Annotated in this window: 49 protein-coding genes and 1 tRNA gene (1 of these 50 running past the window's edge); 18 read left to right on the top strand and 32 right to left on the bottom strand. The window is 49.3% G+C overall.

Annotation, left to right across the window (positions count from 1 at the left end; translation table 11 throughout):
- From H6F88_RS32700 to H6F88_RS18500, 4 genes are all read right to left on the bottom strand, one after another.
- Nucleotides 1-96: the 5' portion of a tyrosine-type recombinase/integrase gene (locus H6F88_RS32700; RefSeq protein WP_199333679.1), read on the bottom strand. It extends 522 nt beyond the left edge of the window; 96 of the gene's 618 nt are visible here — the first part of the coding sequence; the start codon lies at nucleotides 94-96; the stop codon falls past the left edge of the window.
- A gap of 306 nt (nucleotides 97-402) precedes the next feature.
- A complete protein-coding gene (locus H6F88_RS32695) occupies nucleotides 403-702 on the bottom strand; it encodes a DUF3596 domain-containing protein (protein WP_199333678.1) in 300 nt (99 codons plus the stop codon).
- A gap of 187 nt (nucleotides 703-889) precedes the next feature.
- Nucleotides 890-963, bottom strand: a tRNA-Met gene (locus H6F88_RS18505).
- A 192-nt stretch (nucleotides 964-1,155) separates the two neighbouring features.
- Nucleotides 1,156-3,309 (bottom strand): polyribonucleotide nucleotidyltransferase, encoded by a 2,154-nt coding sequence (locus H6F88_RS18500; protein WP_190644225.1) that lies wholly within the window; start codon nucleotides 3,307-3,309, stop codon nucleotides 1,156-1,158.
- Nucleotides 3,310-4,090: 781 nt separating this feature from the next.
- On the opposite strand from H6F88_RS18500, the gene H6F88_RS18495 reads away from it, so the two are divergent.
- On the top strand, nucleotides 4,091-7,498 hold the full coding sequence (locus H6F88_RS18495; protein ID WP_190644224.1) for a DEAD/DEAH box helicase: 3,408 nt from the start codon (nucleotides 4,091-4,093) through the stop codon (nucleotides 7,496-7,498).
- 232 nt (nucleotides 7,499-7,730) lie between these two features.
- Here H6F88_RS18495 and H6F88_RS18490 read toward each other — a convergent pair whose 3' ends face one another.
- The 3 genes from H6F88_RS18490 to H6F88_RS18480 all read right to left on the bottom strand — a co-directional run bounded on the left by H6F88_RS18490 (nucleotide 7,731) and on the right by H6F88_RS18480 (nucleotide 9,868).
- Nucleotides 7,731-8,141, bottom strand: a complete 411-nt coding sequence (locus tag H6F88_RS18490; protein ID WP_190644223.1) for a hypothetical protein — start codon at nucleotides 8,139-8,141, stop codon at nucleotides 7,731-7,733.
- A gap of 86 nt (nucleotides 8,142-8,227) precedes the next feature.
- Nucleotides 8,228-9,340, bottom strand: a complete 1,113-nt coding sequence (locus H6F88_RS18485; RefSeq protein WP_190644222.1) for a low specificity L-threonine aldolase — start codon at nucleotides 9,338-9,340, stop codon at nucleotides 8,228-8,230.
- Nucleotides 9,341-9,400: 60 nt separating this feature from the next.
- Entirely contained in the window at nucleotides 9,401-9,868 is a 468-nt protein-coding gene (locus tag H6F88_RS18480) for a GNAT family N-acetyltransferase (protein WP_190644221.1), read from the bottom strand.
- Between the two features lie 294 nt (nucleotides 9,869-10,162).
- Here H6F88_RS18480 and H6F88_RS18475 point away from each other — a divergent pair, with 294 nt between their 5' ends.
- Nucleotides 10,163-11,104: a DUF4432 family protein gene (locus H6F88_RS18475; protein WP_190644220.1), complete on the top strand. Its 942-nt coding sequence runs from the start codon at nucleotides 10,163-10,165 to the stop codon at nucleotides 11,102-11,104.
- Between the two features lie 35 nt (nucleotides 11,105-11,139).
- On the opposite strand, the gene H6F88_RS18470 is transcribed toward H6F88_RS18475, so the two are convergent.
- The 6 genes from H6F88_RS18470 to H6F88_RS18445 form a co-directional block, all read right to left on the bottom strand.
- The gene (locus H6F88_RS18470) at nucleotides 11,140-12,267 is read right to left on the bottom strand and encodes a class I SAM-dependent methyltransferase (protein ID WP_190644219.1); all 1,128 of its coding nucleotides are present in this window, start codon (nucleotides 12,265-12,267) and stop codon (nucleotides 11,140-11,142) included.
- 178 nt (nucleotides 12,268-12,445) lie between these two features.
- Nucleotides 12,446-13,252, bottom strand: coding sequence for an alpha/beta hydrolase (locus H6F88_RS18465; RefSeq protein ID WP_190644218.1), 807 nt, complete (start codon nucleotides 13,250-13,252; stop codon nucleotides 12,446-12,448).
- Nucleotides 13,253-13,386: 134 nt separating this feature from the next.
- The gene (locus H6F88_RS18460; RefSeq protein ID WP_190644217.1) at nucleotides 13,387-14,142 is read right to left on the bottom strand and encodes an SDR family oxidoreductase; all 756 of its coding nucleotides are present in this window, start codon (nucleotides 14,140-14,142) and stop codon (nucleotides 13,387-13,389) included.
- 38 nt (nucleotides 14,143-14,180) lie between these two features.
- On the bottom strand, nucleotides 14,181-14,984 hold the full coding sequence (locus H6F88_RS18455; RefSeq protein WP_190644216.1) for an ABC transporter ATP-binding protein: 804 nt from the start codon (nucleotides 14,982-14,984) through the stop codon (nucleotides 14,181-14,183).
- The gene (locus tag H6F88_RS18450) at nucleotides 14,977-15,852 is read right to left on the bottom strand and encodes an ABC transporter permease (protein WP_190644215.1); all 876 of its coding nucleotides are present in this window, start codon (nucleotides 15,850-15,852) and stop codon (nucleotides 14,977-14,979) included. Before H6F88_RS18450 ends, H6F88_RS18455 begins: the two co-directional genes overlap by 8 nt.
- 3 nt (nucleotides 15,853-15,855) lie before the next feature.
- Complete coding sequence (locus tag H6F88_RS18445) at nucleotides 15,856-16,932, bottom strand: ABC transporter substrate-binding protein (RefSeq protein WP_199333677.1); 1,077 nt, start codon at nucleotides 16,930-16,932, stop codon at nucleotides 15,856-15,858.
- An 837-nt stretch (nucleotides 16,933-17,769) separates the two neighbouring features.
- Here H6F88_RS18445 and H6F88_RS18440 point away from each other — a divergent pair.
- From H6F88_RS18440 to H6F88_RS18430, 3 genes are all read left to right on the top strand, one after another.
- A complete protein-coding gene (locus tag H6F88_RS18440) occupies nucleotides 17,770-18,393 on the top strand; it encodes a TetR/AcrR family transcriptional regulator (RefSeq protein ID WP_190644214.1) in 624 nt (207 codons plus the stop codon).
- Nucleotides 18,394-18,670: 277 nt separating this feature from the next.
- The gene (locus tag H6F88_RS18435) at nucleotides 18,671-19,636 is read left to right on the top strand and encodes an acetamidase/formamidase family protein (RefSeq protein WP_190644213.1); all 966 of its coding nucleotides are present in this window, start codon (nucleotides 18,671-18,673) and stop codon (nucleotides 19,634-19,636) included.
- A 124-nt stretch (nucleotides 19,637-19,760) separates the two neighbouring features.
- Nucleotides 19,761-20,975, top strand: coding sequence for an SfnB family sulfur acquisition oxidoreductase (locus tag H6F88_RS18430; RefSeq protein WP_190644212.1), 1,215 nt, complete (start codon nucleotides 19,761-19,763; stop codon nucleotides 20,973-20,975).
- A 60-nt stretch (nucleotides 20,976-21,035) separates the two neighbouring features.
- Here the strand turns inward: H6F88_RS18430 and cobM are convergent, their stop codons facing one another.
- The 5 genes from cobM to H6F88_RS18405 all read right to left on the bottom strand — a co-directional run bounded on the left by cobM (nucleotide 21,036) and on the right by H6F88_RS18405 (nucleotide 26,598).
- Nucleotides 21,036-21,869, bottom strand: a complete 834-nt coding sequence (gene cobM, locus H6F88_RS18425; protein ID WP_190644211.1) for a precorrin-4 C(11)-methyltransferase — start codon at nucleotides 21,867-21,869, stop codon at nucleotides 21,036-21,038.
- 695 nt (nucleotides 21,870-22,564) lie between these two features.
- Nucleotides 22,565-23,167: a DUF4231 domain-containing protein gene (locus H6F88_RS18420; protein ID WP_190644210.1), complete on the bottom strand. Its 603-nt coding sequence runs from the start codon at nucleotides 23,165-23,167 to the stop codon at nucleotides 22,565-22,567.
- A gap of 3 nt (nucleotides 23,168-23,170) precedes the next feature.
- Complete coding sequence (locus tag H6F88_RS18415) at nucleotides 23,171-23,914, bottom strand: hypothetical protein (protein ID WP_190644209.1); 744 nt, start codon at nucleotides 23,912-23,914, stop codon at nucleotides 23,171-23,173.
- Nucleotides 23,915-24,085: 171 nt separating this feature from the next.
- Nucleotides 24,086-25,645, bottom strand: a complete 1,560-nt coding sequence (locus H6F88_RS18410) for an NAD(P)H-hydrate dehydratase (protein ID WP_347277713.1) — start codon at nucleotides 25,643-25,645, stop codon at nucleotides 24,086-24,088.
- Between the two features lie 20 nt (nucleotides 25,646-25,665).
- Nucleotides 25,666-26,598, bottom strand: coding sequence for a hypothetical protein (locus H6F88_RS18405; RefSeq protein WP_190644208.1), 933 nt, complete (start codon nucleotides 26,596-26,598; stop codon nucleotides 25,666-25,668).
- Between the two features lie 361 nt (nucleotides 26,599-26,959).
- Here H6F88_RS18405 and H6F88_RS18400 point away from each other — a divergent pair, with 361 nt between their 5' ends.
- Entirely contained in the window at nucleotides 26,960-27,382 is a 423-nt protein-coding gene (locus tag H6F88_RS18400) for a DUF2294 domain-containing protein (protein ID WP_242042611.1), read from the top strand.
- Here the strand turns inward: H6F88_RS18400 and H6F88_RS18395 are convergent.
- Nucleotides 27,348-27,770 (bottom strand): response regulator, encoded by a 423-nt coding sequence (locus H6F88_RS18395; protein ID WP_190644207.1) that lies wholly within the window; start codon nucleotides 27,768-27,770, stop codon nucleotides 27,348-27,350. The two genes, H6F88_RS18400 and H6F88_RS18395, sit on opposite strands and share 35 nt — an antisense overlap.
- 466 nt (nucleotides 27,771-28,236) lie before the next feature.
- Here H6F88_RS18395 and mnmA point away from each other — a divergent pair, with 466 nt between their 5' ends.
- The 4 genes from mnmA (at nucleotide 28,237) to H6F88_RS18375 (ending at nucleotide 33,998) form a co-directional block, all read left to right on the top strand.
- The gene (gene mnmA / locus H6F88_RS18390; protein ID WP_190644206.1) at nucleotides 28,237-29,316 is read left to right on the top strand and encodes a tRNA 2-thiouridine(34) synthase MnmA; all 1,080 of its coding nucleotides are present in this window, start codon (nucleotides 28,237-28,239) and stop codon (nucleotides 29,314-29,316) included.
- Between the two features lie 81 nt (nucleotides 29,317-29,397).
- On the top strand, nucleotides 29,398-30,576 hold the full coding sequence (sat, locus tag H6F88_RS18385; RefSeq protein WP_190644205.1) for a sulfate adenylyltransferase: 1,179 nt from the start codon (nucleotides 29,398-29,400) through the stop codon (nucleotides 30,574-30,576).
- A 48-nt stretch (nucleotides 30,577-30,624) separates the two neighbouring features.
- Complete coding sequence (locus tag H6F88_RS18380; RefSeq protein ID WP_190644204.1) at nucleotides 30,625-32,994, top strand: caspase family protein; 2,370 nt, start codon at nucleotides 30,625-30,627, stop codon at nucleotides 32,992-32,994.
- An 812-nt stretch (nucleotides 32,995-33,806) separates the two neighbouring features.
- Entirely contained in the window at nucleotides 33,807-33,998 is a 192-nt protein-coding gene (locus tag H6F88_RS18375; protein WP_190644203.1) for a replication restart DNA helicase PriA, read from the top strand.
- A 155-nt stretch (nucleotides 33,999-34,153) separates the two neighbouring features.
- Here the strand turns inward: H6F88_RS18375 and rlmN are convergent, their stop codons facing one another.
- Nucleotides 34,154-35,254: a 23S rRNA (adenine(2503)-C(2))-methyltransferase RlmN gene (rlmN, locus tag H6F88_RS18370; protein ID WP_190644202.1), complete on the bottom strand. Its 1,101-nt coding sequence runs from the start codon at nucleotides 35,252-35,254 to the stop codon at nucleotides 34,154-34,156.
- A gap of 152 nt (nucleotides 35,255-35,406) precedes the next feature.
- Between rlmN and lgt the strand changes: the two genes are divergently transcribed.
- Entirely contained in the window at nucleotides 35,407-36,291 is an 885-nt protein-coding gene (gene lgt, locus H6F88_RS18365) for a prolipoprotein diacylglyceryl transferase (RefSeq protein ID WP_190644201.1), read from the top strand.
- Nucleotides 36,292-36,529: 238 nt separating this feature from the next.
- On the opposite strand, the gene H6F88_RS18360 is transcribed toward lgt, so the two are convergent.
- Nucleotides 36,530-37,396, bottom strand: coding sequence for a PHP domain-containing protein (locus tag H6F88_RS18360; RefSeq protein WP_190644200.1), 867 nt, complete (start codon nucleotides 37,394-37,396; stop codon nucleotides 36,530-36,532).
- A gap of 268 nt (nucleotides 37,397-37,664) precedes the next feature.
- On the opposite strand from H6F88_RS18360, the gene H6F88_RS18355 reads away from it, so the two are divergent.
- Nucleotides 37,665-38,450, top strand: coding sequence for an RNA polymerase sigma factor SigF (locus tag H6F88_RS18355; RefSeq protein WP_190644199.1), 786 nt, complete (start codon nucleotides 37,665-37,667; stop codon nucleotides 38,448-38,450).
- Between the two features lie 152 nt (nucleotides 38,451-38,602).
- Here the strand turns inward: H6F88_RS18355 and H6F88_RS18350 are convergent, their stop codons facing one another.
- Both H6F88_RS18350 and trxA read right to left on the bottom strand, forming a co-directional pair.
- Nucleotides 38,603-39,709, bottom strand: coding sequence for an alkene reductase (locus tag H6F88_RS18350; protein ID WP_347277712.1), 1,107 nt, complete (start codon nucleotides 39,707-39,709; stop codon nucleotides 38,603-38,605).
- An 84-nt stretch (nucleotides 39,710-39,793) separates the two neighbouring features.
- Nucleotides 39,794-40,189, bottom strand: coding sequence for a thioredoxin (gene trxA / locus H6F88_RS18345; protein WP_190644197.1), 396 nt, complete (start codon nucleotides 40,187-40,189; stop codon nucleotides 39,794-39,796).
- Between the two features lie 171 nt (nucleotides 40,190-40,360).
- Here trxA and H6F88_RS18340 point away from each other — a divergent pair, with 171 nt between their 5' ends.
- Complete coding sequence (locus tag H6F88_RS18340; RefSeq protein WP_190644196.1) at nucleotides 40,361-40,675, top strand: metalloregulator ArsR/SmtB family transcription factor; 315 nt, start codon at nucleotides 40,361-40,363, stop codon at nucleotides 40,673-40,675.
- A 63-nt stretch (nucleotides 40,676-40,738) separates the two neighbouring features.
- A complete protein-coding gene (locus H6F88_RS18335) occupies nucleotides 40,739-42,838 on the top strand; it encodes a prolyl oligopeptidase family serine peptidase (RefSeq protein ID WP_199333676.1) in 2,100 nt (699 codons plus the stop codon).
- 290 nt (nucleotides 42,839-43,128) lie between these two features.
- Here H6F88_RS18335 and H6F88_RS18330 read toward each other — a convergent pair whose 3' ends face one another.
- Nucleotides 43,129-43,620: a hypothetical protein gene (locus tag H6F88_RS18330; protein WP_190644195.1), complete on the bottom strand. Its 492-nt coding sequence runs from the start codon at nucleotides 43,618-43,620 to the stop codon at nucleotides 43,129-43,131.
- A 407-nt stretch (nucleotides 43,621-44,027) separates the two neighbouring features.
- Entirely contained in the window at nucleotides 44,028-45,098 is a 1,071-nt protein-coding gene (gene egtD / locus H6F88_RS18325; RefSeq protein WP_190644194.1) for an L-histidine N(alpha)-methyltransferase, read from the bottom strand.
- A gap of 247 nt (nucleotides 45,099-45,345) precedes the next feature.
- Here egtD and era point away from each other — a divergent pair, with 247 nt between their 5' ends.
- Nucleotides 45,346-46,323, top strand: coding sequence for a GTPase Era (gene era, locus H6F88_RS18320; protein WP_190644193.1), 978 nt, complete (start codon nucleotides 45,346-45,348; stop codon nucleotides 46,321-46,323).
- 25 nt (nucleotides 46,324-46,348) lie between these two features.
- Here era and hisC read toward each other — a convergent pair whose 3' ends face one another.
- Nucleotides 46,349-47,389 (bottom strand): histidinol-phosphate transaminase, encoded by a 1,041-nt coding sequence (gene hisC, locus H6F88_RS18315; protein WP_190644192.1) that lies wholly within the window; start codon nucleotides 47,387-47,389, stop codon nucleotides 46,349-46,351.
- A gap of 46 nt (nucleotides 47,390-47,435) precedes the next feature.
- Nucleotides 47,436-48,530, bottom strand: coding sequence for a 3-dehydroquinate synthase (gene aroB / locus H6F88_RS18310; RefSeq protein WP_190644191.1), 1,095 nt, complete (start codon nucleotides 48,528-48,530; stop codon nucleotides 47,436-47,438).
- Nucleotides 48,531-48,618: 88 nt separating this feature from the next.
- Here aroB and H6F88_RS18305 point away from each other — a divergent pair, with 88 nt between their 5' ends.
- Nucleotides 48,619-48,714 (top strand): cytochrome b6-f complex subunit PetL, encoded by a 96-nt coding sequence (locus tag H6F88_RS18305; RefSeq protein ID WP_190644190.1) that lies wholly within the window; start codon nucleotides 48,619-48,621, stop codon nucleotides 48,712-48,714.
- A gap of 135 nt (nucleotides 48,715-48,849) precedes the next feature.
- Here the strand turns inward: H6F88_RS18305 and H6F88_RS18300 are convergent, their stop codons facing one another.
- The 4 genes from H6F88_RS18300 to gyrB all read right to left on the bottom strand — a co-directional run bounded on the left by H6F88_RS18300 (nucleotide 48,850) and on the right by gyrB (nucleotide 54,997).
- Nucleotides 48,850-51,252: a VIT domain-containing protein gene (locus H6F88_RS18300; RefSeq protein ID WP_190644189.1), complete on the bottom strand. Its 2,403-nt coding sequence runs from the start codon at nucleotides 51,250-51,252 to the stop codon at nucleotides 48,850-48,852.
- Nucleotides 51,253-51,400: 148 nt separating this feature from the next.
- A complete protein-coding gene (locus H6F88_RS18295) occupies nucleotides 51,401-51,964 on the bottom strand; it encodes a thylakoid membrane photosystem I accumulation factor (protein ID WP_190644235.1) in 564 nt (187 codons plus the stop codon).
- A 175-nt stretch (nucleotides 51,965-52,139) separates the two neighbouring features.
- The gene (locus H6F88_RS18290; protein ID WP_190644188.1) at nucleotides 52,140-52,775 is read right to left on the bottom strand and encodes a hypothetical protein; all 636 of its coding nucleotides are present in this window, start codon (nucleotides 52,773-52,775) and stop codon (nucleotides 52,140-52,142) included.
- Nucleotides 52,776-53,056: 281 nt separating this feature from the next.
- Nucleotides 53,057-54,997, bottom strand: coding sequence for a DNA topoisomerase (ATP-hydrolyzing) subunit B (gene gyrB, locus H6F88_RS18285; protein WP_190644187.1), 1,941 nt, complete (start codon nucleotides 54,995-54,997; stop codon nucleotides 53,057-53,059).
- Between the two features lie 229 nt (nucleotides 54,998-55,226).
- Here gyrB and miaA point away from each other — a divergent pair, with 229 nt between their 5' ends.
- Complete coding sequence (gene miaA, locus H6F88_RS18280; protein WP_190644234.1) at nucleotides 55,227-56,156, top strand: tRNA (adenosine(37)-N6)-dimethylallyltransferase MiaA; 930 nt, start codon at nucleotides 55,227-55,229, stop codon at nucleotides 56,154-56,156.
- Nucleotides 56,157-56,199: 43 nt separating this feature from the next.
- Nucleotides 56,200-56,775, top strand: a complete 576-nt coding sequence (locus H6F88_RS18275; RefSeq protein WP_190644186.1) for a Uma2 family endonuclease — start codon at nucleotides 56,200-56,202, stop codon at nucleotides 56,773-56,775.
- A gap of 191 nt (nucleotides 56,776-56,966) precedes the next feature.
- Here H6F88_RS18275 and H6F88_RS18270 read toward each other — a convergent pair whose 3' ends face one another.
- The gene (locus H6F88_RS18270; protein WP_347277714.1) at nucleotides 56,967-57,491 is read right to left on the bottom strand and encodes a hypothetical protein; all 525 of its coding nucleotides are present in this window, start codon (nucleotides 57,489-57,491) and stop codon (nucleotides 56,967-56,969) included.
- Between the last annotated feature and the right edge of the window lie 180 nt (nucleotides 57,492-57,671).

Here is a 57,671-nt window from a genome sequence, read left to right as displayed (position 1 = left end):
CAGAAATTTGACATAGGAAGCATAGTAGGAATGGGGCACAGGGGCAAATTTAGATGAGTAGGTGTCATGCTCAAAGGCAGAGATAATAGCAGCCACACATTCTCTGGAGAAGGGTTTTCGAGAGACTCGACTTTTCCTTTTGCTTTTGATTTCCTGAGCAAGTTCCTTGAAAGGGTTCTCAGAAGCCAATTTCTTACGGATTGCCCAGTTACAGCAAGCACTTAACTGCTTGAGTGTACGCTTGGCAACTTCTGCCGAATAGTTGCTTAACAAATGAGCTTGAATACTGATGGCATCATCTAGGTAGGGCTTTGGAAATTTCTTGATCCGTTTCTCGATTTTTCCATAGTCCCGAATAATTGTTGTCTCCTCCAAGTGCTCTTTCTGAAAGTCAGTATATTTTTACCAAAGATCAAAAAGAGAAAGCTGAGGTGGTGTAGAAAGTGGTGTAACAGGTGTAACGACACTCAGGGCAGTCTGCGGTTTATATTTCTCCAGAGTCAAGTCGAGCCGCTCGTAAATAATATCCGACTCGATCAGTTTTGCTTTTGCCTCGGCAATTTTCCGATTAACTACCGTATCAGAAAGTCCAAGGGAAATGTAGTGCCGTTTTCCTGCATAGTTAAACCGAAGCTGGAGCCGATCGTTGGAAACAATAATGGCGACTGTGCCCTTGCTATGGCGTTGTTTAGGTTGCTGCATGGCTGGTTCCTTAGTACGTTTGAACCCCTTGCAGTCCAGCATAACTATTTTATAGTTCGGATGAACTAGATTTTTACACCAGTTTTACACCAGTTTTCAACCTGAAATGACCCAAACTTACCTAAAAAATTTTTGGGGAGGTCTTGTAAGAACCTCCCCAACTAGCTTCCAGAGCTTGTTTTACTGATGGCTCAGGCGGGATTTGAACCTGCGACCTTGGGCTTATGAGTCCCCTGCTCTAACCTACTGAGCTACTGAGCCTAACGCTGAACGATCGCCACCTCAGTCTTAAAACTGGGTTGCAAACTCAGCTTTATAAAATTAACATATCGGCGTGACCGATCGCTACAGTCAGTGGCAAACATTTTTGGGCGATTAAAAATTTGGGGCGCTCGCCTCCCAACTCGAAAGAGGGAAGCGAGCGCCCCGAAATTAGCCCAGACAAACTAGGACTTAATCGGCGGCTGCGGTTTCACGAGCAGCAGCAGCTTCGTCTGGATGGATGCCCAGACGGGTCAGGTTGATCCGTCCGCGCCCGTCAATCTCGCGCACCTTAACAATCACCTCGTCGCCTAGAGCAACTTCATCTTCGACCTTGCCAACGCGGTAGTCAGCAAGCTGGGAGATGTGGATCATGCCTTCCTTGCCGGGAAGGAATTCGACAAATGCACCAATGGGAATGATGCGGGTGACGCGACCGACATACACATCGCCAGCACTGAGTTTGCGGGTCATGCCTTCGATGATGCTGCGAGCGTGTTTGGCCTTTTCGCCTGCGACTGCCGAGATGGTAATTGTGCCATCGTCTTCGATATCGATTTTGGCTCCAGTTTGCTCGGTGATGCCCTTGATGGTTTTGCCGCCGGGTCCAATGACCATGCCGATCATGTCGGGGTCGATCTTAATCGTCAGGAGTCTTGGTGCGTAAGGCGACAACTCAGGACGAGGTTGGTCGATGGTGGTCAGCATTTTTTCCAGGATATGCATTCGGGCAGGTTTTGCCTGGCGGATTGCATCTGCTATCACAGAAATGGGCAAACCGTTGATTTTCATATCCATTTGCAGGGCTGTGATGCCGCTGTCGGTTCCGGCGACTTTGAAGTCCATGTCGCCAAGGAAATCCTCAATGCCCTGGATGTCGGTCAGAATGCGAACTTCATCGCCTTCTTTAATCAGCCCCATTGCCGCTCCACTGACGGGTTTGGTAATGGGTACTCCGGCATCCATTAGCGCCAGGGTGGAACCGCAGACTGAACCCATTGAGGTGGAGCCGTTGGAGGAAAGCACCTCTGACACCACCCGGATGACGTAGGGAAACTTGTCTTTGTCCGGCAGGATGGGAACGATTGCCCGTTCTGCCAGTGCGCCATGCCCGACTTCACGCCGACCAGGCGACCGCATCGGCTTTGTCTCACCCACTGAGTAAGGCGGGAAGTTGTAGTGATGCAAATAGCGCTTTTGCTCGTCAGGGTGCAGGTCGTCTAGCTCCTGAGCATCTCCAGGCGTGCCCAAGGTCGCAACTGACAACACTTGAGTCAGTCCACGCTGGAACAGTCCGCTGCCGTGAACCCGCGTTGGCAAAATACCCGTGCGGCAAGAGATCGGACGAACTTCGTCTAGCTTACGACCGTCTACCCGAACGCCGTCCTCAACAATTTGGCGACGCATAAACTTTTTGGTCAAACCCTTGAAGGTATTGCCCAAAGCTTTAGCGTCTGCCTGAGCTGCAACTCGGATGGGGTCTTCTTCGGGCATTTCAGCGATCGCCGCTGCTACTTCTTCTTTGACCTTGTCTAGCGCTGCGTCTCGCTCACTCTTGCTGTATTCAAAGTGAGTCAGGATTTCTTTGATAGAAGCTTCGGTGCGATCGCGAATAAAGTCTTCTAAGGTCGAATCCACTTCGGGAGGCTGTTCGGTCACGATCTCAATGCCCAGTTCTGCCATCAGGTCACGCTGTGCCTGAATCAGATCGCGAACGGCCTCGTAGCCAAAGTCAATTGCCTCAATCATGTCTTGCTCAGGCAACTGATTTGCCCCAGCTTCGACCATGATCACGCCTTCAGGTGAACCAGCAACCACCAAATCCAGGTCGCCTGCTTCAATCTCGCTGTAAGTCGGATTAATAATGAAATCATCCCCAATCAGCCCGACTCGCACGGCAGCCATAGGTCCATTAAAGGGAATGCCTGCTAGTAGCGTTGCAATTGATGCACCTGTTACGGCTAGCACATCGGGTGGGACTCGCTCATCCAGCGCCATTGTCGTTGCCACAATCTGAATATCATCCCGCAGCCAACTGGGAAACAGCGGACGCATCGGGCGGTCAATCAAACGGCTAATCAGAGTTGCTTTTTCGGGGGGGCGACCTTCTCGGCGCAGAAACCCACCGGGAATCCGTCCGGCGGCATACAATCTTTCTTCGTAATCAACGAGCAGCGGCAAAAAGTCGATTCCTTCTCTGCCAGCGGCGCGGGTTGCCGCTACAAAAACTGCCGTTTCTTCTGATTGAACCAACACGGAACCGCCTGCTTGCGGTGCAAGCAGACCTACCTTAAGCCGAATATCCCGTCCGTCGAAGGATATTGACTTATCTATTTCCTCTACCATGCGGCACTCTGTCCTTTTAGCCTTATTTTTTCTTCTGTGGCAATCGTAGCACTGATGCCCTTAGTCTGCTGTTGCAATGAGTTATTAGAAGAAACTGCCTGAATCAATTCTCAATCTATCTTCAAGATTGAGGTCGGTCGGTGAGATATCAGGCGATCGCTTCACCTCAATCGCGAGGGCTAAACCATCTCCCCAACTGGTTTCGCGATGAAAAAACGATGAACTTCGGAGTTATTCGTAAGTTTGATTCAATCGTAGCGCACCGCAATAATTTTTACGTTTCTTCAGGCAATCCATCGGGTTTCCGCGCATCAGCGATGCTGGACAATTTGCACAAGTGAGGTGCAACAGACCGCTCCCAAAGTTGAACTCTAGCCAGAGAATTTCAGATTGGAAACCACTTTCATACTGCCACTTGAGAGAAGCTCTGGCTAATTTTGAAAGATTGCCTCTAATAAGAGAAAGCTGGCAAGAATTGAACTGCAAACCTCCCGCAAACCACCTTAAGAATATGGTTGTACAATGAACCCAACATTGCAGATATAACTGCTCCATCCAGGGAAATTAGCTCTACACCAGGAAACTTCAAGCTTCTGGCGGCTGCTCTGGGTGTTGATGGCGGTGTGATGTTTTGCGATTACCCCAGAAGGGGAACTCTTCGCATCGCCTCGCATCGCCTCCTCGATTAACCGCCAACGCTTTAGGAGGGTTTAAACCTCTCACGTAGATTCAGCAATGTTCAGTTCCGCGACGTTCATTGATCGCTAGTGACGCTTAGTGCATGGCAATTCTTCACGGTAGCTGGCTTCTCCAGCCTCAAACGTCTTCTTCTCAGTCTTCTGGGCTTCAGGCAAGTTGTTTCTTGATTTGGGGCGAAACCTGGCGCAGAGTTGAGTCACAGGCAGAAGAAGCGCAGCCTAATGCTGTGTTACCCCATCCGTTTGTGATGACTGCTGCGGAACTAGTTGATTGGCTGCGATCGCTGCATCAGTCCCGCCAAATCAACTGGGCTGTCTCAGATGTGCCACTAGTTGAAGCCGGACGCACTGCCCAGACAAAAGCGAAATCATCCCGGTCAAAATTGCAATCTGCGACTCAAGTGGAGGCGACAGCTTTATTGGAGTCCGCAGTGGCTCGCTTGCAGTCGGTGGCGTTTGCCCTGCCGACCTATCAAGTCAGGCTAGATGAGACGGAGGAGGCGATGCGAAGCAGTTCCCCCGTTGGGGTAATCGCTATCCCGCAGCACTCCGCTGCTCAATCCACTTCGCCCGACGAAAATGCAGTCCCTACGTCGCAGTTCTGGCAGGTACAGGGAATTTGCCTGAAGCCACTGGAAGCGATTCAATTCCTCCAATCCTTACCCCTCAGTTCTGTAAGTGAAGAATCCTGGCTGAGCGGAGATTTGCGCTTTTGGTCACACGTTGCCCGTTGGCACCTGGATTTGTTAGCCCGTTCCAAATTTCTGCCGATTCTAGAGCGCTCAGATGAAGTTGCCGTTGCCCGCTGGCAAGCCTTGTTAGACAGTGCTGCTGACCAGTCCCGGTTAGAGCATTTTTCACGACAAATGCCTGCTGCCTGTCGGGGTTACCAGCCGCTTGACTCCACCGAGTCCGTAGAAGCAGCCGTCTTCCCCGCAGCACAAACTCTGCTGCTTAATTTTCTGCACCAAACCATTGATGCTCAAATTCGGCTTGCTCTAACTAGCCATCCTTTGCCCACCGTGCCCCTGCCCAAAGATACGCCCGTGCGAGAGTGGCTCCAGGCACTAGGAGCGATCGCAGCCGACTCGCCTCATCCAGGAATGGTTTCCACAGAAGCCGAGAAGCTAGAGCGGCTAGAAGCAGTCCTGAACAACTGGATCGCCCCTATTCAGCAGCAGTTGACCCAGCAGGCGGCTTCCTTCCGCACTTGCTTTTATTTGCGAACGCCTGCCCCTGGCAAGACGGACTGGGCGCTAGAGTTTTATCTTCAGGCGGCTCACGATGCCGATTTTCTAGTCAGCGCCAAAACGATTTGGAACAACCCCGTAGAGCGGCTGGACTATTTGGGGCGTACCATTCACCATCCCCAGGAAACGCTCTTAGCTGGGTTGGGCTTTGCTTCCAGGCTTTATCCGGTGCTGGAGCCGAGCCTGCAAGTGCAGCAGCCACAAGCCTGTCCGCTCGGTCCGATGCAGGTTTACGACTTCATCAAGTCGTCAGCGTGGCAGCTCCAAGACAGTGGTTTTGGTGTGGTGTTGCCACCCAGTTTGGCCAACCACCAAGGCTTGGCTAATCGGTTGGGGCTGCAAGTCAGGGCAGAAGCCCCTTCGAAACGCAACAAACAGCGGCTAGGGTTGCAAAGCCTGCTCAACTTTAAGTGGGAACTGTCAATTGGCGGACAGCGGCTTTCTAAGGAAGAATTCGATCGGCTGGTGGCGCTGAATACGCCACTGGTTGAGATTAACGGGGAATGGGTGGAATTGCGTCCTCAAGATGTGCGGGCTGCGCAAAGCTTTTTTGAGAGCCGCAAAGACCAGATGGCGCTGTCGCTGGAAGATGCGCTGCGAATCAGCACGGGCGACACACAGATGATCGAAAAGCTGCCTGTAGTCAACTTTGAGGCATCGGGTTCGCTGCAAGAGCTAATCAACACGCTCACGACTGGCAATCAGAGTGTAGAGGCGATCGCCATCCCTGCGAGTTTTCAAGGCGAACTGCGTCCCTATCAGGTAAGGGGAACCTCATGGCTAGCCTTTTTGGAACGCTGGGGTTTAGGGGCTTGCTTAGCTGATGATATGGGTCTGGGTAAGACGATTCAACTGATTGCCCTGCTGCTGCACCTAAAAGAACAGGATGCACTGGAAGCCCCAACGCTGCTGGTGTGTCCCACCTCAGTGCTGGGCAACTGGGAACGCGAGGTGAAGAAGTTTGGCCCAGATCTAAAAGTGCTGGTGCATCACGGTGATAAGCGATCGCAAGGTAAAGCATTTGCCAAGGCGGTCAAGGGCTATGACCTGGTGATCACTAGCTATGCACTGGTCTACCGAGATGCCAAAGATCTGCAAAGCGTTTCCTGGCAAGGTGTAGTGCTGGATGAGGCGCAGAACATCAAAAACCCAGAGGCAAAACAGTCTCAGGCAGTCCGCCAGCTTGAAACCCAGTTTCGCATTGCCCTCACCGGAACGCCCATCGAAAACCGCTTGTCGGAACTTTGGTCAATTCTGGATTTCCTCAACCCCGGTTATCTGGGGCCGCGCAACTTCTTCCAGCGGCGGTTTGCTGTACCGATTGAGCGCTATGGCGATACAGCTTCACTGCAAACATTGCGATCGCTGGTTCAACCCTTCATCTTGCGACGACTCAAAACCGATCGCACCATCATTCAAGACTTGCCCGACAAGCAGGAAATGAGTGTGTTTTGTGGGCTATCAGCCGAGCAAGCCGCCCTGTATCAAAAGCTGGTTGATCAGTCGCTAGTTGAAATCGAATCGGCTGAGGGTATTCAGCGTCACGGCATGATTTTGGCACTGCTGGTCAAGCTAAAACAGGTTTGCAACCATCCTGTGCTGTTCAAGGAAGAAGCAGCCGCAAAAGACACCAAGAATACGAAAAACACCTCATCCCTCATCCCTCATCCTTCATCCTTCCGCTCCCTTTCCGGCAAACTTCAGCGGTTGGAGGAAATGCTGGATGAACTGTTGGCGGAAGGCGATCGCGCACTCATCTTCACTCAGTTTGCCGAGTGGGGCAAATTCCTTAAAGCCTACCTGGAGCAACAGTTCAACCGGGAAACGCTGTTTTTATATGGCGGCACGTCTAAGAAGCAACGAGAGGAAATGGTCGATCGCTTCCAGAACGACCCGCAGGGCCCACGAGTATTTATCCTTTCGCTTAAAGCAGGCGGCGTAGGACTCAACTTAACCAGAGCTAATCATGTGTTTCACTTCGATCGCTGGTGGAATCCTGCGGTGGAAAATCAGGCAACCGATCGCGTCTTTCGTATCGGGCAAACCCGCAACGTCCAGGTTCACAAGTTTGTCTGCACTGGCACCTTAGAAGAGCGCATTCACGAACTAATTGAAAGCAAAAAAACACTGTCTGAACAGGTGGTAGGCACAGGTGAAAACTGGTTAACCGAGTTTGACACTGACCAGCTTCGTAACCTGCTGTTGCTCGATCGCAGCGCCGTCATTGATGAGGGAAGCTGATATACCCCCATTCGCTTACTTTGCTCCAAAGAGCATAGGTAATACCGCTGATTAAAGCAAAATACCGCGCTGCCATAACCTAACTCCTTAACCCTTAAAGATACGGTTCCTCTCACCTTTTATACGAAAACCAGCGGAGAACCTCCTATCACAGGAAAGACCTTATGTTAAGTCAGCTTGTGCAGAACAACACAATCAGTACGATTGAGGTGGGCACCAGACAAAAAGACTACTAGATTTGCCGCTCATACAATGATTGAAGCCCAATTAGCTCAAGAATCATGAAACCAAACACAGCTACTGCACTTGAAATGATAAAAGCTATACCTATCCAGGAAAGTGTATTTCCAATCCAGGCTAACAATAATACGCTGCCAACTGTCCAAGCGATTTCGATTCCAATCACCAACCAAACTGCAATAGGTCTGATAGGTTTGGCGCAACCAACAACGCAAACATACAGCCCAACTCCCAATACACTCCATCCTAGAATCTTCAGGGCTTCTGGCAATGAATAGCCGGGTAAAGAGATAGGGTTGGTTGTAAATAGAGTAGAGAGTGAGTCTGCTGCAATCGTCAGCACTGCTCCATAAACAAAACAAACAGTACTATCGACGAGAAGAGTAGTTCGTAGAGAGGGCATAAACAAACTCCTTTTGGCTTCTACTTGCTTGAACAAAGCAGTCCAATGGTTAGGATAAGTAATGGTAGTGCTCTTAAACTCAAAATTTAGGTTTTTGTTGCGTCTCCATCTGGGCTGTTGGATGGCGATCGCAATTTGAGGGAAGAACTTTGAAGGAGGGAACAAAAGTCACAAACGTGACTATCTTTGGTTGCAAAGGAAGTGACCAATCGAATCAGTATTTCATTTTTGTCAATCACAACATTTCGCGGCAAAGACTCACGATACCACTCATAAAACTCTGCCCCAGAAGATTGCAGATAATTTGCCACCTGCTTTGGCATCACTGCGAAGATCTCATTGGCTTGAGTCGGCCAGACAATACGGACACTAGGAATAGCAGACAATGCATTTGCAAGTTGGGCTGCTTGTCCGTTTGCATGATGGGCAAGTTCCAGCCAATGCTCATCCTTTAGCCAACCTATGATTTGGGCACTTAAAAACCGACCCTTAGACAACAAATGACCTGCTCGTTTTCGACGATGTACAAATTGTTCAGCAAGACCAGAATTGAAAATGATCACTGCTTCGGCTGCCAAACAACCATTCTTTGTAGCCCCCAAACACAGAATATCAACTCCTGACTTCCAGGTGAGATCTGCCGGTGTGCAACCCAATGCCGCTACCGCATTTGAAAAGCGCGCTCCATCCATGTGCACTGACAAGTGGTGTTGCCGAGCTACAGAGGTCACAGATGCAATTTCATCTGGCGTGTAAACCAGTCCTGATTCTGTTGCTTGTGTAAGGCTCAAGGCTCGAACTAGTGGATTGTGGGGAATATCAACGCCTGCGCCTTCAAAATAATCTAAAAGATGTTGGGCAGTGAGTTTTCCCTCTCCACGAGCAAGCCCAATCAGGCGAGCGCCATTCGTAAAAAACTCTGGTGCAGTCGATTCGTCCGTTATGATGTGCGCCTGAGCGTGGCAAAGGATAGCTTCCCAAGGTTGCACCAGACATGAGAGTGCCAAACTGTTGGCAGCAGTTCCGGTGGACACAAAAAATGCATCCAAATCACATTGAAAGGTTTCTCTTAAAGCCTCTACTGCTCTTTTAGTCCAGATGTCATCTCCATATCCGTGGGTATATCCTGCATTAGCAGTCACTATCATCTCCAATACCTGAGGAGATGCCCCTGTTTGGTTATCGCTGCCGAATTGCATTGTTACTCCTGTAGATGTGCTTCCCTGGTTATGCCCTGAGAATACTCGTTAAAGCTCCTTTTAGTCAGCCAACATCTTGCGATAAACGATCTTGTCATCACCTGTCGTGTAGAAGTCACGGATACGTGCCTCTTCCTCATAACCACACTTTGCGTAAAAGGTGCGTGTGCGCTCAAAGTCCGGCATTCCTGATGTTTCCACCACCAACATTCGCCCACCACACGACGCTAGCGTTTGTTCAACATAGCTTAATAGCGTTGCACCGCGTCCTTGTCCCTGGCGGTCAGGCCGGATAGCAATTAATTGCAAGTTCCACGTTTGATCGGTCATCCGTTCCGGTTCACAATAGGCAACCCCAACTGGTCCATTATCATCGTCGGTGATCCAGAAATGATCTGTGTCGCGATCGCCCCCAAAGTAATCGGACAGCATTTCGCTTAGCGCCTCAAGCTCATCAGGCTGGAAGCCGATCGTTTTGGCTATGTCAATTAACGCAATTGTGTCGTCGGGTATGCTCGGTCGAATCATGGTGACTCCAATATGCAGATCTCGATATGATGCCGTGCGTATTACACTATGTAGTATATGACAGGTAGTTTGATTTAGTGCTGAATTTAAGATGAAAAGCTAATTAGGAAAAGCTGAGAAAAATTTAAGTGAGTTTTATCAAGAGAATATCCAAAAAGTAAGAAAGCTCTTGAAGCGAATAACCTCATAACAAGCTGTTTTTGAACCACAGGATATCCCTTTGGGCATAGTGAAGAATTTGAGGCTGCACTGTATTCTTTAATCACAGAAAAGAGAGTGAGGATCAGTGTAGGAATGACGCTGGAGACAGTAAAGCAAGCTCAAGTTTTAACGCTGGAGAATTCTGAAATCAGGCTCACTATTCGTCCTGATTTGGGCGGACGTATCGACCAATTAGAAGATTGTAAAACTGGGCATTCCTGGCTCTGGCATCCATCACACTACACGCCTGAAACCACGCGATCGCTTCCTATTGGCGCTTCCTTTGATGAACAGTGGACGGGAGGTTGGGATGAAGTTTTTCCCAATGATGCAGCCGGATTGTTTCAGGGAAGGACCTTGGCAGACCACGGAGAGTTATGGTCACAGCAATGGGAAATCCTGGAACGTTCACCCCTTAGCATCACGCTAGGATACCAATGTCAGACCGTCCCGATACGAGTAGAAAAGACTATTCAACTTGATCCAGACCGCCCAGAGGCTCGGCTAACTTACTGGTTCCAGAATCAGTCTGAGGCGCAAATTCCATTCCTGTTTAAGCATCATGCAGCGATCGCAATTGAAGCGGGAGACGAAATTCTGCTCCCCGACTGTTGGGTAGAACCTGCATTTTTGGAGTTCAGCAAAATTATTGGTCAACCTGGAAAAACCCGCTTTCCTGAGGCGATCGCCGCTAATGGGGAATCAGTTGATCTGCGTATTATTCCGCCATCCTCTTCTCAACTTCAGGAGTTTTATTACAGCTCTGATTTATCCAGTGGCTACTGTGGCATTCGTCATCAACGCACTCAGTCTGCTTTGCTCATGACATTTGATACTGCTGATTTCCCTTATGTCTGGATGTTTCAAAGCTATGGCGGGTGGCGTGATCATTATGTAGTTGTAGTAGAACCCTGCACAAATATGCCCTCTGATCTGGAGGAAGCGCATCGTCTGAACACGGCTGCATTCCTGAATCCTCAGGAGAAACAACGTCGAACACTCACTTTGCAGTTACAGCGCGATCGCTCTTCCTAACTTCTTAAGAGCCAGCACAAACAGAATCAAATTAACTAGCGTTTGACTCCACAAAATGCCACCCAACTTGGATTAGCATTTCCCTTTTGAGACGCATAGTATCCCGGTGTGTAATGCACATGAAATGCCTCAGGTGCAAACCCTGCTTCTAAGGCGTAAGTGGGGAAATCGGCAAACTTTGACGAGGCAAGGTAGGGTTCTGAATTTGCCCAAACTTCAGTATCACGGAAATACCGAGCAGTTAGTGTGGGAGGCTGAAGAAATAATTTGCTCTCCAAATGCACCATAATTCCTCCCGGCTTTAGCAAGCGATAGCTTTCTGCAAACACTCGCTTTCTCGCCACCCCAGGAATTTCGTGCAGAAGGATATGACTTACCACTAAATCAAAAGACTGATCGGGAAATTCAGTATTTTCAGCATTCTGTTGAGAGAAATGCACCGTTTGGTTTAAGACTCTTGCACGAGCGATCGCATATCTCAACAATGACGACCCTAGATCAATTCCCCAAACTTGAGCTTGGGGATAGGTCGATGCATAGGGTAATGTGCTGTGACCCACAGAACACCCTAAATCTAAAATCATGCGAGGCTGAAAATCTGGATAGTGCTGTGCCAAGACCCGATGAATCAAGGTTTGACCCAGTTCGTCATTGAGAGGTCCAAACCACCCACGCCCATATAGAAAAACGCCGTGGTCGTACAGCACTCCTGAGCCAAAACTGTCCTCAGGCTCGTGGAGATAGCCCCCTGGCATTCGGTGGATGTTGGTTTTACGTTGGTGGATGGGAATGTCCAGATCTGGATTCAGTTCCAGTTCTCCTTTCCCCTCCAAATGTTTTTGATAGACCGCTTCAAGGCGGTGTCGATCCTCATCGATTGCTGTCAACACATTCGCCCACAACCGATCTTGAAATACACCACGACGATAGTTAGTTTCTTTTACCTCAGGAGACTCATCTAAAATTTGGCGAACCTTGAAGTATAGTTTGTCCTGATCCGCTTCATCAGGATAAGCAGAGGTGATCTCAACTGTCTTACTCTGAAACAGTTGAAACATAGAGTTCCAAAAGTCTTTAATTTCACTAGCAAGCTTCAAGTCATCTTCAGGAGAATGAGCTTGGGGAAGCAAGTCATGCTGGTGTTGGGGACAAAGAAAAACCATAGTGTTAATCAGAACTCCACCTTGTATCCAACATAACCTATGTATCTTAAGCAATAGCTAAAAAGTACAAAGTCGTAATAATGGAGTACTTTATCTAAAGCTAACGGCTAGCCTCTCAACAGTTAAGTGTATTGGAATTGGTTATACACTCCTGGTACAACTCAATTCTTTTTGCTGCTCACATTGATGTCACTCCTTCTAAAAACTGCATCACAGTTCGATTGAATGGCTCAGGAAATTCCATCCAACAATTATGTCCGCCACGCTCTAATATCACTAACTCAGCTTTTGGAATTCTGGCAGCAAGTTCCTCTGAAAACTGCATGGGAATGAAGATCTCATCTCTGCCAATTAATACCAAAGTCGGAACTGAGATTTCGTTGATTTGCGATCGCGTGTCATGCTGCATCAGCGCAGCAACCTGTCCAGCGAAACCGTGAATAGATAGTGGGTAAGGATGATTGAGCGCACGGTCAACCAAAGCTGCTACAGTTTCATCATGTTCAAAAAACTCATTAGTGTAAACCCACAAAAAGCTATCTCTGGTAGAGATTTCTAAAGACACATTTTCGTTGAGCATTCTCAACCAGATCTGCACTAAATATTTTGCTCGGGCAGGAAATCGGGCAGCTGTTGCGGCTAGCAGCAGGCTTCTCACTAACTCAGGATATTTCAGCGCCATAGTCTGAGCAATCATACCCCCCATTGAAAAGCCCAAAATATGAGCGTTATCCACATTCAAAAACTTCATTAAGGCAGCAGCGTCATCTGCCATCATCTCGGTTGAGTAAGCCTCATTAGGAGCATCAGTTTGCCCAACACCACGATTATCGAACACGATGACTTGATATTTCTGCGAGAGAACAGGAATTTGGTTGAACCATGTGCTGCTATCCATGCTCAAGCCGTGAATCAAAACTACAGGTTCACCGCTGCCGTGAACCTCGTAATACATCTCGATATCACCAATCCTGGTTCTAGGCATTCTGCATTCCCATTGCGGCAACAATGTTCCTATTTTGCCTCAGCCTCTCTCGATTAAGAATGAATGATTTTGCCCGGAATTGCTGGCGATCGCCTCTCACCGTTCCTCTTCAAACTATGCCCTAACTAACTCTATCAAGTGAGATTCAGCCCCCCATCTGAAATTAAAATCTCTCCTGTCAGATAGTGACTTGAAACTAACATCGAAGCCACTTGCGCGATTTCCTCTGGTTGTGCGCCACGACCCATCGGAGATCGCTCTTCCCAAAGTCTTCGTGCTGCTGTCCAATCTTTGCTCATTGGGGTGTCAACTAAACCTGGCGCGATCGCATTCACACGAATCTGTGGCGCGAGACTCACCGCGAGCAGCTTTGTCATGTGGTTCAGAGCAGCTTTACTAGCAGAATATGGAATTGAGGCCCCTTTGGAGCGAATACCCGCATGAGAGCTAATGTTGAGAATGCAGCTAGGACAGGCAGAACTTGATGACTGACGTAGTGCAGTTTCAGCCTCAGCAATGAGTGTCCAAGGTGCAATAACATTAACCTCATATAGATTGCGCCAGATCTCCGGTGAGGCTTCCTTGAGAGACTGATGTGGAATCGTGGCACTCATCCCTGCATTATTGACCAATACATCAAGCCGACCATGATGCGACAGAACCTCAGTAATCAAATTACGCGATTGGTTTTGGTCAGATAGATCCGCCTGAAAATAAGATGAACCAGGATGCGCTTCTGCTAATGATCGTCCAACCCGCACCGAAGACTTGGAATGAAAAGAAACAGCAAACCCATCTTCGGTAAGTCGTCTGGCGATCGCTAGCCCTATCCCAGATGTCGAACCCGTGACAAGGGCAACTCTTTGTAATGAATACTTCTTTCTCACCATTGATTCACATGTTGCAAAAGTGAGTGAGACGTTGAGGGTTACAAGTCTGCGGTCATGCCTTCGCGACGCAGGGCTTCAAGTTCTGCAGCAGTGAATTCGCCCAGGGCAACTTCTTTTTCTAAATGGTGACGTAGGTGAGTGCGAATTTCTTGAAGACGGCTATCTTCGGGTTGGCGAGGACGCTCTAGCGGAATGTGGATGGTTTCAACGATGCGTCCGGGGCTGCCCGAAAATAGCACAATCTGATCTGCTAGGGCGATCGCCTCATCCAGATCGTGAGTCACCATCACAACGGTTGCCTGGGCATGGTGCCACATTGCCAACAGATAGCGCTGCATTACCCGACGAGTTTGATAGTCGAGGGAAGAAAAAGGTTCGTCCATCAGGAGAACCTGTGGATTGAGCACCAAGGCACGGGCGATCGCTACTCGCTGACGCATTCCGCCGCTGAGTTCACGCGGTAGTTTGTGGGCATGGTCAATGAGCCCCACATCCGCGAGCAGCCTTCCGGCTCTGAGGCGGCGTTCGTGTCGAGAAATTCCTTGAGTGCGTAGCCCAAAGGCGACATTGTCCTGCACCGTCATCCACTCAAACAAGTTGTGGTGCTGAAACACAATTGCTGTTTCAGGTCCGGGTCGGGTGATCGGTCTGCCGCCCAGCAGTACGCGCCCGGTCGTCGCTGGAATCAGGGCAGCGGCAATTTCTAATAGCGTTGTTTTGCCACAGCCAGAGGGACCAATCAGCGCAGTGAATGAGCCTGAAGGTACAGTGAGATCGACATCCACCACAGCAGGATGCCCTGCATACACTTTGGAAACTTGCTCAAAGCAAAGTTCAGCCATTTGTCCTGCCTTTGCTCCGGGCTTCCCACCAGAGCAGCCGCCGCTGAATCAGCAAAATCAGGCGATCGATCGCAAACCCCAACACGCCAATCGTAATGATGCCCGTCATTACCAGTCGCATGTTGAACTGCTGCTGCCCCAAAATGATCAGCGCTCCCAGTCCAGAGTTGATTCCGGCCATTTCACCCGCCAAAACGGCCATCCAGGCTGCAAAAAAGTTGACTCTTACAATCGTTAGCAAACTGGGAGCTGTTGCAGGCAATACAACCCAGAGCCAGAGCTGATGCCCTCTCGCGCCGAGGCTTCTGGCGGTTTTAATCAGTTCTTGCGGCACGTTTTCGATCGCCGCTGCGGTTGCTAGCGTCATGACTGCAAACACGCCCATAAACACGACAAAAATGGCGGACTGGTCGCCAATTCCTAAAAGCGCGATCGCCACGGGCACCCAGGCAACTGGAGCGATCGGGGCGATCGTTTGAATCATCGGCAGAATCAGTTGTCGCACGGGGTTGACAACTGCTAGCACCGTTCCTAAGGGGATGGCCGCAATCAGTCCCAGAATCAGCCCAATCAAAACTCTAGCTAGAGTTTTGACGATCGCCTCCCCATACGTCACCTGCTGCGGCCCGATTCCTGCTGCGCCGGGTCCTTGCAGAATGTAAGGAATCACCACGCTGGGCGGCGGCAAAATTCGAGGATTGAGCACCTCGGTTGCTGCCCCAATTTCCCAACCTAGTGCCAAAATAATCCAGGCCAGCACAAAAGATAGCCCAGGCATCAAACGGCGCAACCGCCCTCGCGCAAAAGGAGCGATCGCCGGAGATGCCCAGGCAGGTACGGAAGTGGATGGGGAGTCAGCGGGAGGCATGAATTAAGCCGTTTGCAGTGAAGTTTCCTGAACTGAGCCGTCAAAGATCTCGTCAATCAGGTTGGTCTGGTCAGGCTCTAAGTAACCCAAATCTGCCAGGAAGCCAATGCCATTGCGAAGACTCTCAACTCCGGCTTCATCCATAGTCGGTTGAGGTACCTGACGCTTCAGGGCGGGAGCCAGAATAGACGCCTCTGAGCCGTAGAGAGGTGCTAATTCGGCGATCGCCTCTTCGTAGTTTGCATTCAGGTCTTCTGCCGACTGCCGCAGCACCGCCAGATAGTCAGCCAACATGTTTGGCTCTTTAGAAATGAAGCTATCAGTGGAGTTGATTACACAGTCTGAAGCCTCCGGCCCCCAGGCTCCGTTAGAGTCGCCCAGATAAGTTCCATCTGCTTGAGACACCACCGTTTCAGCGTAGGGTTGCGCTAGCGAACACACATCCACACTTTCTTCAATCAGTGCCTCACCCATGCCCACCATACTGGGGAAGAAAGTCATTTCATAGCCAGAATAGTCTACGCCCAGCTTCTTCAAATGCCCATAGACCACTAATTCTAGGGTATCCAGTTGCAGCGTTCCAATTCTCAAACCCTGCCCCGATGCTTGCTTCAGCTCATCCAGGTTTTTTACAGAACCGTTTCGACCCACTAGCTCAATTCCGCCCTTACCCGAACCGCAGATAATCTTGAGGCTATCAGTTCCCTGGGCATAAGCGGCCACTGTATTCGTCCAGGGGTTGTGGATCACATCTTGAGAACCTGCGACCAGTGCCTGCAAATTTTCGCCCGGCCCGTTGAACTGGGTCAGTTGAACATTCAGCCCCGCGTCAGCAAACATGCCCCGCTGATTGGCTAGCAGCAAATGAGACACACAGCCCGCAGGCAAATGACCGACTCGCAATACGGTGCCGCTACCGCTGCCTTCACTCGCTGTTGGAGATTCGGTGCCCCCTTCTGAAGCTCCGTTTCTTTGAGAGGCACAATTTGCAGTGATGAATGCCATAGACGCCAGACAGCAACTCCGAATAAATCCTCGTCGGTTGAGAGAACCAATGGGATGAAATAGATCGTTGCTCACTGCTGATCTCAAACCCTTTTTACCCAATCTCTTGCCCATTCCCATACCAGACCTCTCTTAATGATTAACTGTTCTGGCTGCTTGAGCCAATATTTGAAACTATGAGAACCTGAGCTTTCTCCTACCAATTCGACTAATAAATTTAACTCATTGAAGTATTCAGTTCTGCCTCTCAGAGTTGAATGTATATGGGAAAGCTCCTCAAAAAGCTGAAGTTTCAGCTAACAGGAAAATCTAAATTAAAAGACCTTAAAGGATGGAATTCCCTGTCATAGTTTTACGTACTCACTTCTACAAGTCCATTATTTTAAGCTTGTCTTAAGCGATCGCCCCAACCTCATTTCTCCTTATTTTCCAGATTGGAATGCAGTACTACTGAGTTACATTGAGAACTGAACCGTGCAGAGATTGGTAGCTACGCCCTGTAGAGAATCAAAGACATTCTAAGCATCTCACTTAGAACGCTGTGGACAGGAAAGGATTTGGCTCTGGCACCCAATATTCACCCGACTGTGTGAGTTGCTTTTGTACAAATAATGCTACAGCAAATAGTCTCTTTCAGTTGGCAAACGATGGAATTGTTACATGGAATACATCCGGTGCCATCTCAACAATTCGTTAATATTATGAATGAATTGTATGATCACCGTGAAAGTAGAGCAACTTAGCAGAGAATGTTTGTCTTGATTGGCATAAAGCTATTAGAATCTTGTCAACAAGATATGGTGACCAGTCTATAGCTTGGAGTCTATAGCTTGAAACAATTCTTTCAATGTACACAGGGCTACAAACCAATTAATAGACCAGTCGTTATAGTATTATTTTCTTGTTCTCACCGTGAACCAACCCACTAACACCAAAACCCGAATGATTACCGCGACGGCTGAACTGCTTCAAGTTCAGGGCTATCATGCCACTGGGCTGAACCAGATCACCCAAGAGAGCAACACGCCAAAAGGCTCTCTCTACTTCCACTTTCCAGGAGGTAAGGAGGAATTGGCGATCGCTGCTATTGAGGCGGCAGGCGCAGAAGAAAGCCAGAAGATTGAGGCTGTGCTGAATTCACAGGAAGATGTTGGAGACGCTGTTCAAGCCTTTACTCAGCTTTTGGCTGAGGGAATGCTCAATTCTGACTTCCGTAAGGGTTGCCCCGTCGCAACCGTGGCGATCGAAACTTCATCAACCCATGAATCTTTGCGCCGCGTTTGCGAACAGATCTACATGCATTGGTTTGAGCTAATCGAGCAGCGGCTTTTGATGGCTGGCTTCAATCCGGCTGAAACCCGAACTTGGTCAACCTTGATTTTGGCATCGGTGGAAGGCGCATTGCTGCTGAGCCGCAACCAAAAAAGTGTTCAACCACTAGAGATTATTGGTGAACACATCAAGACCTTGATCAACCAAGCAAAACCTCAGCATCAGCCCCAACAAAATTTTAGTCAGTTGAATTCAGTGAGTTGAGTTCGATTGTGAGTTTACTCCAATTGAGTTTCAATGGTGAGCTAAATTCACCCTGATTTTAACGATTCGGTCGTGTTTCCCTGTTGTAGTTTGTACGTTCTATGTATTGCCGTTAGCTTATAGTGAATAGCTCACAGCAAATGACAATTGACAAAGCTCAAACAAAGCTTAAAAGGTTGCCTTTGGGTTAATTAAGAACAGACAAAACCGCTTAACTCAGCAATAGAATCAGGCTGTCGCATCTTCATTCACCTCTTCGTTCCTTTGCCGCAAAGTTATGGTTCACCACGTCTTAAAGGCAACTTGTGACACTGTTCATTTAGGGGGTTTTTCTCCCAAGCTTAAGCCCGCTCTGGTCATTGATTCGGGTGATAGCATCGATGTTGAAACCTATACGGGCTATTACGTGTATGAGCAAGCCCCTGAAGATTTTGTCAACGCCGAATTTTTAGAAATTTGTCATAACTTGCCTGCGGAACGCAAGATTGATGTCGGACCGCACTTAATGACTGGCCCTATTTTTGTTAATGATGCAGAGCCAGGAGACGTGCTGGAGGTGAGGCTCAATGCGATTAGCCCTCGGCTGCCTGTCGGGTTCAATGCGATTCGTCCGGGCTGGGGTGCTCTAGCAGAGCGGTTTACCGAAGCCAATCTCAAGTTTATTCGACTTGATCTAGAGAAGGGTGTAGCAGAGTATCCAGAAGGCAGTGGTATTCAGATCCCAATTCGGCCAATGTTTGGCATCTTGGGGGTGGCAACTCCAGAAGACTATAGCTCGATTCCACCAGGAGCCTATGGCGGCAATATCGATAATCCTGAACTGCAAGCAGGTTCTCGGCTGTTTCTGCCTACTTTTTTGCCTGGTGCGCTGTTTTCGATTGGGGATGGTCATTCGGCTCAAGGCGATGGGGAAGTTTGCGGCACTGCGATCGAAACGTCGATGAATGGGAGCATCGAGCTAATCGTCCGCAAAGATCTGAAGCTAACCACACCGATGGCAGAAACCCCAACCGACATTATGACGACGGGCTTTGCTGAGACGCTAGATGCCGCCTTTGAGATGGCGCTAGAGAGCATGGTCAACTTTATTGCCGCATTTGCTAACATCTCAGCGCAGGAAGCCTATTGCCTGTGCAGCCTTGCCGCCAATTTTAGGGTGACTCAGGTGGTGAATAGTCCCCAGCGTGGCGTACACGGGCTACTGCCCAAGTCAATTTTTGCTAACCGTAGAATAAGTTTGTAAGTTTTAGCCTTAACTGATTAGTGCAGATCTAAATATCAGCCTGAATATCAGTTTTGAGTAATAGTTTCCCTGGGGCGATCGCTCTATTCCTGATCGTTCACTCTATCTTAAAGGTGGTTTATCCATGTCACTTGTCACTAATGGTTCTCAGCAGACCCGTGTGATTAAAAGCGATGAAGAAGCGATCGCTGTTGCTCAAGAGCTTGCCGACGAATTTGCGATCGGTGCTTCCAAGCGTGATCAGGAGCGAATTCTCCCCTACAACGAAGTTGAAAAGCTTTCCCAGAGTGGCTTGTTAGCAATCACCGTCCCCAAGGAGTATGGGGGGCCCTTCGTCTCTAATGTGACGCTCATGGAAGTGCTGACCATCCTCACGGCTGGAGATTCTAGCCTTGGTCAGCTACCGCAAAACCATTTTTACTCCGTTGAAGCCCTGCGGCTCGATGGCACCGAAACCCAAAAACAGTTTTTCTTTAGCCAGATTCTTAACGGGATGCGCTTTGGCAACGCCTTTTCAGAGCGAGGCACCAAGAATGTAGCTGACCTGAAAACCAAGCTGACCCGCTCTGGTGATGATTACGTCCTTAATGGTCAAAAGTTCTACTCTACCGGAGCGCTGTTTGCTCACTGGATTCCGGTACTGTGTGTGGACGAAGAAGCAGGCGAAGGCAGAACCTCGATCGCCCACATTCTCAAAGAGACCAAAGGAGTCACTGTCATTGATGACTGGTCTTGCTTTGGGCAAAAAGGGACAGGCAGCGGCACCACTATTTTTGAAAATGTCCCCGTCAAAGCAGAACATGTTTTACCCCACTATCTTGCTTTTGAACGCCCGACCTGCATGGGCTCGTTTGCTCAAATTATGCACGCAGCAGTCGATGTGGGGATTGCCCGTGATGCCATGCGTGAGACGATTCAGTTTGTTCGCAAAAACCCACGTCCCTGGATTGACAGCGGCGTAGACTACAGCTACCAAGACCCGCTGCTAATTCACAAAATCGGTGAAATGGAGCTGAAACTTCACGCAGCCGAGGCGGTCTTGCGACGAGCCGCAGAATTCATGGATCGCACCTTTGCTGATATGAATGAAGAAACAACGGCTGCAACTTCGATCGCTGTTGCTGAATCGAAAGCAATGGCTGAGGAAGCCGTCATCTTTATCACCAACGCCTTCTTTGAAGTCAGCGGCACCAAATCGACACTCCAGCAACTCAATCTCGATCGCCACTGGCGTAACGGCCGCGCCCACACGCTGCACGACCCTTCTCGCTGGAAATATCACGCGGTCGGCAACTACTATTTGAATGATGCAAAGCCACCTCGTCACGGCTGGATCTAAGGACCCGAAGGGGCGTTTCGCGAAACGCCCCTTCGGGTCCTGTTGCCCTACTTTAGGGGATTAAGGACGAAACAGGTGAGAATGCTCTGGGTTATAGAGGCGCGATCGCGCTTCTACACCTTCCCCCTGTCCATCTACCCCTCTTAATGCCGGACTGATTAAATACATCGTCGTCCGGATCAGCTTCTCCTGCTCTGTTACAGCTGCCATCTGGTCGAGTGGCACAATCCAAATTTTCTCGTCTGGCCAACCTATGCGAAAACATACCGCAACTGGAGTATCTGCTGGATAGTGCTGCAACAACTTTGCTTCAGCTGCTTGAATGTGTCGCGCACTGAGATACAGACACAGGCTTGCTTGATGAGCGGCTAAGGATGCCAATTCCTCTGCCTCTGGCACCTGAGTGCGTCCGCTAATCCGGGTTAGGATGATCGTTTGCACCAGTCCGGGCACAGTCAACTCAACCTTGAGCTTTGCCGCCGCTGCCTGAAACGCGCTGATGCCCGGAATCACCTCAAACGGAATTTCTGCCGCTGCTAGCGCCTGCATTTGCTCGTGAACGGCACCGTAAAGTGTTGGGTCACCAGAGTGGAGACGAATGACAGATTTGTGCGATCGCACCCGTTCCACCATCAGCGGCAAAATCTCCTCCAGCGTCTTATCTGCCGTCCGCACGACCTCCGCATCAGGACGCACGATTTGCAGAATTTGCCTGGGCACCAGTGAATCCGCAAACACAACTACATCTGCCCGAGCCAACAGCTTTTGCGCTTTCACTGTTAACAGATCTGGATCACCCGGCCCAGCACCGACAATATACACACCTGGTGTGAGCACATGAGCATCCGGTGCATTGAGTTCATCGATATCCACAACAGCTTTAGCAACAGTCATCAAACCTACAGTCCTCAAATCCAGGTCGTTCAGCAATTCTACTTTAAAGCCAACATGAACTTCTTCTAAGGAACCATAAACTGCATAAATGCTTCCGGATCAGACTCGCCCGATCGGTATAGAGGAATGGTAGATGCACCCTGATTAAAACCCCGAAGTTAACTCTTCGGGGTTTTTCTTTTTTGATAACGGAAACTTACTTTGATATGCTTCAGGAAGTAGGAATGCTGAGTACAAACCGAGAAATACGATGCTTCCTAGATAATTTTACAAAGACTAGATAAATCTCAAGGAGTCTCCGGATTTACCCTCTTCAATTGGTATAGAGGAATGGTAGATGCACCCTGATTAAAACCCCGAAGTTAACTCTTCGGGGTTTTTCTTTTTTGATAATGAAAACTTACTTTGATATACCTCAAGAGGTAGGAATGCTGAGCACAGATCGAGAAATACGATGCTTCCTGGATAATTTTACAAAGACTAAATAAATCTCAAGGAGTCTCCGGATTTACCCTCTTCAATTGGTATAGAGGAATGGTAGATGCACCCTGATTAAAACCCCGAAGTTAACTCTTCGGGGTTTTTCTTTACTAATGCAAAACTGAAGTTTTGATGGCGATCGCTCAGCTAATTTAGGCTGTCTAGTTAGTCCACACCTGATGATTGCAAACGTTAGTATCTGCTGTTGAGTTAACTTACGATGCTGCTTCGTCTTCTTCGTCTTTTACCCCTTTAGGTTGAGTAATTTGTGTGGCGTAAATTTCTACATCTTGCTGAATAATTTGCTCGACCTGGCTAGCAAAGACGTTAAAAGCCTCTTCGTGAGTTTTGTAGGGCAGGTAGGGTCCACTCAATTCAAAAAATTGCCAGCCCTGTGTTTTGAGGGATTCTACGCTGCGTCTGTAGTTGCGCCAGCGATCGCCATAGTTAAAAAATTGTTCAGTTGCAGCGCTGATCGCCACGACCTGACTCAGCACAAAAGCAGACCAGCTAATCGCATCTCGAATATAGAGAGCTGAGTTGGTTTGATTCGTTTCTGGATTGCCGGGGTTAAGGATGCCCGCACTGACGCTGCTTAAACTGACTAACGCTGGAATGATTACACCACCAATAATGGTCGTCAAACGAAGCCTGTAATAAAGGTCACGCGCTCGTCCGGCGCGTCCTTCCATCCAAAGAATTTGGTCAAGCCAGCGCGATCGCAAATAGTGTTTTTGACGATCCTTGAGCTCCAGATTTTCAAACAATTCACCAAAGTCTTTTTGTAAAAATTCTCGATAAGGATCTTTCTTAGCCACAATTTACTCCTTAGCAAGAAAGGCTTGTTTAATCTTTTTGAATAATGTCCTAAAGTCCGTTGTCAAGTCTATGGCTTGCACTAGCCCAGATGATATCAGGTCTTCGGCTCGTTGATCGGTTGCTTTACCCCGTAAAACGGCAGCCAGTACGTCTGCTGTACGTCCACTACCCGCAATCACAACTACAGGTCGCCCTTCTTGAATATTTTGAGACGCGTCTTTCCAGGTCACCTCTCCCCCATTGATCAAGATGACTATTGAAGGTTGAGAGTCAGCCAAGGTTGAAGCAATTTTGGCAATCCAGGGAGATTCATCTCCCCAACTAGAGCCCGGAACTAAAGCAAAATGCGTATGATTTGGCTCTAGCAGAGAGGCCTCATCGGATGCATTCGAAGCGTTAGGCAACGTCGCCAACCCAATCGGGGCAACACCAATCAAGGGAAACGAGGCGTTAATTTGGGTGCGGGCTTCTCCCATCAGTTTCATAATGCCTGCGTCGGTGCCACCATCAACCACAAAGGCTTTCATGTCCTTTGCCAGAGGAGCCAACACTTTTACAAATAATGCCTGCACTCGCCTGCGGTCTGCATCACTCAACTTACTCGCACCGCCGACTACCACCAAAACGGGACCTGGACCTTGCAAGCCGAGTTGGTTGAGCGCATCTGGTAAATCAGCATCTCGTTGGAGGTGAATTGCTTGTGCCGTTCGACCGTTTTCAAACGTTAGTTGAAAGCTTTGTTCCATGTAGAGGTGAAAAATAAAATACCCATTAGCTTATCGCTTTATCGCATTCTGATTGAATTTTTGCATCCTGATTTTTGAAGTATGCCCTAAAGCAGATTGAAATAGTTAATTTTTGTGCGAGCGGGGCACGAAAACTCAACGTTGACCAAGCAAATGTTGACCAAGCAGACTCTAGAGCCTCTCTAAGTGCGATCGCAAAGTCGGGATCAAAAACTGCGTTAACGTATGCGCGTCAACGCCGAATTCAGTTCGTTCTTGGGCAGCTTGAATGCCTGCTTGAGCGTGCCACCAAGTCGCAGTTTGAACGATCGCTTCTGCTGAGGTGGAATGAGCGATCGCCTGTGCTAGTAGACCACCCAGCAAGCCAGTCAAAACATCGCCACTGCCGCCACGGGCCAGGGCCGGAGTGCTTTCAGGGTTTACCCAAACGGTACCTTGAGAATTGGCGATCGCGACTCGTGCGCCTTTGAGCAGCACAACTGCCTTGCTTTGCTGGGCGGCTGAACGAACGGCCGTAATGCGATCGCCCAGTTGCTCACCCAGATTGGGAAAAAGCCGCTTAAATTCGCCGGGGTGAGGCGTGAGAATTGTAGGTGCCTGCCGCTGAGCAATTTGGGGCATCCGGGCTTGGTTTGCCAGAATGTTTAATCCATCTGCGTCTAAAACGAGTGGGCGATCGCTAGCGAGAACTTGCTCTACAACGGAACCAGCATTTTGGGTCAGACCCGGACCACAGGCGATCGCACTATATTTGCTCAGGTCGGTTTCGTCGGGCAGTTGGGCGATCGCACCCGATTCGTCTTCGACACAGCCCAGCGTCAAGGCATCGGGCAGTTGGGCGATCAAAATAGATTTGAGCGATTCAGGCACGGCAATGGAGAGCATCCCGACGCCACTGGCTCTTGCTGCCAGAGAAGTTAGAACGGCAGCACCCATATACTGACGGGAACCGCAGATCAGCAACAAATGCCCCTGCTTGTACTTGTGGGTGGTGGGCGATCGCGCAATCGAGAGGGGCGCGATCGCCGTTCTTGCCGTAATTCGATATAGCTCAGGGGTGCCCAGTATCGCCTGAATATCGGCAAGCGGCAGGTCAATGTCGATTAACTCAGCCGTTCCTATATGTTTCAATGCCTGATCTTGCAGAAATGCAAGTTTCCACAAACCCAAGCAAAAGGTGCGATCGGCACAAATCGCAGTGCCTAAAGCCTCTCCGGTGTCGGTATGAATGCCAGAAGGTAGGTCAATGCTGAGAATGGGCTGAGTCCTCTGATTGATATGGTTAATGGCATCGGCGATTGCCCCTTCTAACGTTCGGGTCAGCCCATACCCAAATAGCCCATCGATCAACAAATCACAGGTTTCTAAAGCGGTGAACTGATCAGAGCAGGGAATGCCCAAACTGGCAGCATATTGGGCATGGTGATCAGTCAATTCCTTGAGCTTGGTTAGCGGTTGGTAGAGCGTGACTTTGTAGCCCCGAAAGTGAAGCTCACGAGCAATGACCAGCGCATCGCCACCATTGTGTCCTGGTCCAACCAAAATGCCAATGTGAGAAGCTTGCGATCGCGGATAGAGCGCCTGAATCCGCTGGGCAAGGAGCCCACCCACCTTCTCCATCAACGCTGCCACGGGCATCCCTGCCGCAAATACCCGCGCCTCGATTTCTGCCATTTGCTTGGCGGTGACCGCAAAGTGCTGAATTTGCTCTAGCCGTAGGACGTTCAGCACAATTCACAACTCAAAACTTCCTAACGCCTATAGTAAACTCTGGCATCCATACCAAAGTCTCTAAAGTAGCGATTCCAGCGAGTGGCTGCACTGCGGTTGGCAAAGGGACCGACCAAGACGTGAGGTCCAAAAGGCTCTCGCCTACTTTCTGCAACTTGAGCCAGCCTTAAATTTCCACCCAGCCGCACCACTTGAGCATAAATAGCGGATATGTCGTCCGCATCTCCCGGAATGGCAACATAGTAGGAGTCATCCGGAATCGGCGTATTGGCTTGAGCAACTTCAGTGTCGCTAAAGTTAGACTGCTGTCCAGAAGCCTCTGGGTTAAACGTTGCTGCTGGCAGCAGTTCAGGGGAGGGCAGGCTAGATCCCCTTGAGGCGACTGTCTGGGTGTTTGAATTGGCTAACACCACACCTGGAACCCGGACCACCTCAGCCCCAATGCCTTGAGCAGCAAGCTCCGCAACCCGCCGTTCTGCGCTATCGGTCTGGTTAAACACGCCTGCCTGGATTACCTGCCGTCCATCATAGTTTTGGAAGAATGCGCCTGATTCCACCCGTCTCACCTGGTTTAGCAAAAGCGGGCTGTCTCCGTTGACGTAAACCAGAAAACGTTCTGAAGCATCAGTCGAGCCAGATTGCTCTAGATTAGCTGGGGCGGGAGCCGGATCATTGTACTGTTGTGGATACTGCTGGGGTTGAGTCGGTGCGACCGGAATTTCTTCCCCAAAAGTCACAGACGGCGGCGGTGGCAGACCATCTACAATCTGCTGTGCCATCAACACGTTTCTGGGTAACGGCTCTGCCCAAGCCGGAGCAATCATCCAACCGCTTCCTAGTAGCACGGAAATTGAGATGAAGCTGAGTAGCCCTGACTGTTGCAACCTAAAAGGATGACAAGATGTAGGCGATTTGTGGTGGAGGTTGCTCATGATGCGATCGCCCCTTTTCATAAGGCTATTGAGTCGTGTTTTTGGAATTCGGACTTACCAAACGATCTAACTTGTGGTAGCAAAATTTGCAGCAAGTTTAACACGACAGCGACCCGTAAAGCGTTCATTAGAGGTTTTTAGAGGTTTTTAGGTTAATTCCACAACGGCTGTATCTGCTGATAGACGACTTAAGGCTCATACAACCGCTAATCTGACGTAACCATTACATAGCACCCGTAGTCTCACCTACTTTTCTTTACCAGGTATTCAGCAAGAGCCGTTTGGACAACTCTGACACCTCTGGTGCTGTTTTTGCTTTAAGTCACCGTCTTTTGGTGGCATTTTAGACACCTCAAAGGCTCTGATGGAGGATAGCTCGCTCATGATGACATCCAGTAGTCCCACACGGGGGCAGATAGAACGTGCCTTGGCACAGCGTATCCAGGCCCTCTATCGAGAAAAATTGGGACATCGACTAGAAAAAGTTACCTGTCAATTTTTTGATGAAAAACTGGCAATCATTCTGGAAAAGTCTACGACCCACGCCGAGCAACTTTTGCTAGCCACAGAGCAAAAAGAACTTGCCGTTAAGCTGCGTTGGCAGATAGACATGGCCATCAAGCCTCAAATCAAGACCATGATTGAGGAGATCGCTGGAATCTCTGTGATTGCCTTGCTCAGCGATACGGCTTTAGAAAGTGGATTTTCTGGGCTACTCGCTGTTCTCAGCAGCCCTCCGCCGGTGCGCGACCCTGCATCAATTCCTAAAATCAGAAGGGAAAAGACACTTGAGGTAGATGAGTAGCTGCGACCGCCACTAACTCTTCAACTTCGTAAGGTTTTTTGATCAGTCCATTGCAGCCTGCCCTCACTGCTAGTTCCCCGTAAGGAGATTGACAAAGAGTTGTCACCGCAATGATGGGGGTGGCGATCGCTGTTTGCCGCAGCTGCTTTATCAGTTCAATGCCATCGATGTCGGTCAGCATAAGCTCACTCAAAATGAGATTGGGTTGCTTTTGCTGAACGACTTCTAATGCCTCTAACCCTTTTGTAGTTGATATTGACGAACAACCACATAAGCCCAGAATTTGACTAGCCAGCCATAAGCTATCTGCATTACTGTCAATCACGAGTACCAGGGAATTTTTCTCGGTTTCAGGCAAACCGCTACGAGCAAAGTGCTCCAAGTCCATCAAAAACTACTCTCAGCAGGCGTAGGGTTGAGCCACCGACTACAGGGCTCAATCAAAGTTGTGGTGACGTTGTGGACGAGGCACTTCTGAAATAGGTGCAGAGAATTGGCTCGTTTGGAGGTTATCCAGTTTATTCCCTGGTGCTGGCTAGATCAAGGGACATCAGTAGACAATCCCTATATTCTTGCAAATGAGATACTTAGAGGATAAATAATTCTTCTAAAAATGAAGAAATCTAAAGATTTTTATAGGATTTGAGAAATATTTGAGGACTTCCAGACCTGCTATAGGAAAGCTTTGTAACGATCATTTCCTTGCCCCAAGGAGTTCATTTAACCCATTGCCAAACGGTTTTGTCGCTAAATGTTAGCCTAAGTAAGGGAAAGTATGCTCAGTGTTAAACAGACCTAACCCAGCAAAAACCCAGAAAATAGGATTTTTAAAGTTAAAGTCACCTCATCAGTTCATGGACAAAGTTGTAGTTGGGCTATCGGGTGGAGTTGACAGTTCAGTTGCGGCCGCAACACTTCATCGTCAAGGCTATGAAGTCATTGGGCTGACCCTTTGGCTCATGAAAGGGAAAGGACAGTGCTGCTCTGAAGGCATGGTAGATGCGGCTCAGCTTTGTGAGCAGTTAGAAATTCCGCACCACATCGTGGACAGTCGGGATGTTTTCCAGTCCAATATCGTAGATTATCTGGTCAGCGGTTACGGTGCTGGGATTACGCCGTTGCCCTGCTCTCAGTGCAACAAGGCAGTGAAGTTCGGTCCAATGTTGCGCTATGCCCAGGACGAATTGGGGATCGACCAGATCGCGACGGGACATTATGCTCGGATTAGCTATGATTCCCTGAGCGATCGCCACCAGCTTCGCCGCGCTGTCGATCGCAGTAAAGATCAGTCCTACTTCCTCTACGATTTGACGCAGGATCTACTGGCTCATTCCCAGTTTCCTCTAGGAGAGCAGACGAAGGTAGAAACCCGCAGACTAGCGGCTGAGTTTGGGCTACACACAGCAGACAAGCCCGAAAGCCAGGATCTTTGCCTGATCGAGGCTCACGGCTCAATGCAAACTTTTCTCGATAAGTACCTGGCACCCCAAAAGGGAGACATCGTTGACCAGTCAGGACGGGTGCTGGGGCAGCACGATGGTATTCATCACTACACGATCGGGCAGCGCAAGGGGCTGGGGATCGCAGCAGCACAACCTCTTTATGTCATCGGTATTGATGCAGGACGCAATCAGGTGATTGTGGGCGATCGCGACAGCACTCACCAAACTGAATGCACCGTTCAACAGGTGAATTGGGTATCCATTGCAGCGCCAGACACACCGATTCAGGCTGAAGTTCAGGTACGCTACCGATCAGCAGCCGTTCCTGCCACCATCATTCCGCTGGAATCGTCAGAGAACGGCGCTACTCGCGTCAAGGTGATTTTTGACGAACCTCAGTTCAGCATTACCCCCGGGCAGGCAGCCGTCTGGTATCGCGGCGATCTGTTGCTTGGCGGTGGGTTAATCGAACCCCACAGCACAGTACGATAGGGGTTGGTTTTGAACTGAACCGGGATCAGTGCTGCTTGCTCAGCCTGATCACATGCTGCTAACCTCTTTACCTCGACTTCAATGACTCAGCACGTAGACAACATCGCCCCGCACGGCGGGCATCTGATTAATCGGGTGGCGACTCCAGAGCAACGCCAACAATTTTTAGCAGAGGCAGATGCTTTACTTAGAGTGCAGCTAGACGAACGCACCACGTCTGATCTGGTGATGATTGCGATCGGTGGGTTCAGCCCTTTGACCGGATTTATGAATTCGTCAGACTATGAAGCCGTCGTCACGACAATGCACCTGGCTAATGGTTTGCCCTGGTCAATTCCGGTTACGCTCTCGGTGACGGAGGCGATCGCAGAACCCCTCAAAGAAGGCAGCAAAATTCGCCTGGATGATCCCAATGGTGAGTTTGTCGGCATCCTGGAGCTAGAGCAAAAATATCGTTACGACAAGGTCAAGGAAGCCGTCAACGTTTATAAAACAGACGACGAAGCGCATCCGGGTGTGAAAGTGGTCTATGAGCAAGGACCAATCAATTTGGCAGGTGCAGTTTGGCTGTTGCAGCGTGATCCCCATCCTTTCTTTCCTACCTATCAGGTCGATCCGGTTGACTCGCGATCGCTATTTCGTGAAAAAGGCTGGAAAACCATTGTCGGATTCCAAACGCGCAACCCAATTCACCGTGCCCATGAGTACATTCAAAAATGCGCTTTAGAAACTGTGGATGGACTATTTCTCCACCCATTGGTTGGGGCTACCAAGAGTGACGATATTCCGGCTGACGTGCGGATGCGTTGCTACGAAATTATGCTGAAATACTATTTCCCCCAGGATCGCGTAATTCTGGCAATTAACCCAGCCGCAATGCGGTACGCTGGCCCCAGGGAAGCGATTTTTCACGCTTTAGTGCGGAAAAACTATGGCTGCACTCACTTTATCGTCGGTCGGGATCATGCTGGAGTAGGTGATTATTACGGCACTTACGATGCTCAATACATCTTCGACGAATTTGATCCCACCGCGTTGGGGATCAGTCCGATGAAGTTTGAACACGCCTTTTACTGCACTCGTACCCAGTCAATGGCGACGACAAAAACTAGCCCCAGTACGCCCGAAGAACGAATTCATTTGTCTGGAACAAAGGTTCGTCAACTGCTGCGTCAAGGTGAGTTACCACCCCCTGAGTTTTCTCGCCCTGAAGTTGCAGCAGAGCTGGCACGGGCAATGAAGGTTGCGGCAGAAGTTTAGTCATTCGTCGGGTTAGCAACGCAGAAGTTTAGCAGCGTAGAGGATTCAGTGGGACTAAAGCGTCGAGCTTTCTTACAGCAAGCTGGTTTAACACTGTTTGCCCTGGGGAGCAGTGAGGCGGCATTGTCTCTAGTGACAGACCGATACCAACAGGCACTCGCTCAGCCAACGAATCGCAAGTTGGCACTGTTGGTTGGCATTAACCAATATCCTGAGCAAGTTTCCGATCGCTCCACCTATGCCCTAAATGGTTGCATCACGGATGTTCAGCTTCAGCGAGAACTGCTGATTCACCGCTTTGGCTTTCAGCCCAGTGACATTCTGACGCTGACCGACCAGCAGGTAACCCGTGAAGTGATCGAAGCTGCTTTTCTCACGCATTTGACAGAGCAAGCTCGACCTGGTGATGTGGTGCTTTTTCACTTCAGCGGGTTTGGCAGTCAGATCAAGCTGGGAGAGAATGGTGAACTGGTTCAAAATAGCTTGGTGCCAGTTGATGGCGTTTTGCCTACTGAGGAAAGTCCATATATTAATGATTTGCCGGAGGAGACACTAGGGTTACTACTGCGATCGCTCTCCACTGAGCAAGTCACTGCGGTGCTAGACACTAGCTATGCTGACCCCAATCGAGCTATCCAGGGCAACCTGCGGGTTCGCTCTCGTCCCACTACGCCTAACGGTTGGCTTGCCCCAGCGGAACTGGAATTTCAGGCACAGTTGCGCGGTCGGGTGAGAATTTCCCAAGAACAAAGCCAGTCCCAATGGCGAACGGGTCAGTTGCCCGGCATTGTCTTAATGGCAACGGGACCAAATCAAGTTGCAGCAGAAGGACAATGGAATGGATTTAGCGCCGGATTGTTTACCTATGCGCTGACGCAGCACCTCTGGGGCGCAACACCTGCCAGTACACTCCAGCTCACTCTGGGACTCACCGCTGGATCTGTCGAGCAACTGGTCGGCAAAGAACAACAGCCGTATGTCTTGGGGCAAAAGAGCCAGAATCCATCCCTATCGCCTTACTACCTTAAGTCTGATGCTACAACGACTGCTGATGGTGTGGTTACGGCAATCGAGGAAGACGGTAAAACAGTCCGGCTGTGGCTGGCTGGACTTCCCGCAGCGGTACTAGAAAATTACGGACAAAATTCACTCTTGTCACTAGTTCCGTCGAATGCTCAGCCCAGTGAAAAGATTCAGCTGCTTGAGTCTGTTGTTGCGGACGTTGAAACGACCTCATCGGCAGACAAGCAACTACTTCAGATTCGCAGCCGTGAAGGTATATCAGTTAGAGCAAGAATTTCTGCTGCTTCTAGCACCATGCCGCTGCAAGTGGGGCAGCTAGTCCAGGAATCGGTGCGAGTTTTGCCACGCAATATCAATTTGACTGTGGCGCTAGATTCTAGCCTGGAGCGAATTGAGCGGGTAGATGCGACAAGCGCTTTTGCGACAATCCCCAGGGTGACGGCGATCGCCGCTGGTGAGCAATCTGCAGATTATGTTTTTGGCAAAACTCAATTAGGTGCTCCAACCCTGGCTGCATCGTTGACCGCATCCTCGCTTGAAGCAGGAGACTTGGAGCCAAGACAGCCAGTGAATGGTGATTTACCTGCTCCTAAAAGCAGTTATGGTTTATTTCACCTGGGGCGGTCTGCTCTCCTAAACACGCTGTCCAAGGAAGAAGAAGCCGTCAAAACTGCGGTAAACCGCATTACCCCCCAACTTCACACTCTTTTGGCGGCAAAGCTACTTCGCCTGACCAGTAACGCAGAATCATCTCGTCTGGGTGTGCGGGCAACGCTGGAAATGACTGCCCCTCAAGAACGGATTGTGATGCAGCAGGAAACGCCTCGCGCTCCCTGGGCTGCCCCTGCCAGTCGATTAGCCGGACTGTTTGTAGGCGATGGCAAATTGCCTACCTTACCGATTAATAGCCGCCTTCAGTATCGGCTGTGTAACTATAGCGATCGCCCTGTCTATTTCATTCTTTTAGGTTTAGATAGCAGTGGGAATGCCATCGCCCTCTTTCCTACACCCACATCTGAAAATAGTCTTGATTTCGAGGCTGCTCCCGCCGATAGTCTGCTCTCACCGGGAGAAATCTTGCTCATTCCCCAATCCACGCCGTCTGACTGGACACTACAAGGACCACCTGGCGTAGTCGAAAATTACGTGATCTTCAGCCATACCCCACTCACCCACACCTACTCTGCCTTGGAAATTTCTATGCGCTCTAAGGGAGATGCCAGACGGGTCAGCACCCTGGCAAATCCGCTAGAAGTTGCCCAAGCAACCTTACGAGACTTGAATCAAGCTGGCCTGGTCGCCAACAGTAGGACAGACGTACCGCCTGACACCTACACCTTGAATTGCAACAACTGGGCAACCCTAAACTTTGTCTATCAGGTAGCAAAAGCCTAAGTCTTGAGTGGAATACAAAGTACGTCATACAGCAGTGGCGCACCGTGCCACTGCTGTATGACGTGCAATTGAGAATTGCTATAGACGCAGTGGAGAGCATCTGGGAAAAGCTCAGTAGTGCACCCATACAGAACTCGTGGCACTTTCAACTTTTTGCCCCAAGGTCATGCCCTACAAGAGCATTTGCTCCTTTCAAAACTTCTCTTCTGAGGGGAAATATCTTTCTAGGACATTGTTTTAAGTACTCAAAGCTACCTTCCAAGAATGAATGTAGCTGAATTTTGCCTACTCTTTTTGCTGCCATCTAACCGAAGAAATAATTAATCAAATCTTAAGAAATAAAGATAAGGAGTATACCGAAATTAGATAGAAGCCTCACAAATTTCTCTCCAAACAGTGGAAATTTGGAGACTTGGTTAAAGATCTTTGAAGAAACTGTAAAGCTATGAAAAATATTGCAGTCTCATACCCAGGAAATAGTCATTCTGGCTCCATTGTTTTTCTGCTTTGCTCTCAGTTTAGTGGCTGGAAAAAGCCAACCATAACCGAGTTTCAATTCCTGGATGTAGCGGGGATCACGCTTTAGGCTTATGATCCCAGGTTAGATTTACGTTGCAACTTTTATTAAATGCTGACATAATAAAATTAAATGTTGGAAATTTTTTCTGCTTATTAACTATCTTTAAGTTAGTTAATCTAGATACATTTTTCGATCGAAGGAGTAAGAGAAACCTTACTTTTTACTCTAAAGCTCTAGGTTTGTTCAAGATTTACTTTTTTTCGAAAATTAGCTGAGTCGAGAGGGTTTTAAGATGCAAACGATACAGAAAATACCTACAATTCAAGCCGTTCGCTGCCCGAATTGTGGTAGCCCAGCCGAGCGACATCACCTCACCGCTAACCAGCTTACTCGGACACAGTGTCCTGCTTGCGATTACCTGATGGTCATGTGTTCGGAAACGGGTAATGTGATTGAGGCTTATGCTCCGGGCATTCCAGCCTGATTGGCTGAGAGTTCAGTTTGTTTTTTTGGGCAAGCTGAACTTGAAGATTTTAAGCGTCCACTGTGAGGGCTAGAAGTTGAACTTCTAGCCCTCATGTTTTTTATGCCGAAGCATCTGTCACAGACAAAAATAAAATTGGTACAGTATCCCGGTTGTTAGGCGATCGCCCCCACCTTAGAAGCTCGTAGCTGACCACAAGCCGCATCAGCCGCCAAGCCTCTAGACTGTCGGACACTGACCGCAATATGTTTGGCTTTTAGCGCTTCCACAAAAGTTTGAATACGCTTTGAATCAGGACGCTGATAATCGACTTCTTGAATCGGGTTGTAGGGAATCAGGTTGACGTGACTCTGGAAGCCCCGCAGATGTTCAGTCAATTGATTGGCATGTTCGGGGCAATCGTTCAATCCACCCAGCAGAATGTATTCAAAGGAGACGCGACGACCCGTAATCTGTACATATTCGCGGCATTCTTCCAAAAGCGCTGTCAAGGGATAATGATGAGCGCTGGGAATCAGCTGTTCTCGTAAAGCCTGATTAGAGGCGTGCAAACTTACTGCTAGCGTCACCTGAAGCTGATGCTGTGCCAAACGGCGAATGTGTCCGGGAATGCCAACCGTAGAAATGGTGATCGATCGCTGCCCAATTCCCACATCTTCATTGAGCGATCGCACGCTCGCCAGCACGCTGTCTGTATTTAACAGCGGCTCTCCCATGCCCATAAACACAATATTACTGACCCGCCGCTGAAAATCTTCTTGCACAGTCAACACCTGATCAACAATTTCGTGCCGCCCCAAGTTGCGCGTAAAGCCGCCCTTACCCGTCGCACAAAAATCGCAAGCCATTGGACAGCCCACCTGCGACGACACACACACCGTCAGCCGCTTGTCGGTAGGAATCCCCACAGTCTCAATAATTTGTCCATCAGCTAAACGCAGCAGAAACTTGACCGTGCCGTCTGGCGCTTCTGACCGATAATGCAGCGTCGATCGACCCACAGGAACGTCCGTCAAATTTGCCCGCCACTGCTTTGGAAACACCGAAATATCTGCCAGCGATCGCCCCCCCTGTTGATACAGCCACTGGTGCAACTGCTTTCCTCGATAGGCGGGCTGCTGCTGCTGTTGTACCCAATCAGTTAGCTCCGCTAAAGAAGCCCCCAACAGAGGAGGGATAGGACTCGCCGCTTGAGCAGGATTGAGGCGATCGCCCTCAGCAGATTGAACGGGGTCAATAGAATCGACAGCAGACATAAACAGCCCTGGAATGAGGAGGATCTCCATCTTAACGTGGAGGCGATCGCGCCATTTTCAACCGCATTCACCCAACTCAGGCATTATGGTTAGTGGTACTGTCTAACCTCACCAAGGTTACAACCCAGCTTTTATTCAGTCCCACAATACCCATGTTGCTGCACACGCTACCCCTCATTGCCAAATTTGCCTCGCCCGGCCCAATTCTCCTGGAATGGGGCCCAATTACTATTCGCTGGTATGGACTGCTCATTGCAACCGCCGTCCTGCTTGGTGTTAGCCTATCAACCTATCTGGCAAAACGTCGAAATGTGAATCCTGACCTGTTAGGAGATTTAGCAATCTGGCTGGTACTGGCTGCGATTCCCTGTGCGCGGCTATACTACGTGCTGTTTCAATGGCAGGAATATGCTCAAAACCCAGCAGACATCATAGCTATCTGGAAAGGCGGGATTGCCATTCATGGTGCAGTTTTGGGCGGCATTGTCGCGTCTCTAATTTTTGCTCGTTTGAATAAAGTGTCTTTCTGGCAGTTGGCTGACCTGGTGTCCCCCTCGCTAATTTTGGGACAGGCGATCGGACGCTGGGGCAACTTCTTCAACTCAGAAGCCTTTGGTCGTTCCACAGATTTACCGTGGAAGCTCTACATTCCCCCAGCTCAACGCCCTCCTGACTACACCACAGCAGAATACTTCCACCCCACGTTTCTTTACGAATCACTGTGGAATCTGGGAGTGTTTGCGATTCTGATGTTCCTCTTCTTTAGGGGGCTAAAGAGTCCAACAAAACTCAAAACGGGAACGCTATTTTTGGTGTACTGGGTTTGCTATAGTCTGGGGCGATTTTGGATCGAAGGACTGCGAATGGATAGCCTCATGCTTGGGCCGTTAAGAATTGCCCAAATCGTCAGCCTGGTTGGAATCACAATAGGATTAGCAGGTTTGATCTGGCTTTACGGTTTGAAGCGATCGCTCCCCGATGTCGTTTCAGAAGATGCATCCTCGGCATCAGCAAACCCCAAATCTAAGAATCATTAGATGTCCAAAAGGAATTTACACGAGAGATCCACTGGAAAAAGAAAAACCCCAGAGGGTTAACTCCAGGGTTTTAATCAGGGTGCATCTACCATACCCTTCTACTAATTACATGGGGTCGATCCGGAAGCTCCTGAAAAATTGTCCTTTTTCTCCGCAAAATATAGCGGTGCAATAGGGGCGAAGCATTCGGCAGAGGGATTGTGATTGAGTTGCAGAGTTTGTGCCCGAATGCTTCGCCCTATCCAAGATATTGTCTTTTTACAAAGCGGATTCCGGCTCGAGCCCTCAACCTTTCAGACGCTTGCTTCACGGGTTCAAGCAGGTTGAGCGGCAAGTTCAGCAAGTTTAACGTACTGCTGTGTTTGTCTTTTATACCAGGAATAGGGCCGTGGTAATCGCTCCCACCTGTCATCAGCAGTCCATGCTGAGCACAAAATGTTTCTAATTTTTTTGTCTCAGAAGGGGTATGACTGGGGTGATAAACTTCAACTCCCATCAACCCCGCAGCAATAAGTTCTTGCAGCACCACTTCCACATCACCGCCGCGAAACAGATAGGGGTGCGCCCAAACGGGTACTGCCCCTGATGAGCGCAGCAGCTCAATTCCTTCGACAATTGAAAACTTTTCGTAGTGAACGTAGGCAGGACAGCCATCTCCCAAAAAGCGATCAAAAGCTTCCCTTGCGGAGTGTACATAGCCAGCCCTGACCAATGCAGTCGCCAGGTGAGGACGACCCGGAGCCATGCCCTCCCCCAGGTTTGGTAGCTCAATTGGATAGTCCATCTCTGCCAAGTTTGCTGCCATTTGTTTGGCACGCCTTTTGCGTCCCTCCAGCCGAAGGGACAGCGGCTCACTCAATTTAGCGGCATCTGGGTAAAACCCCAGAATGTGTAGCGATCGCCCATTATGAACCGTACTCAATTCCACACCAGGAACGATTTCTAAACGCTGCCCTGCCGCTGCAAAAGCCTCATTCCACCCTGAGACCGTGTCGTGGTCAGTAATAGCGAGTGCTTTGACTCCAGCGGCGATCGCTGCTTCAACCAATTCGCCCGGAGTTAGTGTGCCATCAGAATACGTCGTGTGACAGTGAAGTTCTAACATGTCCTGATTATAGTGATCCCTACCCAAAAAATTGGGGTACAAAAATTGGGGTAAAGAGAGCGCAACCCCGTCGGGATTGCCTCTCTTTACCTTGTTTGGTCGAAACAGAGTAAGGCTGAACCTGAGCGATTTGAAGCAAACCGTTTCAGCAATCCGTAGTTTTGCTGAGACCTTTCAGGAGCGCTGTTCAAACACCCGTAAATTAACGATGGTTTGCTAAGGGTTCCACCGAGAGAATAAGCCTAAGTCTGACGTGAGGTCTTATCCGATGGTGGCTACTGAATCTTCTCTCCGCTCCGATAATGTGGAATTGCTGATGTCCTACCAGCACAATCCCACCGTCGCCCTTCGCAACAAACTTGTGCGTCTTAACGCAGGACTAGTCCGCAAAATCGCCCATCGAATTAGCCGCCAGTGCTGTGAACCTTACGAAGATTTGGAACAGATTGGTTATCTCGGATTAATTCGCGCCGTTGAGCGGTTTAACCCCAGCCAAGGATATGCCTTTAGCTCCTTTGCCGTCCCTTACATTCGGGGTGAAATGCTGCACTTTTTGCGCGATCGCAGCAGTTCCATCAAGATTCCCCGTCGTTGGCAAGATTTGCAAAAAGAAGGACAGCGGATTCGCGCCCAGCTTACCCAATCGCTCGGACATCAACCCTCTGATGCAGCGGTTGCTGAGCAACTAGGAATTTCCTTGAACGAATGGCGTGAAGTTAAGCTGGCCACTCAAAACCGTTCACCCCTCAGCCTCGACGCAACGGTGTCTCAACAAACCGATTCCTCAATGACATTGGGCGATTCTTTGACAGATCCTCAATATCAAAACCTTCAGGTTTTAGAAGAAGACCGCCAACAGCTTCAACTTGCCTTGAGCCAGCTAGAAGACAAAACTAGAGCCGCAATTGAGTTTGTCTTCTTCAGTGGACTTTCACGCAAGGAAGTGGCTGAAAGAATTGGAATCAGCCCTATGACCGTGACTCGTCGCATCCAGCGTGGTTTGGAGCAAATGACGACACTCATGCAAGCTCAAACGCTACGCACTGACCCATAGATCCTCACAGCAGTCCCAAAAAGCCGAGAGCGTTACATCCAAGGATGTAACGCTCTCAGTTTTTTAGAGCATTTATTCTCGTCTCCAGTCTCACCTGGAGATCAGAATAAGAGGTATTTGAACTAACCTCTAGCTCCTACTCCTCAAACAACCTAAGCACTTTGTAGCTCAAGCGTAGGATAGTCAATATATCCCTGCTCAGTGCCACCATAGAAAGTTGAGCGATCGGGCGTATTCAGCGAAGCGTTAGCAGCAAATCGCTCTGGCAAATCTGGATTGGCGATGTAGAGTCTGCCGTAGGCAATCAGGTCGGCTGACCCTTCTGCCAACAGAGCATTACCTGAGTCGCGGTCATGCCCCCCCGCTGAGATAATCGTGCCATTAAAAATTGAGCGGAAATGGCTAGAGGGTAAGTCTGGGCGGTTCGGTTCCTCTAGACTCATGCCCGGAACCCGTGGCTCCACAAGGTGCAGATAGGCAAGCCCAAAGCGGTTTAACGCTCCGATCACGTAATCAAACAGTGTCTGTGGATCAGAATCTTGCATATCGTTGAAGGTGCCGCTGGGAGAAAGCCGAACACCGACGCGATCGCCTCCCCACACGCCTGTCACGGCCTCCGTCACCTCCAACAGAAAGCGGCTGCGATTCTCAACTGAACCGCCATACTCATCTGTGCGCTGATTTGCTCCGTCCTGTAGAAACTGATCGAGCAGATAGCCATTGGCACCGTGAATCTCCACACCGTCAAACCCAGCGTCTAGCGCATTTTGGGCAGCCCGACGGTAATCTTCAACAATCCCAGGAATCTCTGTGATTTCTAGAGCGCGTGGGGTGACAAATGGCTTTTGTCCTTCATAGGTTGAAGCTTCACCAGCAGGGGCGATCGCCGAAGGTGCAACTGGGAGCGCTCCATCAGGCTGTAACGACGGGTGAGAGATCCGTCCGACATGCCAAAGCTGGAGAAAAATTTTGCCGCCCCGCTCATGTACCGCATCCGTCACCAGCTTCCAGCCTTCAACCTGCTCTTGAGAGTGAATGCCTGGAGTCGCCGGATAGCCTACACCTTGAGGAGAAATCTGCGTTGCCTCACTGATGATTAGCCCTGCCGATGAACGTTGTGCATAGTAAGTTGCGTTCAAAGATTGAGGCACCTTCCCTGCACTAGCACGGTTGCGAGTCAGCGGAGCCATTACAATCCGGTTGGGCAGTTCATACGCGCCAACTTTAACTGGCGAAAGCAAATGAACATTAGAACTCACAAATTTATCTCCTTTAAACAAGAATGGGGATCGGAACTTAGGCATTCACTCTTTTGCCGTTGTTTGCCGTTGGTCTCAGCTAGCTCAAGCTGCCTGCTCTGAGTGAGCTGCTTCTATCAAAGCTTCTAGCTTTGCAGCAAAGACTCGCTTGGGTGCTACACCCACCACCTGATCAACAACTTTCCCCGATTGAAACAGCAGTAGCGTCGGGACAGCACTAATCTGATAGCGACTCGCAATGTGACTATAGTCATCAATGTTGAGCTTAGCGATCTTGGCTTGACCTGCAAAATCAGCAGCTAACTCTTCGACGATGGGGGTGATCATACGACAGGGACCACACCAGGCAGCCCAAAAATCAACTAGCACCGGTAACGAACTGTCGAGGACTTCCGCCTGGAAGTTGTCTTCCGTTAGCGTAATGTATCGAGATGAACTGGAAGCCTCTGAAGAAGTCTTTGTCTGAGATGTACTGGACATAATGCTAATCTCCTTTAGCCCATGAAGCGGACTAGTTAAGTGGTTAAACAACCGCTTAACTACGATAATATTGAAAAGTAACTCAATAGTCAAGTGGTTGTTTAAGTGCTTCAATAAGCCTGTTCGAGTTTTATTTGAAAACCCAATTTATTCTGCTGCCTGTATCTAAACATGGACAATCAACCGTCACCTGTGTCACCGCTGCTTGAGAAAACTGAAAATGACTGTCGCGCCAAAATTTTTGCGGCGTTGTCTGACCCCACCCGTTTGCGTATCGTAGAGCTACTGGTTCGCGAGAATGAGCTAAGCGGCTCTGAAATTGCCCAGCAACTTAACATCAGCCTCGCCTTGTTTTGTCACCACTCTAGAACACTGGCAGAAGCTGGATTGATCACAACCCGTCGAGACGGACAAACCAAGTACAATGCCCTGAACCGAGATGTTTTAACTGCCTGTCTCAAAAGCTTTTCTGGGTTGATGGATTAACCCTAATCTTCCAAAAAATTAGGGTTCCGATACATTGAAGGAAGTCGTTCAAAGTTCTTCGCAATGTCTCAAGCCGATATGCAAGCTGATGTCAATCAAGCCGACAAGTCCCTAGTTTATCCCCCCAGTCCTAAAGTCGATCAGGTGGATGATTATCATGGCGTTCAGGTCGGTGACCCTTACCGTTGGTTAGAAGATCCCGATTCAGACGAGAGCCGTCAGTGGATCGAAGCGCAGAACCAGGTGACGTTTACCTACCTGAATGATATTCCTGCCCGTGAAAGCCTGAAACAGCGGTTGACCCAGCTTTGGAACTACGAGAAATACGGCATTCCGTTTAAGCGGGAAAACCGTTATTTCTACTTTAAGAATGATGGTTTGCAGAATCAGAGCGTTCTTTACACATTGCCCGAACTAGATGCAGAACCGAGAGTTTTGCTTGATCCTAATACGCTTTCTGAAGATGGCACGGTGGCACTCTCGGGATTGGCAATTAGTGAAGATGCCAAACTGATGGCGTATGGGCTATCTACATCTGGTTCCGACTGGCAGGAGTGGAAAGTACGAGATGTAGAAACGGGTGAGGACTTGCCTGACCATCTAAAGTGGATTAAGTTTTCGGGCGCAGACTGGACACTTGATGGCAAGGGCTTTTTCTACTCGCGCTATGACGAACCAAATGAAGCAACAAAATTAGAAGACATTAACTATTATCAGAAGCTTTACTTTCACCAACTCGGTACGTCTCAAGCCGAAGATGTCCTGATTTATGAGCGCCCTGACGAAAAGAATTGGATGTTTGGTGGCGAAGTCACTGAAGATGGCAATTATCTAGTAATTTCGGTGAGTCAAGGAACAGACCCTAGGAATCTAGTGTTTTGGAAGGATCTGAGAAATCCAGAAGCCCCTGTAGTTGAGTTAATTAACTCCTTTGAGGCAAAGTTTAGCCTGATTGACAGTGAGGGCACGGTGTTCTGGTTTGAGACTGATCTGGATGCGCCACGCAGTCGAGTAATTGCGATTGATATTGCCAATCCAGCGCGAGAAAATTGGCAAGAGGTGATTCCCCAAGCGGATGAGACACTGATGGGTGTGAATATCCTGAATCACCAGTTTGTCGCTTTCTACCTCAAAGATGCCTACACCCAGGTAAAACTATTTGACTTGAACGGAACGTTTATACGAGAGGTTGAGCTGCCGGGAATCGGCTCGGCAGGAGGTTTTGGCGGTAAGCGCCATGATACAGAAACATTCTACAGTTTCACCAGTTTCACTACACCAACAACTATTTATCGTTATGACATGGTGAGTGGAGAAAGTAGTGTGTTTCGGCAACCAACGGTAGATTTCAATCCTGATGAGTATGAGACAAAGCAGGTGTTTTATGCCAGTAAGGACGGTACACGAGTACCGATGTTCATCACTCACAAAAAGGGATTAGAACTGAATGGGAATAACCCTACTTACCTGTATGGATACGGAGGGTTCAACATCTCACTCACGCCATCCTTTTCGCCCAGCAATATTGTCTGGTTAGAGTTGGGTGGTGTGTTTGCAGTGCCAAATTTGCGCGGCGGTGGTGAGTATGGTGAGGAGTGGCATCAGGCGGGTACAAAGCTAAATAAGCAAAATGTATTTGATGATTTCATTGCAGCAGCGGAGTGGCTGATTGAGCATCAATATACATCACCGAAGAAGCTGGCGATCGCCGGAGGCAGCAACGGCGGATTACTGGTCGGAGCCTGCATGACCCAGCGACCCGATTTATTTGGAGCGGCTTTACCCGCGGTGGGTGTAATGGATATGCTGCGTTTCCACAAGTTCACTATCGGTTGGGCCTGGTGCTCTGACTACGGTTCACCAGAAAACTTAGAAGAATTTCAGGCACTCTACGCCTATTCTCCATTGCACAATCTGAAACCTGAAACGGGTTATCCTGCAACTCTGATCACAACGGCTGATCATGACGATCGGGTAGTGCCTGCCCACAGCTTTAAGTTTGCGGCCGCATTGCAGGAAGCTCATGTAGGAAATAATCCGGTGTTGATCCGGATTGAGACTAAAGCAGGGCACGGAGCCGGAAAGCCGACGGCTAAAGTGATTGAGGAGATCTCCGATCGCTGGGCATTTTTGGTGCGATCGCTAGATATACAGTCCCCTTGAACCCACATTTTTGCCGAAAAGGTAGAAGGTTTTTTGGGGTTCTCCAGAATTTGAGAACTGTGTATGACACGGAATCCGTTTCGTAAAGAAGCACTATTTGGTGTACGGGCGAAGCATTCAGCAAAAGAATTGTGCTTTAGTGGCAAGGATTGTAACCGAATGCTTCGCCCCTACCGCTACTGCTACTCTATAGACGGATTTGGTATGAGAAGCTCCAGCTTCATATAAGTGGAAGCTGGAGCTTTCAAACTGGTATTTATTAACTTGGTAGAGTCAACTCAATGAGGTAATTAGCCGAGCACTTCAAGCTCGATGACATCAAAGGAACCGCCACGCAGAACCGATTCCACCTGCTTGCCCCGCAACCGCTGTCCTGTGACTTGCTCCATCACACCCTGAATCGCTCCTAGTGTGAAGGTTAGCTTACGGTCAGAGCCTTGAAGTTCACCTGCCGAGCAAATGGTTTCCCGACAGTAAACCAGGATTTTTTCTCCATCTGCGACAACGTTATCAATAATGCAGAGCCGCGTGCCGTCCTTGCCCAATGCTGCCTGAAGCAGCGAAACAATTTTCTCAGAGTTAATTCCCACTCCTGTCAAACCAAGCTGTTCTGCAAGTTGCTTGCCTCGCTGACGACCCGCAGCAATCAGAGCGATCGCTGCTGCCTTTTCACCGAGCGCATCTTCAGTCCCAGTCACGATTGCTCTAAAACAAATGATGCTGCTAAAGTCACCTAGCTCGGTACGCAGTTGATTGACAGCAGGAATTGCAACACTAGACATAACAAACACCTCAAAGATTTTCAGGACGGACTGTTGAAAGCAACTATTTTTTGCTTTCATCTGTGTTGCTTGAATTGCATCAAGCAACATACTTGTACTGTTAAAGTACCCATATCGAAAGCAATTATTCTGCTTTCATCTGTGTTGCTTGAATTGCATCAAGCAACATACTTGCACCGTTAAAGTATCGCTACAGTCCTCATGGGAATTAGCTTTTGTCACCTTTATCAAAGCTATATATGCCAACCCTAAATCGTCTGTATATGAGTAGTTTGCAAATCAGCAACCTACTCCAATGAATGCCTTTCAAGGCTTATTTAGGATTGCCATACAAGGGAAAATGCAACTCCGTAACCTATTGATGTCAACTAACTAGATAAATGTCAAACAATCCGGACTGGAGATAATTAAGAATTACATCGCTGGCAAAGCAACAGTCCAAACCATTGATTTGGATCAGTCCAAGTTTGGATAGGCTGAAGTCCTTTGGACTCAAGCTCTTGCTGAATTTGAGCGAGGTTAAACTTACGTGAAATTTCACTGAGGATAGTTTCTCCTGATTGAAAGGCGATCGCCACTCCTAAATCTCGCAATTCAACAGTTTGCGCCTTCAGGCTGCGCAAGTGCATTTCGATTTGTTGCAGCGATTCGTTATAAAAAGACCAGTGTTCAAATTGAGTCAGGTCAAAGTTTCCGTCAAATTGCTGGTTTAAATGGCTGAGCATATTCAAATTAAAGGCAGCGGTGACACCTTGGCTGTCGTTATAAGCCGCTTCTAGCAGTTCCTTTGGCTTTTGTAGGTCGATGCCTAACAGAAAATATTCACCAGTCTGCGATGCTTGAGTAACCTGTGAGAAGAATACGTCACATTCTTGCGGATTCAGGTTGCCTAGAGTGCTGCCAATGAAGCAAATCATCCGAGTGGGCAGTGGGGCTGGGCTGAGCCGCTCTAGCGCTAGCTCATAGGTGCTAACTAACCCGTGAATTTTGAGGCTGGAATAGTCCGTTAACAGGGTGCGGGCGCTGCTTTCAAGAATGCCTGCACTAACGTCAATGGGCAGGTAGCGTAAGGGATATCCCTGCTGCTGGTAGGCATCTAGCAAGAGGCGAGTTTTGCTGCTGCTGCCGCTGCCTAGTTCGACAATTTCGCAGGCTCCAGTGAGTTGGGCGATCGCCCCTGCGTATTCCTGAAAAATGGCGGCTTCTGTGCGAGTCAGGTAATATTCTGGCAAATCGCAAATTTGCTCGAACAATTGAGAGCCGTAATCGTCATAAAAGTAGCGCGGCGGCAAAGATTTTGGCGTTTTGCTCAAGCCCTCAATCACATCCTGCGCTGACTCCAGATCGGTCTGAGCATTGACTGGATCAATCAAGTACTCAATCTGAAGGCGATCCTCCAGGGCGTACTGGGAAGAGGAGCGATCGCCAATTTTGCTTTGAGAAAAACCCGTTGAGCCAGAAGATTTAGGAAATTGCATGAAGCTTTCATAGAATCCATCAGCGGGTAGACCAAGAGCCACACCCGCCCTGCATTTTCCCATCCAATAATGAGAATTGGCTTAGCCTTTAGGATCATTTGTTGCCAAAACCTTCTACATTAGCTCAACCGATCTGCGCTATAAATTTGACGTGCAGGATACGATAGCGATAGTAAGAGCTTAGGCTACGGCAGTTCCCTGGAGTCTTGTTAAGCTGCTGAGTCAAAGAATTAAGCAAACAGTAACGATGACAGATGTAGATTTTGAACTCGATAATCAGGCTGAGGCGCTGCCACTTTTGTCGGACGTGGCTTTGATCCCACAGGCTCCCGAAGGCTTTAAGTCTGGCTTTGTGGGCATCGTGGGACGGCCGAATGTGGGCAAATCTACCCTGATGAACGAATTAGTGGGGCAAAAGATTGCGATTACGTCGCCAGTGGCACAGACGACGCGCAATCGCCTCAGAGGAATTTTGACGACCTCCGAGGTGCAAATTATTTTTGTTGATACGCCAGGAATTCACAAGCCCCATCATCAGCTTGGGGAAGTGCTGGTGAGAAATGCCCGAATTGCGATCGATTCAGTAGATGTACTGCTATTTGTGGTAGACGGAACGGTGGAGGCGGGGGGAGGCGATCGCTTTGTCGTAGATTTGCTCAGCCAATCTAAAACGCCCGTGATTTTGGGGATCAACAAGGCAGACCAGCAGTCTGCTGATGCTGAATCAATTGACCAGAGCTACATTCAACTAGCAGAAGCAAACGGTTGGGCAGTGGCAAAATTTTCTGCCCTCACAGGAGACGGGTTAGAAGCTTTGCAAAGTTTGTTGAATGACCGACTGGAGTTGGGCCCGTACTACTATCCCCCCGATTTAGTCACTGACCAGCCAGAGCGTTTCATCATGGCTGAATTGATTCGGGAGCAAATTCTGCTGCTGACTCGTGAAGAAGTGCCGCATTCAGTGGCGATCGCCATTGACCGCGTAGACGAAGAGCCCGAAATCACCCGCATTCTCGCCACGATCAACGTTGAGCGGCAGTCGCAAAAGGGGATTGTGATCGGCAAGGGCGCAAGTATGTTGAAGGCGATCGGGACGGCGGCCCGTCAGCAAATTCAAAAGCTGGTGATGGGAAAGGTCTACCTGGAGCTATTTGTGCGGGTGCAACCAAAATGGCGACAGTCCCGCACGCGACTTGCAGAATTTGGCTATCGGGTTGAGGAGTAACATCCTCAAGAGCCAGAAAGCCTGCTTACTGACTGAGTAATTGCACCAATTTCTGATTTTGCGTATCCGTGCCAATCGTGATCCGCAGTTTGTCCTGGAGTTGGGGTTGGTTAAAGTAGCGGACTAGGATGCCTTGGTCTTTTAACTTCAGGTAAATTTCCTCGGCATTGCCGTGAGGTGGACGCACTAGCAGGAAGTTGGCTTGGGAAGGCCCAATCTGGAAGCCTAGCTGCTCCAAGTCTTCTGCCAGTTTTGCGCGGGATGCTTTAACTTTTTCGGCATTGGCAATTTTATGAGGTTGGTCGGCGATCGCCGCTGCACCCACTGCACATGCGATCGCGTCAACGTTATAGCTGTCCTTAACCTTCATCAGTCCGTCCAGTAAAGCTGGGTTGGCAACTCCAAAACCTAATCGCAGCCCTGCCAGAGAATATCCTTTAGAAAGGGTTCTGAGAACAATGACGTTATCGTATTTTTCAACCAGTTCCAGTGCGTCTGACTCAGCAAAATCGACGTAGGCTTCATCAATCACTAGTAAGCCAGAAAGCCCTGCTGCTAACTTTTCCAACAGTGCATTAGGAACCAGCGTTCCAGAGGGGCTGTTGGGGGACGCGATGAAGGTAACGGCTCCGTTGGCAGCAATCAACTCCTCAACGGGCAGATCGTACTCCTCGCCATAGGGCAATTCAACAAACTCGGCATCTTGAATTTGAGTCAGGGTGCGGTACAAAACGTAGGTAGGGGCAGGATAAACGACACGCCGTCCTGGTTCTGCGCAAGCCCGCAAAATCATCGTTAGCAGGTCATCACTACCATTGCCAACCAAGATCCAGTCGGCAGGAATGCCCAATGCTTTACTCGCTGCTTCCCGAAATGGTTTCGCAGTCGGGTCAGGGTAGCGGCGCAGCAACTCGCCACTCAGATCTTGCAACACCTGAAGTGCCGCAGGTGAAGGCGGGTAGGGATTCTCATTCGTGTTGAGCTTGATGATGTTTGATCCCGGTGGCGGCTGTTCTCCCGGTTTGTAGCCCTGTATCGCGTTGATGCGATCGCGGAAAAATTGCATGAGATCCCCCTTGATTGAATGAATTGATTGAATGATTGAAATTGAATTATTGGAGTTGGCGTAATACCTGTCGAACGGTTTCTGACGGTACTTGATCAGTGACTTTGACGGTTCCAATTTGAGTGGGGAGGACAAAGCGAACCCGTCCGGCTTCAACCTTTTTGTCGGTTTGCAGGGTATCTACGATCGCTTCAACATCTAGCTCAGCCGGGATTTGAGTAGGCAGTCCAGTTTTTTGGATTAGGGCGTGTTGGCGATCGCTCTCTGCTTGCGTCCACAGCCCCAATTCCACAGCAATCTGTCCGGCTGCGACCATGCCGATCGCAACAGCTTCTCCGTGATTCACTAGACGATATCCAGTCAAGCTTTCGACTGCATGTCCGATCGTGTGACCATAATTCAAAATCGCTCGTAGTCCTGCTTCTTTCTCGTCTTTGCTGACAACGTGTGACTTTGCCTCACAGGAACGGGTCAAAATCATTTGCAAGAGTTCTAGATCGAGATAGCGCTGTTGATCTAGTCGGGAAGCTTGCTCTAGCTGTTCAAACAACTGAGCGTCCCAGATGATGCCATATTTGATTACCTCTGCCATGCCTGCCCGAAATTCTCTTGCAGGTAGCGTATTCAGCACTTGCGGGTCGATGAGTACCAGGCGCGGCTGATAAAATGCGCCGATCAGGTTTTTGCCCTGGGGATGATTTACACCCGTCTTGCCGCCGATTGAGGCATCAATCATTGCTAGCAAAGAAGTTGGAACCTGGACAAAGTTAATTCCCCTCAGCCAGGTTGCTGCTGCAAAGCCTGCCATATCCCCAACCACTCCACCACCCAACGCCACGATAGTTGAGGAGCGCTCTAGGCGATTTGCTAGAGCCGTGTCATAAATTTTTTGAATTGAGGCGAGAGTTTTGTAGCGTTCGCCTGCTGGAATCGTATGCTGGACGACCTCAAAACCCGCCTGTTCTAAAGAGGTGATCGCCCGTTCTCCATAGCTACGAAAAATGCCGGGATTAGAAATCAGCAGCACCTTTTTTCCTAGCTTCAGCGGCTGCATCCAACTGCCCAAATGGTCTAGCCCACCTGAAACGACGGCAACTTCATACGACCGCTGCGGTAACTCAACTGTGACAACAGATTTCATTGGCTTACCAACCCATAACCCTCGTGCGCTGTATTCTACTCCAGGAAGTGGTTCAATAGTTTTATGAAGCTTTTAAAGGAAAGGTTAAATGTCTGGAGTACTTGCTTACATTCTGCTTTACGGGGCTGCATTTGGGGCGGCGATCGCGCTGTATTTTGGGCTGCGTGCGGTTAAGTTGATTTAGGTTGAATGGATCCGATCAACAGCCTGGAGATTTAACAGCCTTGAGCTGAAATTCAGCTCAAAGCCCAAACCTCAGGTTAATTTCGCCTGTAGGGGCGGTTCACGAACCGCCCCTACGCAATTTATGCTAATCGCTCTAAACCCGCAGCGTTAGCCGAACGGTTCCAGTTTGTTGAGTGGGAGATGTCCAGGTTTGTAGCGATCGCCTCACGGGATCAACGACCTCAGCCGCTTCTATCGTCGATTCCTGATCATTCAGCAGCACTCGCTCGACACGACCATTCCGCAGGCGCAGCTCTAAAACCAGATCTCCGGTAAAACCAGAAGGCAAATTGACAGACTGCAAGTGCTGCTCCAGTGAAGCTAGCTCTGCCTCATCTAATCCTTCTGTATCAACGATTTGAATTTGGGAGGCTGTTGGTGTAGGAATAGGAGACATTGGGCGGAGCGTGAGTGGAGCGGGTGCCATTTCATAAGCATCTTGCTGTCCGACTGAAGCCATTGAGCGACTGGGAGCCATTGCACCACCCGGAGCAGAATTGCTCATGGCTGCATCAGCACCGCCAAAAATTCCTTCGTAGCTTACCCCTTCCGGTAGCTCGACGGGAACCTGCACTCGACGGCGTATGCCGTCTGGGTCTACTCGCACCTCTTCACTAATGGCGACAAAGGCAGTGTATTGCGACAGCAGCCGATACTCTAGGGCTGTATTGGTGACCGCTTCAACGCCTGTTGTGGTTTCGCCGCCAAACATTTGGTTCATCAGATCTTTGATGCGGAATCTGCCCCAGAGTTGGGCGATCGCCTCATTCCCTTCCTCCTCAAAGTTGACCGGGATCGTCTGCTCATAGCGCCGCCCACCTGCTGCCGTTCCAGTAATTTGCAGAGTGCCGCTGATGCCATCAGGCTTACGTCCAAATAGCACTAGCGGCTGCTCGGCAAATAGGTCAGGTGCCGCTAAGGGATAGATTTCTGGCGCTTCGCCGTCTCCCTGCCAGCGCACCTCAACGTTGGTCAACACCGGGTTGTTGATTTGTTGAAAAAACTGCTCTGCGACGGCTTCGGTTGGTTCATCCTGACGCACGACCTGCACCGTACCGCGACCAACCTCTGCCAATCGATTCAGCAGAAAACGGTTCACCGAACTGCCAACCCCAAAGCTATACAAGCGGTTGCCAGGACTGAGCCGCCGCTGCACTTCTGCAATCACCTCGTTTTCGTTGCCGATGTAGCCATCGGTCAGGAGTACAACGCTCCGTAACCGTCCGTCTTGGGCTGGGGGAAAGTTCATCACAGCTTGAATTCCGTTGAGCAATTCGGTGCCGCCGTTTGCGTCTAGCTGATTGATGTAAGCGATCGCCCTTGCCCGGTTCGCAGCAGTATTCGGTAAAGGGGTAGCGGAGAGTTGCGTAGTGGTATTCGCAAAGTCAATGATCGTAAACGTATCGTCTGGATTCAGCCCGTTGATCATGCGGCGCATTAGCTCTTGCGACTTTGCCAGAGGATCACCCTCCTGCGACCCAGAGGTATCCATCAAAAACACCACATCTTTGGGGACAATCTCATCTGCGTCATACTCCACTGCTGGGATCAAGTAAGCCGCAAAGTGTCCGCCCCGTTCATCTACTTGATTCAAGACAGTTGCCTGAGTGCGATCGCCCGCAACCCGATATCGCAAAACCAAATCTTTGTTCGGAATCGTATCTTCGCCATCAAGCGTCACCCGCACTGCTTGTCCATTGCGGCTGGTGCGAATTTGGTGAGACGTAGAATGCACGTCTTGAAGCGGCACTCCTGCATCAATGTCTACTGTGACTCCGATGTCATGCCCGGAACGCACTTCGGGTGGCAGCACAGGTGGCGTAATTCGAGAAGCATCGGGCACCTGGTCAGTGTCACTGCTGGGAGCAATCGGCGTACCGGGAATGTAGCGCGGCCCAACCACCAGCGGAAAGACAAATTCGTAATCGCCACCCTCAAACTTGAGGCTCTCGGTGTAGCGAATCGTTACGTCAATCTGTTCACCAGGGCGAATGTTTGCCAATGACTGAGTGAAGATATTGTCTCGCTCTTGCTCCAGCAAGCCTGCTGTTTGTCCCTGCTCGATCGCCTGCTGATAAAGTTCCTGAGCTTCTTCCCGCCGCTTAATGTCGCTGCGAATGGTGCGATCGCCAATCTGAATCTCCATATCATCCACTGCCGCCTCGTCCGGCAGCGGAAACACATAAACCGCCTCCAGTGGTTCCTCAAACGGATTCTCAAACGTCTGCGTCATCTCAACCCGCGACACATTCCCGCTGACTTGAGCCTTCACCTCAGTGTGGCGCAACGGAAAAACCTGCTCCTGCCCATCCATCTGGACATACAATCCTCCTGTTACACCATCGGATGCAGCAGGGGACTCTCCTGTCCCTAAGCCGGAACTTGAGTTAGCCGGAGAGGGCGACCGCGTGGGCAATTGGGCGATCGCAAAGTGAGCCAAACTACCCGCTACGCCAACCAGCAGAACCGTCAACGGCAAAACAAAGGAGAGTTTCATAGGAGGAGCTTAGGTGAACGAAGATAGCTCTCACCATGACATCCGTTGAATTGCCTTCCTTCAGGGTTGCGAAAACTGCAACAGAGGAGTAAGGGATAGGGAATGAAGAAATACCTTCTTGCCCTATCCCCTAAAACCCCTCTCATCCTTACTCTCTAACTAACTCCGTATTAATCTCGTTCACCTGTCGGCGCTTTAGCTCAACCGACTCAGAGCGGGGCAGCAGGTTAAATACTTCACGAAACTTGTCGTCGATCCGCTCAAAGGGAATCGTACCTGTCTCGTTCAGCACAACCTCACCCGCCTGATTAAATAACACCGTTTGAGGTACAAGTCCCTTGTAGTAGTAGCCCAGGTCTGTTGGCTCGTAGTGTTCTTGAGGGGCGATCGCGTCCACAGTCATGGCAATAAAATCAGCCGCCCGACCGTAAAATGAATCAAGCTGGTTGACGACTGCAACAAACTCTTTGCAATCACTGCTGTCATCTACATAGAACACAACCAGCGTTGGCTTATCTCTTTTAAAAGACTCTGCCAACGTCACTTTGGGCGGAACTAGAGAACCGTTGCCTGCATAGAGCGGAAAAATGTTGCCATCAAAGCGATCGTCCGTCAGACCCGCCCAGGCAGGATTACCTAGCAGTCCTAATAGCCCAAGCAGCAGCACCAGACTCAGCAACAGCCTGGAAAGCTTTCGATAAAAAGAATTCATCACAAAACGTCTTTGCAAAAAACCGTCCCAAACCAAAAACTTATCCCCTCAATGTTAAACCTTAGGGTGTGCTTTAAAACTGCTTTAGAAGTTGATTCGCTAGATGCTTCATGCCCAATTAACCAACTTCTAAGACAGACGTGCCTTTGGCAGTTAGCCTTGCCAAGCCTTATTGCTACTGAGCAGGCGACGGAGCAGGCGACTCAGTCGCAGCGGGTGCTTCAACTTCTTTAAAGCCTTGGATAACCTGCTGAAGTTCAGGTTTGTTACGCTCAAAGCTAGAGGGCAACGTCCAGGCCAAAATCTGGTGATACTTCGTTGGAGTTTCAACCGTGGTGTGTAAATATGCTACGTTAATTCCCTCGATGGTTCCCTGAATCTCGTACTGTACGGCTGGGTTACTTCCTACGGTCGTTACATCAGTCGGTCCAGTAATTTCAGGATCGGTTAAGCTCTCAACGAGTAACCCACGTGTAATTTCTGAATGCTGCTCAATGGTTAGATTCTCAAAATCTGCCTTGTTTTCGGATAAAACGATCACGTATTCTTCACTGCCTCGCTTAGAAGCTTGAATCTCGGCTGACTCATGAAGTTCCCGATCTTCTACCCAACCGTTGAGCAGGGTAAGTTGGCTCTGACCATCCAAACCAACAAGAACGTTACCCGCATCCTCAGGACTAGCAGCTTCAGTAGGTTCCGTCGGAACTGTAGCTCCCTCAGGATTAGCAGAATTGGTATTTGCGTTGGGGGTGCAGCCTCCCAAAACCAGGGCAGTAAGGAGTAAAACTGGGGTAAAGGTTTTAATAAACATAGGCACGTTAACCTTCTCGTGTCGAAGTCGATACTAAATGGCTTGCATTTCGCAACCGTTAAATCCGGATTGCCTGGGAATAATGTTTATGGATGAGATGTTTTCTAAGCAGCCTAGTCATCCCTCACAAGCTTAGCCGCAGATAGGTTAAGTGGCACGAGAAATATGGCTATTCTCAATAGCTTAAAAATCAATTTTGAATCTCTTAGCTATCAGTCATTAGTCATTTGGGGATGATGACTCCCAATGACCAATGACTGATAACCAATTTAGATATTTGATTAGATATCCAGATCAGTTAGGTTCAGCTTTGAGCCGTAGGTTTCGATGAACTCACGTCGAGGGGCAACGCGATCGCCCATCAGCACCGTGAAGATTCGATCTGCCTCAGCTGCATCCTCAATTTCGACTCGCTTTAACGTCCGGGTTTCAGGATTCATGGTGGTGTCCCAAAGCTGCTGGGGCATCATTTCTCCCAAACCTTTAAATCGCTGAATCGTGTAGTTAGCGTTAGCAGGAAACTGCGATGTGATCTGGTTGAGTTCGCGATCGCTATAGCAATACTGATGCTGCCGTCCCCGTTCTACTTTGTAAAGAGGAGGGCAGGCAATGTACACATAGCCCTGATCGACCATCGATCGCTGATAGCGGTAGAAGAAGGTCAATAGCAGTGTCCGAATGTGAGCGCCATCTACGTCAGCGTCAGTCATGACAACAATACGGTGATAGCGTAACTGTGATGGGTCAAACTCCTCACCTTTGATACCCAGACCTAATGCGGTAATCAGCGCCTGAATCTCGGTGTTTTTGTAGATCTTGGCATCGTCGGTTTTCTCAATGTTGAGGATTTTGCCTCGCAGCGGCAGGATTGCTTGGAAGCGGCGATCGCGTCCTTGCTTAGCGCTACCTCCCGCAGAGTCTCCCTCCACGATGAAGATTTCTGACTCTGCTGGGTCACGAGAGCTACAGTCTGCCAGCTTACCGGGCAGCGTTGACGACTCCAGTACAGATTTGCGGCGCACTAGTTCTCGCGCCCGTCGGGCAGCTTCTGCCGCGTTAAAGGCTTGAATCGCCTTTTCAAGGATCGCATCAGCAACGCTAGGACGAAACTCTAGATATTCGGTTAGCGCCTCACCCACTAGGGAATCTACGATTCCTCGAACTTCGGTGTTGCCGAGTTTAGTTTTAGTTTGTCCTTCAAATTCGGGATCAGGTACTTTAACCGAAATGACGCCCGTCAGTCCCTCACGGATGTTCTCCCCTGCCAGGTTAGAGTCACTTTCCTTGAGCTTGTTGCGCTTACGGGCGATGGAATTCATCGTCCGGGTTAGCACTGCCTTCAGTCCTTCCAGGTGAGTACCACCATCAATGGTGCGAATGTTGTTGGCAAAGCCCAGCAGGTTATCAGTGTAAGCATCTACACACCATTGAAGTGCCACCTCAACCTGCACGTTGTTGCGCTCACCCTGAACAAACACCACTTCATCATGCAAGGGCTGTTTGTCTTTGTTGATGTAGCTAATGTATTCACGAATGCCACCAGCGTAGTGATATTTGTCAATACGCGGCTGGTCGCTCTTGAGCAGTTCCAGGCGATAGTCAGTAAAAGTAATCTCAACTCCAGCGTTTAAGTAAGCCAGCTCCCGCAGGCGACTTGCCAGCGTAGCGTAGTCAAACTCAATACCCGTCGTCGCAAAGATTTGAGAATCTGGCTTAAAGGAAATCGAAGTCCCTGTCCGCTCGTCAGGGCTCGGCTGAATGGACAGACCACCGATAGGTATACCCCGTTCAAACCGCTGGACGTGCACCTTGTTGTCTCGCCAAACGGTTGCTTCAACCCACTCTGAAAGGGCGTTGACGACTGAGATACCAACCCCGTGCAAACCACCCGAAACTTTGTAGCCACCACCGCCAAACTTTCCGCCTGCGTGTAGCACCGTCATTACGGTCTCTAAAGCAGACTTGCCGGTTCGGGGATGCACATCTGTCGGAATTCCGCGTCCGTCATCTGTAACGGTGACAGAGCCATCTTCATTCAGGCTGACCTGAATGTACTTGCAATAACCCGCTAAAGCTTCATCAACCGAGTTGTCAACAACTTCGTAAACTAGGTGATGGAGTCCACGTGGGCCTGTGCTACCGATATACATGCCCGGACGTTTGCGGACAGGCTCCAATCCTTCAAGGACTTGGATTTGGTCAGCACCATAATTGGTTGTCATGTATGAAGCGCTCCCATAATTCGGTTTGAAGCCATCTATGCTTCAGAACACCAAAACCTATCAAAATTATAACACAAAAGGGTTTGAAGCGATTTTAGAGCGGTTTGAAGTGAAAAATAAGGCAGGGATCGATCAAGCCCATTTTCGGCAGAATTTTGATCACATTCAGCAACCTGCAGATGTTGATAGTTTAACCTGCAGAAATAGTAAATTTGTACTACCATTGGCTATTCCTATTCTAATTGTTATTTGTGGAGCAACAGCAACTGGAAAGTCGGGATTGGCAATCGCCCTCTCCCAACGGCTCCAGTCAGCGATTCTCAGCGCTGACTCGCGTCAGGTTTACCGTGAGTTTGACATTGGCACCGCAAAACCAACCTCCGCTGAGCAACAGCAAGCCCTCCATTATCTTATAAATATCTGTGACCCCACCGAAACGCTAACGCTAGCAGACTATCAGCAGCAGGCGCAGCAGATCATAGGTATGTTTCACCAATTGGGCGATCGTTTCTCTATTCCACTGTTAGTTGGCGGAACCGGACTTTATATTCGTGCAATTACGCAAGGTTTGCAGATTCCTAGAGTACCCCCACAAGCGAAATTGCGATCGCAGCTTCAATCACTAGGACAACCTCAGTGCTACGCCTTTCTAAAACAAATTGATCCCGTCTCTGCCCAAAAAATTCACTTCAATGATGCCGTCCGAACGCTGCGTGCTCTGGAAGTGTACTACACCACCGGAAAACCCATTTCTCAGCAGCAGGGAGAACATCCACCCAGTTACCCAATTCTGCAAATCGGGTTGGATTGTGTCACGTTGGATCGACTAGCTCAACGCATTGAGCAACGCACGCAGCAAATGCTTGACGCTGGCTTGATTGCTGAAGTCACACAGCTTTGTCAGAAGTATGGATATGACCTGCCTCTGCTCAACACATTGGGCTACCAAGAAGTAAAGCAGTATTTAACCGGAGACATTTCTCTACAAGCTGCAAAAGAGCAAATCGTTCTGCATACCCGCCAGTTTGCCAAACGCCAGCGCACCTGGTTTCATGGCGATCGCCAAATTGAATGGTTTGATGCTGACTCTCCCCACCTAGTTGATCAAGTTTGGGAAAGAGTTCAAGCATTCCTCCAAACCTGCGAGGCAAGAACCTGAGCTTAATATACGCTTGAGTAAAAGGTGAGCTAATTCCAAAATTATGACTGCCTTAACTTTAAAGCTTGATTCTGTTGTGAGGCTTACTGATGAGCAGTTCTACCAACTCTGTCAGGACAATCCTGAGTTGAAATTAGAACGCGCAGCAACCGGAGAACTAATCGTTATGTCCCCAACGGGAGGCGAGACAGGGAAACAAAACTTTGATCTTGTGATTGCGCTTGGAGTTTGGAATCGGCAAACCGGGCTTGGAGTTGGATTTGATTCATCAACGGGGTTTAGGCTGCCGAATGGAAGCGATCGCTCCCCCGATGTTGCCTGGATTCCCCAAGCCAAATGGGATGCTCTAACCTCAGCACAGCGAAAACGATTCCTGCCGCTCTGTCCAGACTTTTTAGTTGAGCTACTCTCTCCCTCAGACAGTTGGGAAGCCGGTGAAGCAAAGATGCAGGAATATCAGGACAACGGCGATCGGTTAGGCTGGTTGATTGACCCAGAATCACGCAAGGTTGCAATTTACCGTTTAGGGCAAGCCGTTGAAATCTTAGAGTCTCCAGATGCTTTATCAGGTGAAGATGTGCTGCCAGGATTTGTGCTAAATCTTCAAACCATCTGGTAGTTCCGTCCAAAAGCTTGTCCTTAAATCTGCAAACCCATTCATTGAATTTCTTAACCCGTTTGTTGAATTCACATACTCGTTCATTGAATTTGCAAACCTGCTCATCGAATTCGTATACTTGCTTTCTGAATTTGCAAACGCGTTTGTTGAATTTGCACCCGCATTCAGAAAGTTTTGATGATAAATATCAACTACTCCTGAGAATTAACAGCATCAATCATCAGGCGAAGCGTCTCTACTCTCACTGAATCGCTTTGTTGCTCAAACAGTTCAGCAGCCTGCTCATAGTCTCTGCAAGACGCTTGACGGTCGCCCATGAGTCTAAAAATATTGCCACGTATAGCCCATGAGTCAGCCATGTCAGGGTATGGGTCGATTGCTCTAGTAGCTTCAGCGATCGCCTCTGAATAACGTTTCTCCTGTGCGAAGGCAGCACTCCTTAGCAGAATCTGTTGAACTTCTGGCATATCTTCAAATGCAACCTCATCCTCATCAGGAGTCTGCTCTTGTAGATTTTTCTCAGCCAACGACTGCCTTTGCAGTCCTAAATAGAGTTTCTGCCGCTCATAAACTCCAGCCTGAACAGAATCACCTTGTGCTTGAAACGCTTCTTGAGCTTTTCCAGCACTTTCAATTGCTCCTTCCAAATCACCTAGCTGATCTTGAATATCTGCGCGAAGGGCATACGCTTCTGCATAGTGAGGAGCAAGTTGAATTGCCCGATTTAATTCAGCAAGAGCCGTTGTTAATCTATCTGGATGAGCAAGCCCTCTAACAACAGAGGTTGCTGTTGGCGAATAGGAAAATCAGGCAAAACAGCCTCATTCTGTAGTACGCCACGGTCACTCAAGTAGAAGCAAGCTAAGTGCACTAGCATAAGCCTATAGCTGCTCTAG

The organism is Oculatella sp. FACHB-28, assembly GCF_014696015.1.
Lineage (GTDB): Bacteria > Cyanobacteriota > Cyanobacteriia > Elainellales > Elainellaceae > JAAUTN01.
The sequence above is the reverse complement of the archived record's forward strand: the minus strand, read 5'-3'. Positions and strand labels throughout refer to the sequence as shown.

Coding starts and splice junctions, on each gene's coding strand:
- H6F88_RS18465 (WP_190644218.1), bottom strand. CDS start 13,252: ATGCCTAGAACCAGGATTGGTGATATCGAGATGTATTACGAGGTTCAC.
- H6F88_RS18335 (WP_199333676.1), top strand. CDS start 40,739: ATGTCTCAAGCCGATATGCAAGCTGATGTCAATCAAGCCGACAAGTCC.
- H6F88_RS18475 (WP_190644220.1), top strand. CDS start 10,163: ATGACGCTGGAGACAGTAAAGCAAGCTCAAGTTTTAACGCTGGAGAAT.
- H6F88_RS18495 (WP_190644224.1), top strand. CDS start 4,091: ATGGCAATTCTTCACGGTAGCTGGCTTCTCCAGCCTCAAACGTCTTCT.
- era (WP_190644193.1), top strand. CDS start 45,346: ATGACAGATGTAGATTTTGAACTCGATAATCAGGCTGAGGCGCTGCCA.
- H6F88_RS18485 (WP_190644222.1), bottom strand. CDS start 9,340: ATGCAATTCGGCAGCGATAACCAAACAGGGGCATCTCCTCAGGTATTG.
- rlmN (WP_190644202.1), bottom strand. CDS start 35,254: ATGTCTGCTGTCGATTCTATTGACCCCGTTCAATCTGCTGAGGGCGAT.
- H6F88_RS18305 (WP_190644190.1), top strand. CDS start 48,619: ATGTCTGGAGTACTTGCTTACATTCTGCTTTACGGGGCTGCATTTGGG.
- H6F88_RS18435 (WP_190644213.1), top strand. CDS start 18,671: ATGGTTCACCACGTCTTAAAGGCAACTTGTGACACTGTTCATTTAGGG.
- sat (WP_190644205.1), top strand. CDS start 29,398: ATGACTCAGCACGTAGACAACATCGCCCCGCACGGCGGGCATCTGATT.
- H6F88_RS18355 (WP_190644199.1), top strand. CDS start 37,665: ATGGTGGCTACTGAATCTTCTCTCCGCTCCGATAATGTGGAATTGCTG.
- mnmA (WP_190644206.1), top strand. CDS start 28,237: ATGGACAAAGTTGTAGTTGGGCTATCGGGTGGAGTTGACAGTTCAGTT.
- egtD (WP_190644194.1), bottom strand. CDS start 45,098: ATGCAATTTCCTAAATCTTCTGGCTCAACGGGTTTTTCTCAAAGCAAA.
- aroB (WP_190644191.1), bottom strand. CDS start 48,530: ATGAAATCTGTTGTCACAGTTGAGTTACCGCAGCGGTCGTATGAAGTT.
- H6F88_RS18400 (WP_242042611.1), top strand. CDS start 26,960: ATGATGACATCCAGTAGTCCCACACGGGGGCAGATAGAACGTGCCTTG.
- hisC (WP_190644192.1), bottom strand. CDS start 47,389: ATGCAATTTTTCCGCGATCGCATCAACGCGATACAGGGCTACAAACCG.
- H6F88_RS18455 (WP_190644216.1), bottom strand. CDS start 14,984: ATGGCTGAACTTTGCTTTGAGCAAGTTTCCAAAGTGTATGCAGGGCAT.
- H6F88_RS18360 (WP_190644200.1), bottom strand. CDS start 37,396: ATGTTAGAACTTCACTGTCACACGACGTATTCTGATGGCACACTAACT.
- H6F88_RS18290 (WP_190644188.1), bottom strand. CDS start 52,775: ATGTTTATTAAAACCTTTACCCCAGTTTTACTCCTTACTGCCCTGGTT.
- H6F88_RS18295 (WP_190644235.1), bottom strand. CDS start 51,964: ATGAATTCTTTTTATCGAAAGCTTTCCAGGCTGTTGCTGAGTCTGGTG.
- H6F88_RS18480 (WP_190644221.1), bottom strand. CDS start 9,868: ATGATTCGACCGAGCATACCCGACGACACAATTGCGTTAATTGACATA.
- H6F88_RS18300 (WP_190644189.1), bottom strand. CDS start 51,252: ATGAAACTCTCCTTTGTTTTGCCGTTGACGGTTCTGCTGGTTGGCGTA.
- gyrB (WP_190644187.1), bottom strand. CDS start 54,997: ATGACAACCAATTATGGTGCTGACCAAATCCAAGTCCTTGAAGGATTG.
- cobM (WP_190644211.1), bottom strand. CDS start 21,869: ATGACTGTTGCTAAAGCTGTTGTGGATATCGATGAACTCAATGCACCG.
- H6F88_RS18490 (WP_190644223.1), bottom strand. CDS start 8,141: ATGCCCTCTCTACGAACTACTCTTCTCGTCGATAGTACTGTTTGTTTT.
- trxA (WP_190644197.1), bottom strand. CDS start 40,189: ATGTCCAGTACATCTCAGACAAAGACTTCTTCAGAGGCTTCCAGTTCA.
- H6F88_RS18460 (WP_190644217.1), bottom strand. CDS start 14,142: ATGGTGAGAAAGAAGTATTCATTACAAAGAGTTGCCCTTGTCACGGGT.
- lgt (WP_190644201.1), top strand. CDS start 35,407: ATGTTGCTGCACACGCTACCCCTCATTGCCAAATTTGCCTCGCCCGGC.
- H6F88_RS18450 (WP_190644215.1), bottom strand. CDS start 15,852: ATGCCTCCCGCTGACTCCCCATCCACTTCCGTACCTGCCTGGGCATCT.
- H6F88_RS18500 (WP_190644225.1), bottom strand. CDS start 3,309: ATGGTAGAGGAAATAGATAAGTCAATATCCTTCGACGGACGGGATATT.
- H6F88_RS18340 (WP_190644196.1), top strand. CDS start 40,361: ATGGACAATCAACCGTCACCTGTGTCACCGCTGCTTGAGAAAACTGAA.
- H6F88_RS18330 (WP_190644195.1), bottom strand. CDS start 43,620: ATGTCTAGTGTTGCAATTCCTGCTGTCAATCAACTGCGTACCGAGCTA.
- H6F88_RS18275 (WP_190644186.1), top strand. CDS start 56,200: ATGACTGCCTTAACTTTAAAGCTTGATTCTGTTGTGAGGCTTACTGAT.
- H6F88_RS18375 (WP_190644203.1), top strand. CDS start 33,807: ATGCAAACGATACAGAAAATACCTACAATTCAAGCCGTTCGCTGCCCG.
- H6F88_RS32695 (WP_199333678.1), bottom strand. CDS start 702: ATGCAGCAACCTAAACAACGCCATAGCAAGGGCACAGTCGCCATTATT.
- H6F88_RS18415 (WP_190644209.1), bottom strand. CDS start 23,914: ATGGAACAAAGCTTTCAACTAACGTTTGAAAACGGTCGAACGGCACAA.
- H6F88_RS18470 (WP_190644219.1), bottom strand. CDS start 12,267: ATGGTTTTTCTTTGTCCCCAACACCAGCATGACTTGCTTCCCCAAGCT.
- H6F88_RS18395 (WP_190644207.1), bottom strand. CDS start 27,770: ATGGACTTGGAGCACTTTGCTCGTAGCGGTTTGCCTGAAACCGAGAAA.
- H6F88_RS18405 (WP_190644208.1), bottom strand. CDS start 26,598: ATGAAAAGGGGCGATCGCATCATGAGCAACCTCCACCACAAATCGCCT.
- H6F88_RS18430 (WP_190644212.1), top strand. CDS start 19,761: ATGTCACTTGTCACTAATGGTTCTCAGCAGACCCGTGTGATTAAAAGC.